The organism is Paracoccus aeridis, assembly GCF_004923205.2.
Lineage (GTDB): Bacteria > Pseudomonadota > Alphaproteobacteria > Rhodobacterales > Rhodobacteraceae > Paracoccus > Paracoccus aeridis.
On sequence record NZ_SELD02000006.1, the window covers coordinates 57,672 to 113,685 of the forward strand.

Consider the following 56,014-nt stretch of genomic DNA (forward strand, 5'->3'; position numbering starts at 1 on the left):
CATCAGGCCGCCGCCAGCTCGCCCGCGAGCGCGCGCTCGATCAGGGCGCGGGTCTCGTCGACGCCGTAAAGCGCGATGAAGCCGCCGAAGCGCGGGCCCTGGTCGGCGCCCAGCAGCACCTGGTAGAGCGCCTGGAACCAGTCGCGCAGGGGCTCGAACCCGTGCTCGGTCCCGACCGCGAAGACCATCGTCTGCAGCGCCTCGGCGTCCGCAGGCTGGTCCCACGCGGCAAGCCGCCCTGCGAGATCCTGAAGCGCCGCCTGCTCCTTGTCCGTCGGCGCTCGAAACTGTCGAGAAGGCGCGACGAAGTCGTTGAAGTACTTCACCGCGAAGCCGGCAGCGGCATCCAGATCGGGGTGCGTTTCAGGGCTCGCGTCGGGCGCGTAGCGGCGGATGAAGCCCCACAGCGCGTCCTTGTCCTTTGCCCCAGCGACCGAGGCGAGGTTCAGCAGCATCTGGAACGGGACCACCATGTTCGACGCAGGCACATCGCCGCCGTGGATGTGCCACACCGGGTTGTTCAGCTGCTGGTCCGGCGACTGGCCGGGGAAGGCGCGGAGCTGCTGGTGGTATTCGTCCACCGCCTTCGGGATCACGTCGAAATGCATCCGCTTCGCCGTCTTGGGCTTCTGGTACATGAAGTACGACAGGCTCTCGGTCGCCGCGTAGGTCAGCCATTCGTCGATGGAAAGGCCGTTACCCTTTGACTTGCTGATCTTCTGTCCGTGCTCGTCCAGGAACAGCTCGTAGGTGAAATGTTCCGGCGGGCGGCCGCCCAGCGCCGCGCAGATGCCATCGTAGATCGGCGTGTTGGTGGAATGGTCCTTGCCGTACATCTCGAAGTCGACGTCCAGCGCGGCCCAGCGGGCGCCGAAGTCGGGCTTCCACTGCAGCTTCACGTTGCCGCCCGTGACCGGCACCGTCCATTCGCGGCCGTCCTCGTCGTCGAAGGTGATCTCGCCGTTCGCGGCGTCCACGTTCCGGATCGGAACGTACAGCACCCGGCCGGTTTCGGGATGGATCGGCAGGAAGCAGGAATAGGTCTGCTGGCGTTCCTCGCGCAGGGACGCGAGCATGATCTCCATGATCGCGTCGTAGCGTTCGGCGGCGCGCAGCAGCGTCTCGTCGAACCGGCCCGAGCGGTAGAACTCGGTCGCGCTGATGAACTCGTACTCGAAGCCGAAGGTGTCGAGAAAGCGGCGCAGCATGGCGTTGTTGTGATCGCCGAAGCTCGGGTATTCGCCGAACGGGTCGGGCACGCTGGTCAGCGGCTTCTGCAGGTTCTCGCGCAGCATGCCGGCCTGCGGCACGTTGTCCGGCACCTTCCGCATCCCGTCGAGGTCGTCGGAAAAACAGAACAGGCGCGTGGGGATATCGCTGACAAGCTCGAAGGCGCGTCGGATCATCGTGGTCCGCGCAACTTCGCCGAACGTGCCGATATGCGGCAGGCCCGAGGGGCCGTAGCCGGTCTCGAACAGGACGTAGCCCTTTTCGGGGTCCTTCTTCTCGTAGCGCTTGAGCACCCGGCGCGCTTCTTCGAAGGGCCAGGCCTTGGAATTCATCGCGGCATCGCGCAGGGTGGTCATCGGCTTTCTCCGTTCGTTCGGCGTTTGCCGTATCGGCGCCCGCGCGCCACGTCAACAAGACCCGGATTCCATCACATGACGATCGATCTGCCTTCGTTTTCCGCCTGCGACGCTCTGGTTGCCGTCATGGTCGCTGTGTCCGCCTCGGACGAGACGATGCGGACGTCCGAACTGCTGGCGATCGAGCGGATGGTGGACCACACGCCGGTATTCGCATCCTACGATGCAGGCCGCATCCGCGCGGTGGCGCACACGGTGTTCTCGCTGTTCGAGGAGGAGGACGGGCTCGACGCCCTGTTCGGCCTGATCCGCGCGGCGGTGCCCGAACGGCTGTTCGACACCGCCTACGCGCTCGCCTGCGACGTGGCGGCGGCCGACGGGCGGCTGGGCGAAGGCGAATGGCAGATGCTGTCCGAGATCCGCGAGCAGCTGGAGATCGACCGCCTGCACGCCGCGGCGATCGAGCTGTCGGCGGTCACCCGTCATCGCGTGATCTGACGTAGAATCCGGATACGCTTTCGGGTCTACCCTCTTGAGTCGAAGTCATAATCTGTGGTGACGTGGCGCTGCGGCTCGGTCGCAAGCCGCTCGAACCGTTCGATCAGGTCGCGCTGCAGCCGTTTCGACCGGACGGTCAGGACAGGACGCCGTCCGGCAGGTCCGCGCCCGCCGTGGCCGCCAGGCGCCCTTCGTCCGCGGTGAGGATCGCAAAGGTGATCCCGTCCGCGGCGTAACCCGCGATGTTCGATACGAAGTTCAGCGTCCCCGTCTTCGCGCGCACGCCAGCCCCGCGCGATTCCGCCCCCAGCGCCTCGCGCAGCGGATCGGGCTTCATGATCCCGTCCAGCGCCGCGACGGCCGCCGGTGCCGCAAGAACCCGGGCGAGCGTCAGCGGGCTGATACGGCTTTCCGGCGACAGGCCGGAGTGGTCCGCGAAGTGGAACTCGCCCGGTGTTCCGCGCCCGCGCAGCCAACCGGCCATGGCCGCGGCCGACGCCGCCTGGTCATCCGCCCCGCTGGCCGCGAGCCCCACCGCCTCGGCGGTGAGGTTGGTCGAGTAGTGCAGCATGTCGCGCAGGATCTCGCGCAGCGGCGGGCTGTCGTTCCGCGCGATCTCGGCGCCTGTCGGCGCGTCGTGGCCGATCTCCGCCGCGGGCAGCACCAGACCGCCGGCGCGGCAGAGCGTCTGGAAAACGTCGCCCGCGTAAAGCTCGGGCCGGCGCACGGGCAGCCACCAGCTGCCGGATTTCCCCATGCCGCGCGCGGCAATGGTCCAGTTCTCGGTCGCGCGGTCCCCGTCATAGGCAAAGAGCGGCGCGCCCCTGTCGGCCACCGCGACCCGGATGCTGTAGGCGCGCGGCGCCACGTCCTCGCCCCGCGCGGTCAGCGACAGCTGCGTGCCGCGCCAGCCGAGGTGGACGCGGTTGAAGTTCAGCATGATCCCGGACAGCGACGGGTTGTAGGCGAGGTGGTCGGCCTGCGGCGGCGCGATTTCGTTCACGCGGGGCAGCGCGCCGCCCCAGACGAGGAAGCGGGCGACGGGCCTTCCCGCCAACGCCGCGGACACGTCGGCCGCGAGCCGCGCCAGCGCGTCGCTGTCGAGCACCGGATCGCCCCCGCCGGCCAGCACCAGCGTGTCGCCGTCCAGCAGCACGCGTGTCGCGAAGCGGTGCGCGGGGCCAAGGCGATCCAGCGCATAAAGCGCGGTCACCGTCTTCAGCGTGCTGGCGGGCGGCACGCCCGCGTCGGCGTCGCGCGCGTCCAGCACGGTGCCGTCGGGCCGAAGCGCGGCAAAGCCGACCTGCGCATCCAGCCGCGCCGCCCCAATCAGCTGCGCGGCCGAGGGCGGCGGCCTTCGCGCGGGCGGCGTCGAGGTCAGCGGCGCCAGCGCCACGCCCGCGACCTGCGCGAGCGCGCCCGTGCCACCCAGCGCGGCAAGGCCCCCGGCGCAGGCGGTCCCCAGGAAGCGGCGTCGGTTCAGCGTCATCGCGTTCTCCTCAGGCGGCCGCCTTCCAGCAACCATGCCGCGATTGCAAGCCCCGCGATCAGGGCGAGCCACGCCCAGTCGGGCAGCAGCGGCCGGCGCGACAGGCCCGACACCTGCGCGGCGTCCCGCGGCGTGATCGCGATCCAGTCGCCGACGACGCCGCGCCCGTGGGCCGATCGCGCGCTGCGCGCGGTCCGCACGTCGGGGATGCCGTCCGAGAGGTTCAGCACCGCGCCGCCGGTCGCCGCCGCCAGCGGCGCGAGGGCCGCGTCCGACGCCACCGTCTGCTCGAATTCCCGCGGGGCGGCGGGGCCGATCGCGACGAGGCGGGTCAGATCGCCGTCGGCCAGCGTGTAAAGACCCGGCGCGGGGGCCTGCCAGGTGGCGGTGAAGCGGCCCGGCCCCTGCGGCTCCAGCGGCAGGTCGCGCGCGGCGCCGTCGGGGCCGGTGATGCGGACCGGGCCGGCAGTTTCCTGCATCGTGCGGCGGGTCACCGTCAGCGACAGGTCGCGCGTGACGGAAGCGAGCAGCGCCTCCTCCTCCAGCTCGGGTTCCTTCATCGACCAATGCGCGACGCGGCGCAGGAGTTCGAGCTGCGGCCCGCCGCCCTCGAAGCCGCGCCCCCACAGCCACACCTGGTCCGAAGCGAGCATCGCCACCCGCCCCTCGCCCACGCGGTTCAGGACCAGCAGGGGCGCGTCGTCGTCCCCCGCCGTCATCACCACTTCGGTGCCGGGCTCGGGGATGATCTCGCCCCGCTGCAACCAGCGGCCCCAGGTCGGCTCGGCATCCGCCGTGGCGGGCGCGCCCGGTAGACCCGCGGTGACAGGGTGGCGGCGGCCCGCCTCGGTGAGGTCCGGCCTGAACGCCTCCTCGACGATGCGGCCGGTGGGGCGCGCGGGCAGGATCGCGCCGAGGGGCGAGAGGTTCAGGCTTTCCACGCTCGCGATCTCCGGGCCGGAGGAGACCAGCAGCGCGCCCCCTTCCTCGACGTAGCGGCGGATGTTCTCGTAATATTGCGGCGGCAGGATGCCGCGGACGCGGTAGCGGTCGAAGATGATCAGGTCGAAATCGGCGATCCGCTGCTCGAACAGCTCCTGCGTGGGAAAGGCGATCAGCGCCATCTCGTCCACCGGCACCCCATCCGACTTGTCCGGCGGACGCAGGATGGTGAAGTGGATCAGGTCGACGTTCGCATCCGATTTCAGCAGGTTGCGCCAGGTTCTTTCGCCGGGATGAGGCTCTCCCGACACCAGAAGCACCCGCAGCCGGTCGCGCACGCCCTCGATCTGGATCGCGGCCGCGTCGTTGCGGTCGGTCAGCTGCGCAGGCCCCTGGTCGGGCGGGTCGAGGCGCAGCGACACGACGTTCTGCCCGGCATGGGCGATCTCGACCGGCAGGTCCAGCGGGACGCCGGGGGGCAGCGCGATCACCTGCTCGGCCTCGCCGTCGAGGCGGACGCGCAGGGTGGCCGCGCGGCCGGCCATCCCCGCCGGCACCGCGCCCTGGTCCTGCACCGACAGACGGATGGTCGCGGTCTCGCCGACAAGACCGAAGGCGGGCGCCTCGTCCACCACGAGCCGCCGGTCCCAATCGTCCGGCGCGCCGGTCAAAAGGACGTGGACCGGCGCGGGCGCCGTTTTCGGGATCATGGGGGTGTCGTGCGCCTGCCCGTCGGTCACGGCGATGATGCCTGCAACCCGCGCCTCGGGTTCGGCGGCGAGCGCGCGCGTCATGGCGGTGCCGAGCTGCGTTCCCTCGGGATCGTCGCCCACCGTCACGCGGCGCAGGTCGACGTCGGGCAGAGCGGATAGCCGCGCCGTCAGCTGCGCCACGGCCGCGTCCACCTGCGCCGCCCGGCCCGGCAGCGTCTGGCTGGCGGTGCGGTCGTCGATCAGGATCACGATGTCCGACAGGCCCTGCCGCACCCCCCGTTCCAGCACGGGCCCGGCAAGCGCGGCGGCCGCGGCGAGGCCGGCCAAGCCGCGCAGCGCCCAGCCCGGCAACCCGCGCCACAGCGCCCAGGCCGCAGCCAGCAGCGCCACGGCGGCGATGGCGGCGACAGCGGCCCAGGGCAGCGCGGGATCGAAGCGCAGGCCGGTCACGGACGATCACCGGAAAGCGGTTCGTCGAAAAGCGCCTCGGGCAACGCGCCTGAGAAGGGGTCCGCGAACGCGCCCCCCGGCGAGCCGGCGTCGGTCCGGCCAAGACGTTCGAGCAGCGCGGGAACGTGCACCTGATCGGATTTGTAATTGCCCGTAAGCACATACATGACAAGGTTGATCCCGAATCTCAGCGCCAGCTCGCGCTGCCGCTCGCCGTCCAGCCCGCGCCCGATCTGGTGCGTGGGCAGGCCGCGGTCGTCGATGGCCCATGCCTCGGCCCAGTCATTCGCGCCGATCAGCACCGGCGACACGCCGTCGTTGAGGTTGCGGAAGCCCGCGGCGGGTGGCCCTTCGGAACTGGCGGCCGACGCCTCGGCCCACAGCGGGTTGCCCTGCCAGCGGCCGGGAAAATCGTCGAGCAGGTAGAAGCTGCGGGTCAGGACGTGGTCGTCGGGGACCGGCGCCAGCGGCGGGATGTCGAGCGGCGCGGCGAGGCGCTGCAGGTCGGACTGCGCCCCCGGCAGCCCGGCCGAGGCGATGTCGCCGTCGCGCGTGTCGAACAGGATCATGCCGCCCGACTGCAGGAACCGGTTCAGCCGGACGTAGGCTGCGGGCGACGGCGCGGGCTGGCCGGACGTCACCGGCCAGTAGAGGAACGTCAGCGGCGACAGGTCGTCGCGATCGAGGTCGATCCCGACCGGAGGACCGGGCTCGACCGTCGTCCGCAGGGTCAGGGCGAGCGACAGGCCGTCGAGGCCCGCGCGCGCGGTCTCGTCCACCTCGGGGTCGCCGGTCAGGACATGGGCCAGCGCCACCTGCCGGGCAGCGGCGGCAAGCTGCGGGGGCGGTTCGTCCTGCGCGACGGCCGGGGGCGCCAGCAGCGCGAAAGCGACGAGCACGGGGCCGAGGATCCTCATGCCGCCACCACGCCGCGGCCGCGCCGCCCGCCTGCGATCATGGCCGAAGCGACGGCATCCGCCGCCAGCAGTGCGGCCGCGACCGCCAGCAGCCAGCCGCGCAGTTCGGTGCCGCGCGGGCGCCCGGGCTGTTCGACGACAGCGCCCGGCCATGCGGCAGGCGCAAGCGGCCCGCCCGCGTTCAGCGCGAACCGTTGCTCGCCCGCGACATAGACGCCGGCGGGCACGCCGGGGGCCGGGCCTGCGCCCATGTCGGCCGCGGCGACGGGCGGCAGGTCGTCGGCGGGCGGCGCGGCGCGGCCGAAGCCGTCGAGCACCGTCTCGGCCGACCAGAACGGCTGCTCGCCCGCCTGCGCCCCGGGTACATCCGGCGCAGGCGCGCCAGTGGCCGCGTCGAGGCCGGGAGCGCCCTGGATCAGGCGCTCCAGCATGGCGAGGAACAGCCCCGACAGCGGCAGCGACGACCACTCCGCGTTGGCGGCGGTGTGGAACAGGACCAGCTGCCCCCGGCCGATCGCGTCGCGGGTGACGAGCGGGGTGCCGTCGCTCAGCCGCGCGATGGTGCGGGCGGCGAGGTCCGGGTCGGGCTCTGCCATCAGCTGCGCGCGCACGGTCACGTCGGCGGGCGGGGCCAGGCCCGCGAATGGCCCGTCGGCGGCGAAGGGCGCGATCTCGCGCGGGTCGCCCCAGCTCAGCGCGCCGCCGATGTCGCGCCCGCCGGGGCGCAGCCGCACCGGCAGCAGGGGATCGAGGTCCAGCATGTCGGACGCGGCCATGCGCGGACCCGCGAAGCGGATGAGGACGCCGCCGCGGTCGATCCACTCGGACAGCGCCGGCTGGTCGGGGTCGAGCGGCTGGTCGGCGATGACGATCACGTCGGGCGCGGCGGGCAGCACCTCGGCCAGCGTGCCCTCGACAAGGTCCGCGCGGGGCGCGAGCGCCTGTCGCAGGTAGTGCAGCGGGGACAGCAGCGCCTGCCCTTCCGTGCTGCGGGTGTCGCCGGCGATGGCCACCTTGCGCCGGCGGATGCGGTCGTCGGCAAGGACGACGGCGCCGGCAGAGGCGTCACCCTCGACCGCGAAGCGGGTGACCCGGTTGCGAAGTTCCGACGGCAGGTCGATCGGCAGCGTGGCCTCGGCGATGCCGTTCGTCACCGCGGGGTCCGGCGGGGTCAGCCGCGCGAGCGTCCGCGGCGTGCCCTGCGGATCGGGGCCGATCGCCTGGATCGCCGGCAGCGGAGCCGGAGCGGTGGATCGCAGCACCAGCACAGGCTCGCGCCCAGGTTGCAGTTCCAGGCTGCGGACCGGGGCGGCCTGCGGGACGACCGTGACCGGACCGCGCGCGGCCAGCGCCGCCAGCAGCCCGGGCCCACCCGGATGTTCGACCCCGTCGCTGATCCAGAGGGTCGCGAAGCGGTCCGGCGCACCGTCCAGCACCGTTGCAGGATCCGCCGGATAGCGGGTGGCCCAGGGCTGCGGCTCGGCGCCGCGAAGCCGCGCGGCGTGCCGGGCGGCGGGCTGGAAGGGAAGCGCGGCGCCCTGCCCGGTCCGCCCGTCCGCGATCAGCAGAGCGGCCGGGTGCGCCCCGGCCGCGGCCTGGTCCAGCGCGGCCAGGGCACGCGCGCGCGCCGCTTCCCACCCCGGCGCGGCGGACCAGCCCGCGTCGACCACCACCAGCAGCGGCCCCGGCGGCGTCTCGTCGGCCACCGGCCGCCAGGCCGGACCGGCGAGCCCCACCACAAGCGCGGCGATGGCGACCAGGCGCAGCGCCAGCAGCCACCATGGCGTGCGCCGGGCGATGGGGGCGGGGTCGGCCAGGCCTACCAGCAGCACGGTGCCGGGGAACGTCACCTCGCGCATGGCGGGCGGCACGGCGCGGAGCAGCAGCCACAGCACGGGCAGCGCGATCAGCGCCGCCAGCACCCAAGGCGCGGCAAATCCCAGTGGTCCGAGCGTCAGCACCCCGTCACTCCGTCAGCCCGCCAGCACACCATGCAGCCACATGAGCGCCTGCCCCGGCGGCAGCCCGGTGTCGTGGGTTCCGAAGCGCCAGCCCGCCGCCGTCGCCGCGCGGTCGAGGGCCTGCCGCTGCGCGTCCAGGCGCGCGAGATACAGTTCCCGCAATGCGCCCGCGTTGCGGGTGTCGTGGCGCAGCGCGCCGCCGACGCCGCGGAACCGGACCGCGCCCGAAAAGGGGAAGCCTTCCTCGACCGGGTCCAGCACCTGAAGCACCGCGCCCCCGATCCCCTGCGCGGCGGCGGCCGAAAGATATGCCGCGACCGGCGCCGGATCGGTCAGGAAGTCGCCGATCAGCACCATGCGCCTGAGCGGGCGGAGGTCGGCGGCGGGCGGCAGTTCCAGGGCTTCGCCCGCGCGACGGTCAAGGAGATCGTGCGCGATCCGGTCGGCCTGCGCCCGGCCCGCCTGCGGCACCGCCCCCGACGTCCCCACCTTCTCGCCCCCGCGCAGCAGCACCAGCGCCAGCGCCAGCGCCAGCAGCTCGGCCCGCGCGCGCTTGGTGGGGCGCGACGGATCGCCGGTCCAGTCCATGCCGGGCGTGCCCGCGACCCAGAGGATCGCCGATTGAGCGGTGTGCAGTTCGCGCTCGCGCACGAAGGTCGCGTCGGACCGGGCCGAGCGGCGCCAGTCGATCTGGCGCATGCTGTCGCCGGGCGCGGCCGCGCGGTACTGCCAGAAGTCCTCGCCCTGCCCCGCCCGGCGCAGCCCGTGGGCGCCGGGTTGCAGGGCCGCCGCCAGCCGCTCGGCCGACAGCATCAGCGCGGGAAGCGCGGCCGCCGCGGCCTCGGCCTGCGCGCGCAGGCGGGCGGATGCGCCCGCTGCCGGGTCGCCGGGCCTGGTCGGGACGGGACGGGTTCCCTTCACGCCGCCATCCGGGACCGGCCGGCGGCAAGCCGCGCGATGACGTCGTCGACGCGCTCGCCCCGCGCGCGGGCCGCGAAGGACAGCGCCATCCGGTGCCGCAGCACGGGCGCGGCCATCGCCGCCACGTCCTCGAGCGTCGGGGCGAAGCGGCCGTTCAGGACCGCGCGCGCCCGGACCACCATCATCAGCGCCTGCGCCGCGCGCGGCCCCGGTCCCCAGGCCAGCGCATCCGACACCCAGACCGGCGCCTCCGCCCCGCCGGGTCGGGCGGAGCGGACGAGGTCGAGGATCGCATCCATCACCATCTCGCCCACGGGCATCCGCCGGATCAGGCGCTGCGCGGTGACCAGCCCGCCGGCGTCGAACACCCGGTGCGGCGCCTCGTCCAGCGTGCCCGTGGTCGCGATCAGGATCGCGCGCTCGGTGGCGCGGTCGGGATAGTCGATGTCGACCTGCAGCAGGAAGCGGTCAAGCTGCGCCTCGGGCAGCGGGTAGGTGCCCTCCTGCTCGATCGGGTTCTGGGTCGCCAGCACGTGGAAGGGCCGCCCCAGCGCCCGGTTCTCGCCCGCGACGGTGACCTCGTGTTCCTGCATCGCCTGCAGCAGCGCGGACTGCGTGCGGGGGCTGGCGCGGTTGATCTCGTCCGCCATAAGCAGCTGGGTGAACACCGGCCCCTGGATGAAGCGGAAGGCGCGGGTCCCGTCTTCGCGCACGTCCAGCACTTCCGAGCCGAGGATGTCGGCGGGCATCAGGTCCGGGGTGAACTGGATCCGCGCGGTATCAAGGCCCATGACCGTCCCCAGCGTGTCCACCAGCATCGTCTTGCCGAGCCCCGGCTGGCCCACCAGAAGCGCGTGCCCGCCCGACAGGATTGCGGCCAGCACCTGCTCCACCACGTCGTCCTGGCCCACGAAACGCCGGTCCACGCTGGCGCGGGCGTCCGCGAGCCGCGCGGCCAGCGCCTCGATCTCGTTCACCAGCCGTGCGTCGTCAGCCATTGCAACGTCCCCGATTTGATCTCATCCTACCTTATGGATCACTTGGGAAAGGCTCCACATCCAATGGCTGCCGAGAGTGACATTAGCGTGATTTCCGTGGCCGACGCCGCGCGCGAGGCGGGACGCAAGGGTCCGCCGCCGGTCCACCTGTGGAACCCCGACTACTGCGGCGAGATGGACCTGACGATCCGTGCCGACGGCACCTGGGTCCACGAAGGGCGGGTGATCGCGCGGCCCGAGATGGTGCAGCTGTTCGCCTCGGTCCTCAAGCGCGAGGGCGACCGCTTCTTCCTTGTCACGCCCGTCGAGAAGCTGGGGATCACGGTCGAGGATGCGCCGTTCCTGGCCATCGACGCCGAGATCGGCGCGGATGCGATCACCTTCACGACCAGCACCGGCGACGTCGTGACGGCCGGGCCGGACAACGCGATCCGCGTGGACGACCGCGGCGGCGAGCCGCGGCCCTACGTCCACGTGCGCCGGGGGCTCGACGCGCTGATCGACCGCAAGACGTTCTACCGGCTGGTCGAGGCGGCCGAACCCGGCCCGGACGGTCGGCTGATCCTGAGATCGGGCGGCGCAGAGTTCGTCCTGGGATAGGGCCATGCTGCGCCTCGCCGCCAACCTGACCTTCCTCTTCACCGAGCAGCCGATGCTGGAACGCTTCGCCGCCGCCGCGCGGGCCGGGTTCCAGGGCGTCGAGATCCTGTTTCCCTACGACATCGCCGCGCCCGAACTGGCGCGGGCGGCGCAGGGCGCGGGCGTCACGTTCGTCCTGATGAACACGCCGCCCCCGAACTGGGCCGGCGGGCCGCGCGGCTTCGCGGCCGTCCCGGGAGGAGAGGAACGGTTCCGCCGCGACTTCGACCGCGCGCTGCGCTACGCGCAGGTGCTGCGGTCGCGGCACATCCACGTCATGGCCGGCGCCGCCGAGGGAGCCACCGCGCGGCAGACCTATCTGAACAACCTCGCCTGGGCCTGCGACCGGGCGCCCCATGCGAGCCTCACGATCGAGCCGATGAACCCGGTTGACATGCCGGGCTACTTCCTCGCCGGCTTCGACCAGGCGGCCGAGGTTCTCGATCACCTGGACCGGCCGAACCTCGGCCTTCAGTTCGACGCCTACCACGCCCACATGATCACCGGCGACGTGCTGGCATGCTGGCGCGCCCACGCGCCCCGCGTCCGCCACCTGCAGATTGCGGGCGCCCCCGGGCGGCACGAACCCGCGGGCGGCGACATCGACTATCGCTCGTTTCTCGGCGCGGTTCAGGCGAGCGGCTATCCCGGCTGGACCGGCGCCGAGTACGTGCCTGCGATGACCACGGCCGCGGGGCTGGGCTGGATGGCGCCGCTCACCTGACCCGGCGCCTGCCGCCATGCCCCGCGTGCCGCAGCGGCCGACCCGCCCTGCCACGGGCCCCGGGGGCTTTCGGCTGGCAATTCGACCGATGCTGCGATAACGGGGCCGCGCAATGCATAAAGGCGCACCCATGGACATCCGCAACATCGCCATCATCGCCCACGTCGACCACGGCAAGACGACGCTGGTCGATCAGCTGCTCAAGCAGTCGGGCAGCTTCCGCGAGAACCAGGCGGTCGCCGAGCGGGCGATGGATTCGAACGACATCGAACGCGAGCGCGGAATCACCATCCTCGCCAAGGCGACCTCGGTCGAATGGAAGGGCACGCGCATCAACATCGTCGATACCCCCGGCCACGCCGACTTCGGCGGCGAGGTCGAGCGGATCCTGTCGATGGTTGACGGTGTCTGCCTGCTGGTCGATGCGGCCGAAGGGCCGATGCCGCAGACGAAGTTCGTGACCTCCAAGGCGCTGGCGCTGGGGCTGAAGCCGATCGTCGTGCTGAACAAGGTCGACAAGCCCGCCGCCGAGCCGGACCAGACGCTGAACGACGTGTTCGACCTGTTCGCGAACCTGGGCGCGACCGACCAGCAGCTCGACTTCCCGCATGTCTACGCCTCGGGCATCGGCGGCTGGGCCGACGAGACGCTGGACGGGCCGAGGAAGGACCTTTCGGCGCTGTTCGACCTGATCGTACGCCACGTCCAGCCGCCCAGGCAGATCGAGCGCAAGGACGAGCCGTTCCAGATGCTGGCCGTGACGCTGGGCGCGGACCCCTTCATCGGCCGCATCCTGACGGGCCGGGTCGAGGCGGGGACCGCGCGCGCCGGCGACACGCTGAAGGCGCTGAGCCGCGACGGCGAGCGGATCGAGCAGTTCCGCATCTCCAAGATCCTGGCCTTCCGCGGCCTGACCCAGACCCCCATCGACGAGGCGGTCGCGGGCGACATCGTCACGATCGCGGGCATGAGCAAGGCGACGGTGGCCGACACGCTGGCCGCGCTGGAAGTCGAGGCCCCGTTGCAGGCCAAGCCGATCGACCCGCCGACGATCAGCGTGACCTTCGGCATCAACGACAGCCCGCTTGCGGGCCGCGACGGCAACAAGGTCCAGTCCCGCGTGATCCGCGAGCGCCTGATGCGCGAGGCGGAAACCAACGTCGCGATCCGTGTCGAGGACACGCCGGGGGGCGACGCCTTCGTCGTGTCGGGCCGGGGCGAGCTGCAGATGGGCGTCCTGATCGAGAACATGCGCCGCGAGGGGTTCGAGCTGTCGATCTCGCGCCCGCGCGTGATCTTCCGCGAGGAGAACGGCGAGCGGCTGGAGCCGATCGAGGAAGTCATCATCGACGTCGATGACGACTACACCGGCGCGGTCATCGACAAGCTGACCGGCACCCGCAAGGGCGACCTGGTGGAAATGCGCCCTGCCGGCCACGGCAAGACCCGGATCGTCGCGCACGTCCCCTCGCGCGGCCTGATCGGCTACCAGGGCGAGTTCATGACCGACACGCGCGGCAACGGCGTCCTCAACCGCATCTTCCACGACTGGGCCCCCTACAAGGGCGCGATCGCCGGCCGCCGCCAGGGCGTCCTGATCTCGATGGAGGACGGGGTGTCGGTGGCCTATGCGCTGTGGAACCTGGAGGAACGCGGCAAGCTGTTCATCGGCGCGCAGGAACAGGTCTACCAGGGCATGATCATCGGCGAGCACAGCCGCGACAACGACCTGGAAGTGAACCCGCTCAAGGGCAAGAAGCTGACCAACGTCCGCGCGTCGGGCACCGACGAGGCCGTGCGCCTGACGACGCCGGTGCGGATGAGCCTGGAAGAAGCCATCGCCTATATCGACGACGACGAGCTGGTCGAGGTCACACCCAAGGCGATCCGCATCCGCAAGCGCCACCTCGACCCGCACGAGCGCAAGCGCCAGTCGCGCGCCGACGCCTGAGGCCCGGCAAGGGTAGCGTTCTTTCCGCGCTGCGCACCGGAAACCGCCACCCTGCCACAAGGCGCGATCCGGCTGCGCCGGGGCGGGTTCGGTCCCGCGCTTGTGCTGCTGCACGGCCGTCCGCGCACCCACACGACATGGCCCGCTGCCGCCATCGCGGGCGCGGCCGCGCGTTGAGCGTGCGCCCGGCCGCGGCGGATCGACGCAGGGCTTGTGCCTTGCAACCTGCGGGCGGAAAATGCGTTGTCAGACATGGACCAGAAGCCCAAGGAACCCGGCGAATCAACCATGCAGGTCCTGCTGCGGACCGCCTGCGAGCGGCTCGTCGCGGCAGAGCCTTCGCGCTGCGATCCCGAAAGCCTCGCTCGTGAAACCGGCATCGACCCCGAGGTGGCGCGCGGGCTTCTCCCGTCAGCCGAGACGGTGGTCAGGACGGTGGCCGAAAGCGCGCTGCGCCGGCAGATGGATTTCCTGACCCGCAGGATAAGCAGCGTTCCGGGCGACGATCCGACCGAGCAGCTTCTGGCGCTCGGCAAGGCCGCGGTGGAGTGGGCGGTCGAGAACCGGGACGATTTCCACGTCCTGAACCTGCCGCTGGTCGGCCAGGTCGTGGATGGCGAGGAACTCGCGCGCTACCACCGCTCGCTGCAGGAGCTGACCGCCTCGATGCTGGACCGCGCGCGCGAGCAGGGCCGGCTGCGCCCGGACATGGATCCCTTGACGATGCTCGTGGTCGTGCGCGCCTTCACCTACGGGCTGTCGCGGCTGTACGTGGACCGGCAGCTGCGGGTCTGGCTTCCCGACGAACAGGATCTCGACAAGGCGGCCGCCCTGACGGCGGCGCTCGATGCGTTCGCCGGCATGCTGTTCGTCGGCAAGGGCGGCGATCAGCCCATCCGCTCGGAGGCGTAGCCGCCCGGACTTGCCGGGAACACGACGGTCTTGGTCCCGTTCAGGAACACGCGGTGGTGGATGTGGGCGTGGATCGCGCGCGCGAGTACCTGCGCCTCGACGTCGCGGCCGAGGCTCGCGTAGTCCTCGGGCGACTGGGCGTGGGTGACGCGGGCGGTGTCCTGCTCGATGATCGGGCCTTCGTCCAGGTCGGCGGTCACGTAGTGCGCGGTCGCCCCGATCAGCTTGACGCCGCGCTGGAACGCCTGCCGATAGGGGTTCGCGCCCTTGAAGCTCGGCAGGAACGAGTGGTGGATGTTGATGATCCGTCCCGACAGGGCCGTGCAGAGCCGGTCCGACAGCACCTGCATGTAGCGCGCGAGGACTACCAGCTCGGTTTCGGTGCGGTCGACCAGCGCCATGAGCTCGGCCTCCGCCTCGGGCTTGTTGGCGGGGGTGACCGGGATCAGGTGGAACGGCAGCCCCGCCTGCTCGACGACCGTGCGGTAGGTGGGGTGGTTCGAGACGACGCCCGCGATGTCGATCGGCAGCGCCCCGATCCGCCAGCGGTAGAGAAGATCGTTCAGGCAATGGCCAAAGTGCGACACCATCAGCAGCACCCGCGTCCGCCGGCGGGTGTCATGGAAGGCGAAGTCCATTGCAAAGGGCCGCGCGACGTCGGGAAAGCCCGCGCGAAGATCGTCGATCGTCGCGCCGGTTTCCGACCGGAAGCTGACCCGCATGAAGAAGCGGCCGTTCTGCAGGTCGTCGAACTGGGCCGAATCGGTGATGTTGCAGCCGTTCGCGGCAAGGAAGCCCGCCACCGCGGCGACGATCCCCCGGCGGGTCTCGCAGGTGACGGTCAGGATCAGGTCGGACGGGGTTTCGGCCGTCGCCGGGCCGTGCTGCGGCATCGGTTCAGATCTGCCGCTCGGGCATCTGCACGACCAGCCCGTCGAGCGCGGGCGTGACCTTGATCTGGCAGGTCAGGCGCGACCGCGCGGGATCGGGCTTCCACGCGAAGTCGAGCATGTCCTCCTCCATCGGGTCGCGCGGGGGAAGCTGGTCGACCCAGGCGGGATCGACGTAGACGTGGCAGGTGGAACAGGCGCAGGCGCCGCCGCAGTCCGCGTCGATCCCGGCAATGCCGTTGTCGCGCGCGCCTTCCATCACGGTCATGCCGGGACGCACCTCGACCTCGTGCCGGGTGCCGTTCCATTCGATGTAGGTGATCTTGGCCATGACAAGCTCCGTCTGCGTCCGCCGCCCGTGATTAGGGGAAGGCGGCGGGGATGGAAAGAAGGGCCGGGCCTGCGCGCGCGTGGCCGTTGCGGATCAGGCCCGCCGCAGCGCAAGGACCGCGTTCAGGCCGCCGAAGGCGAAGGCGTTGGACAGGACGGCGCCCACGCTGGCCTCGCGCGCGGTGTTCGGGACGACGTCCAGCGCGCATTCCGGGTCGGGCTCCTGGTAGCCGATGGTGGGCGCGACGACCCCGTCGCGCAGCGCCATGATGCAGGCCAGAAGCTCAACCGCGCCGGTGCCGCCGATGATGTGGCCATGCATCGACTTGGTGGACGAGATCATCAGTCGGTCGGCGTGGTGGCCGAAGGCATGGGCGACGGCGGCGCATTCGGTCTTGTCGTTGGCGGCGGTGCCGGTGCCGTGGGCGTTGATGTAGCCCACGTCCTCGGGGTTCAGCCGCGCGTCGCGCATGGCGCCGGTGATCGCGCGCTCGGCCCCCTGCGCCGACGGCATCACGATGTCCTGCGCGTCTGCGGACATGGCGAAGCCCACCACCTCGGCCAGGATCTCGGCGCCGCGGGCGCGGGCATGGTCGTAGTCCTCGAACACGAAGACGCCCGCCCCCTCGCCCTGCACCATTCCGTTGCGGTTGGCCGAGAACGGGCGGCAGGCGTCCCTCGACATGACCCGCAGCCCTTCCCACGCCTTGACGCCGCCGAAGCACAGCATCGCCTCGGCCCCGCCGGTCAGCATCACCTGCGCGCCGCCCGACCGCACCATCTGGAAGGCAAGGCCCATCGCGTGGTTGGAACTGGCGCAGGCGGTGGCGACGGTGAAGGCGGGCCCCCGAAGGCCGAACTCCATGCTCACGTGGCTGGCGGCGGCGTTGTTCATCAGCTTCGGCACGACGAAGGGATGGACGCGGTTCTTCCCCTCCTCGTAGACGACGCGGTAATTCTCGTCCCAGGTGTTCAGCCCGCCGCCGGCAGTGCCAAGGACGACGCCGGAACACAGGCCCAGTTCGCCATGGAAGGCCAGGCCGGACTGCGCCACCGCCTCCTTCGCGGCCAGGAGCGTGAACTGCGTGAACTTGTCATACAGCAGGATCTGCTGGCGGTTGAAGTATTCCTCGGGCTGCCAGTCGTGGACCTGCGCCCCGATCTGGATCGTCAGCCGGTCCACGTCGCGAAAGTCGAGCTGGGTAATCCCGCAGCGCCCGTCCCGGAACGCGGCGAGGGTCGAGGGCACGTCGCGGCCGAGCGCGTTGATCGTCCCCGCCCCGGTGATGACCACCCGGCGCAGGCCGGAGCCGCCCGCCGCCGGAACGATGACGGGCGCCGCGGGCGGGATCGTGCCCGCGCCGTCGTCCACGGCCGCGCCCCCCTTCGCGGGCTTCCTGCCCGGTTTTCCGTCGCGATCGGCCCTCGCGTCCTTGCCGTTCCTCGCCTTCGGGCTCATCCCTTGCCAGCCACCAGCTTCTCGACGGCGGCGACGATCGAGCCCATGGTCGAGACGTCGAAATCCGACTTCTCGGGCTCGTTGGCGTTGAATGGGATCGAGATGTCGAAGGCCTCCTCGATCGCGAAGATCGATTCCACCATGCCCAGGCTGTCGATCCCGAGGTCGGCGGGCGTCATCTCCGCCCGGATCTCGGACGGGTCCAGCATCGCCTGCTCGGCGATGATGGCAATGATGCGGTCGTGAACGTCTGTGGTCATCGCAAGCTCCGTTCAGTCCTTTTCCGACAATCGTGTAACAGCCCTGCGAAGCTCGGCCACCTGCTCGGACAGCCGCGGCAGGCGGCGGATCGCCTTCTGGATCTCGATCTGCGCGTCCATCTTCGTGGCGGGCGAGCCGAGGATCACCCGGCCCGCGGGCACGCTGGTGTAGATGTTGGTTCCGCCGCCGGCGATCACGTCGTCGCCGATGAAGATGTTGTCGCTGGCACCCACCTTCCCGCCGAGCACGACCCGGTCGCCGACCCGCGTCGACCCCGCGATGCCCACCTGGCCCGCGAACAGGCAGTCGCGGCCGATCCGGGCGTTGTGGCCAACGGTCACGAGGTTGTCGATCTTGGTGCCCGACCCGACCTGCGTCGCGCGCACGGTGCCCCGGTCGATCGTCGAGTTCGCGCCGATCTCGACGTCGTCGCCGATCTCGACCCCGCCGAGCGAGTGGATCCGCACCCAGCTTTGCGCGCTGACGTCGCGGCGCTGGCCCAGCGTGCGGCGGATCTCCTCGACGCCGGATTCGCCGGGCGTCACGAAGGAAAAGCCGTCGCTGCCGATCACTGCGCCGGCGTGGACGATCAGCCGGTCGCCGATCACGACCCCGTGCGCGACCCGCACCCCCTGCCCTATCAGAGCATCCGCCCCGATGATCGTGTTGCGGCCGATCGAGCTGTGCGACCCGATCCGCGCGCGGGCCCCGATCCGCGTTCCCGCGCCGATCACGACGAAGGGCCCGACCGCGGCCTCGGCGCCGATCTGCGCGTCGGGATCGACGATGGCGGTCGGGTGGATGCCGGGCTGGATGTCGGGGCCGGGATCGAAGGCACGGGTCAGCCCCGCCATCGCCAGCCGCGGGCGCTGCACCAGAACCGCCGCGGCGAGGCCGTAGGCCTCGGGCTCCATCCCTTCTGCCAGGACCGCGACGCTGCCGGGGCGCAGTCCTTGGGCATATTTCGGGTCCATCGCCAGCGCGATGCGGCCCGACCCGCCGACCAGCGGCTCGACCTGCGACGGCTCCGCCGCGCCCTTTACCCGGATCGCGGGATCGCCCCACAGTCGGGCATCGAGGGCGCGGGCCAGTTCGGCGAGGGTCACGATCATGCGGGCTTCCTTTCGCCTGAACCGGTTACCCGTCCCCGTCGCCGGATTCCACCCCGGCCTTGACCAGCGCCTGCCACAGCGCGCCGTCGCGGTCGTAGATGTCGGGATGGCTGCGGATCCTGCCGTCCTCGTCCGGGAAGGTCGTGAAGTAGACGAGGTGCACGGGAAGGTTCGGCTTCAGCGCGAGCCACGTCTCCTTTCCGGATGCGACCGCGCGGCTGTAGGTGGCGGCGGGGTTTTCCACCTGCCCCGTCAGCAGCGCCTGCGCCAGCTCCATCGGCCGGGCGACGCGGACGCATCCGTGCGAGAACGCGCGCCGGCTTTCGCCGAACAGGTGCTTCGACGGCGTGTCGTGCAGGTAGATGTTCCAGGGGTTCGGGAAGATGAACTTCACCTCGCCCAAGGCATTGTCCTCGCCCGGCTTCTGCTGCAGGCGGTAGGGGAACGAGGCGGGCGTGTAGCGCCCGAAGTCGATGTCGCCGCGCGGGACAACTCGCCCGGCGCGGTCCACCACGTCGAGATGGGTGACCGCGTTCCGGTTCTTCTGCAGCCGCGGCAGGTATTCCCTGACGGCGATCGAGCGCGGCACGTTCCAGCGCGGATTGACGACGAGATGTTCCATCTGGTCCGAGAACTCGGGCGTCTGCATGTTGGCATCGGTCTTGCCGACGACGACGCGGGTCTCGAACTCGGTCCGGCCGTGATCGACGATGCGGGCGTTGAACTCGGGCAGGTTGACCCAGACGTGGCGGGCGGACAGGTCGTGCCCGTTCATCCAGCGCATCCGTTCCAGCGCCATCAGCAGCGCCCGCGTCCGGGGACCGGCGCCGCGGTTCAGAAGCTCGACCGTGCGCGGCCCGGCCACGCCGTCGGGGCCCAGCCCCGCGCGTTCCTGATAGGCGCGCACCGCCTGCGCCAGCGGCTCGTCATAAAGGTCGCCGCCGTCCGTCCGGAACCCGATCGACGCGAGCCGCGTCCGCAGCGCCGCGACCTCGGGCCCCGAGGAGCCGGGTTTCCAAAGGCCCGGCGGCACCTTCACCGTCCCGGGCGGCGCGAGCAGGCGCGACTGATCCGCCAGCGCCGCCTGCAACGCGAGGTAGCGCGAGTCGCGCGGCTCGATCCCGGCCAAGACCGCGCGCGGATCGGGTGCGGAGACGAAGCGGGCAAGAAGATCGTCAAGATCGCTGCGCCGGACGGTGCGGTGGTTGGACGGGCCGAGCTTGCGCGGATCGACCACCCCGCCCTCGACATCATGGGCCCACGCCGCGAACGCCCTTGCGAAGGCGACCTCGTCGGCCCCCGCAGATGCGCCGCGCGCGTCCGTCGCCTGCAGTTCGGCCGGGCGATAGCGCGCCGACGGCAGCCCGTGCGCGGGCGCGCGCGCGACGGCCGCGATCAAGGCCTGCCGCCGCCCGGCCGCATCGGGCCCGGTGAAGACGGGGGCAAGGCCGTTCGCGCCGTAGAAGGCCGCGAGGCCCGGGTTTCCGGCGACCGCATCGGCCAGCGCCAGTTGCTCGGGCGTGAAGTCCAGCCGCGGCGCAGGCGCGGCAAGCGCCGGTCCCGCCAGCCACGCCCCGAACAGGAGCGCCCCCGCAAGTCCGCGCGCCCGCAGGCGGTGCCGGCGCGGATGGTACCCGCGGGAATGGTGTCTGAGACCACGTGCCTCGCGGTCGGATCGCGTCGTCATCTGCTGCTGCCTCGTTCCTCGCCTTAAGCGGCTTTCTGCCGATGATGGCAGATTTGGGCGGGGCGGCAAATGAATCAGTTCCGTTGCTCGCGGCGCAGTGACATATTGTTAACAGGTCCGGACTAAACCGGGCGTGCCATTCCGGTGGCAAGCATAACGAATGCAGGACAGGCGGATCAGAACATGACCATCCAATTCTCGCGTCGCGGCATACTCGGTGTGTTCGCCGCGACGACGGTTGCTGCAGCCCCCGTTATGGCGAACGCGTTCGGCGTCCTTCGCGGCGCGGGCGATTATCGCCGCGTGCGGATGTATTCCGGCCGCACCGGCGAAAGCATCGACACGGTCTACTGGGTCGAAGGCAAGTACATCCGCGACGCGCTGAACGAGATCAACATCTTCATGCGCGACTGGCGCACGGGCGAAGTGATCGGGGTCGACCCGCGCACGGTCGACGTGGCCGCGGCGTCGCACCGGCTGCTGCAGACCAACGAACCCTACATGATGCTGTCGGGCTATCGTTCGCCCAAGACCAACGCCATGCTGCGGTCGCGCAGCTCGGGCGTGGCGCGCAACTCTCTGCACATGAAGGGCAAGGCCGCCGACCTGCGGCTGAAGTCGCGCTCGGTCGCGCAGATGTACAAGGCGGCCGCGTCCTGCCAGGCGGGCGGCGTCGGCAAGTACTCCAGTTCGAACTTCGTCCACATGGATTGCGGCCCGGTCCGCCACTGGGGCGGCTAAGCGCGGGCGCTTCCGCCCCGACACGCGCCTGACGACCATCGACACGGGCCTGCTTCGGCGGGCCTTGTCGCGTTGGACCGGCTCCAGATCGCCGGGGCGCGCGTCCGACAGGCCGAGCAAGCGCCCTCCAGCGGCCCCGCCGCGTATGTCGCCATTCCCCTGCCCTTGCCCCTGCGCTAGAGCGGTATGCGAAACGACGCCGGAGCCGCGATGTTCTACCCCCTCGCCTCGACGACCTGGGACGACGCCGAACACCAGGCGCTCGCCCGCGTGATCGCGTCCGGCCGCTTCACCATGGGGGCCGAGGTCCGCGCCTACGAGGAGGCGTTCGCCCGGCATTTCGGCAGCCGCTACGCCGTGATGACCTCGTCGGGGTCGGCCGCGAACCTTCTCGCCATTGCCTCCGCGTTCTGGCACCCCGATCTCGGCTGGCGGCAGGGGGACGAGGTGATCGTGCCGGCCGTCAGCTGGTCGACGACCTACTTCCCGGTCTCGCAGGCGGGCCTGAAACTGCGCTTCGTCGATATCGACCCGGCCACGCTCAACATCGACCTGGACAAGCTCGAGGCCGCGATCACGCCGCGGACCCGCGCGGTGTTCGCCGTCAACCTGCTGGGGAACCCGGTCGACGCCGTGCGCCTGCGCGAGATCTGCGACCGGAACGGCATCGTGCTGACCGAAGACAACTGCGAATCGATGGGCGCGACGCTGGGCGGGCGGCAGGCAGGGACGTTCGGGCTGTTCGGCACGTTCTCTTCCTTCTTCTCGCACCATATCTGCACGATGGAAGGCGGCATGGTCGTCACCGACGACCGCAAGCTTCACGACACGATGCTGTCGATGCGCGCCCACGGCTGGACCCGCGACCTGCCCGCCGACACCCACCTGCCGCTGGACCCGGACCCGTTCGTGCGTCAGTTCCGGTTCGTCCTGCCGGGCTACAACCTGCGCCCGCTGGAACTGGAAGGGGCGCTGGGGATCCCGCAGCTCGAGAAACTGCCGGGCTTCATCGCCCGGCGCCGCGCCAATGCCGAGATCTTCCGCCAGGCGTTCGACGGGCTCGACTGCGTCCGCATCCAGACGGAAACCGGCGCCTCGTCGTGGTTCGGCTTCGCCCTGACCCTGACCGGCCGCCTGGCCGGCCGCCGCCCCGACCTCGTCGCCGCGCTGCGAGATGCAGGGATCGAGTGCCGCCCCATCGTCACCGGCAACTTCCTTGCTAACCCCGTCATCGACAAGCTCGACCACGCCCGCAGCGGCACGTTCGAGGCGGCCGAGGACGTGGACGTGAACGGGCTGTTCACCGGCAACCACCACTATCCGATCCCGGACCAGATCGGCCGCCTGCGCGAGGTCGTGCAGTCCGTGGCGGACCGCTTCTGAACGGCAGCCGAAAGGACCACGCGTGACCAGGACCGCTCTCATCACCGGGATCACGGGGCAGGACGGCGCGTACCTGGCCGAGCTGCTGCTGGCCAAGGGCTACGTCGTCCACGGCATCAAGCGGCGGTCGTCCAGCTTCAACACCGGGCGGATCGACCACCTGCAGATCGACGAGCACCGCAACAGCCGCTTTCACCTGCACTACGGCGACATGACCGACGCGACCGCGCTGATCCGCACGGTCGCCGAGACGCGGCCGGACGAAATCTACAACCTCGCCGCGCAAAGCCACGTGCGCGTCAGCTTCGAGATGCCGGAATACACGGCGAACTCCGACGGGATCGGCACCCTGCGCCTGCTGGAGGCGATCCGCCTTCTGGGGATGGAGGGCACGACGCGCTTCTACCAGGCCTCGACATCCGAGCTGTACGGGCTGGTGCAGCAATCCCCGCAGTCCGAGACGACGCCGTTCCGGCCGCGCAGCCCCTATGCGGCGGCGAAGCTCTATGCCTACTGGATCACGGTGAACTACCGCGAGGGCTACGGGATGTTCGCGTCGAACGGGATCCTGTTCAACCACGAGAGCCCGATCCGGGGCGAGACGTTCGTGACGCGCAAGATCACGCGGGCCGTCGCGGCGATCACGCTTGGCCTGCAAGACCGGCTGTACCTCGGCAACCTCGACGCGCTGCGTGACTGGGGCCATGCCCGCGATTACGTCGAAGGGATGTGGCGCATCCTGCAGCACGACACGGCCGACGACTTCGTGCTCGCCACCGGCAAGATGCACAGCGTCCGCGCGTTCTGCGAGCTGGCCTTCCGCGAGGCGGGGATCGATCTCGAATGGCGCGGCGCGGGCGTGGACGAGCGTGGCTTCGAACGCGGCTCGGACCGCTGCCTGATCGAGATCGACCCGGTCTACTTCCGCCCGACCGAGGTGGACGAGCTTTGCGGCGACGCCACGAAGGCGCGCGAGAAGCTGGGCTGGACCTGCACGACGCCGTTCCCGCAGCTGGTGGCCGAGATGGTGGCCGAGGACCTGCGGCTTCTGCAGACCGAGCGCCTCGCGCGGCGCACCTATGGCGTGCTGGAGTGATCGGCGACTGACGTTGCCGGCAGTCAACAGCCGCAGACTCGCGCAGCGCGTGCAGCAACAATCCGTTGCGGTCCAGGGCGGAATTGCCCCTACTGCGCGAGACCTGCGGCCGGGCTCGTGCGGCCGCGCAGATGGAGCGAGAGAATGAACGAAGTGACTCCGGTTCTGTTGGCGGGCGGGTCGGGCACGCGGCTGTGGCCCGTGTCGCGCAAGTCGTTTCCCAAGCAGTTCGCGCCGCTGCTGGGCAAGGAGACGCTGTTCCAGGCATCGGCGCTGCGGCTGTCGGGGCCAGGCTACGCCGCGCCGCTGGTGCTGACGAACGCCGATTTCCGCTTCATCGTGACCGAGCAACTGGGTGAGATCGGGATCGAGCCCGAGGCGATCCTGATCGAGCCCTCGGGCCGCAACACCGCCCCTGCCGTGCTCGCCGCCGCGCTGTACGCCAGCGAGCAGGACCCCGACGCGCTGTTGCTCGTCGCGCCGTCGGACCATGCCGTCCCGGATGTCGCCGCCTTCCGCCGCGCGGTCGACGCGGGCGTTCCGCTGGCGAAGGCCGGGCGGATCGTGACCTTCGGCATCCAGCCCACGCGGGCGGAAACCGGCTACGGCTACCTGCAGGTCGCGGGCGGACCCGATCAGCAGACGTCCGACCTCGAGCGTTTCGTGGAAAAGCCCGACGCGGCCACCGCGCAGCGGATGCTCGCGGACGGCAGCTTCCTGTGGAACGCGGGAATCTTCCTGTTCTCGGCCCGGACGATGATCGAGGCGTTCCGCCAGCACGCCCCCGATTTCATCGCTCCCGTCAGCCAGGCCCTCGCGGACGCGCAGGCCGATCTCGGCTTCCTGCGGCTTGCGCCCGATCCGTGGAACGGCCTGCGCGACCAGTCGGTCGACTACGCGGTGATGGAAAAGGCCGACAACCTGTCGGTCGTGCGCTTCACCGACCACTGGTCCGACCTCGGCGGCTGGGACGCGATCTGGCGCGAGGCGCAGGACGGCGCCCCCGCCCCGCGCGGCGCGGTGACGGACGCCCGGTCCACCGCGATCGACTGCGACAACGTGCTGATGCGGTCCGACAGCGAGGACATGGAGATCGTCGGCATCGGCCTGAAGGACGTGATGGTGGTGGCGACCAGCGACGCGGTGCTGGTGGCCGACATGAACCGGGCGCAGGACGTGAAGCTGGCCGTCTCGGCGCTGAAGGCCCGCGACAAGCGCCAGGCCGAGGCGTTTCGCCGCGACCACCGCCCCTGGGGCTGGTTCGAGACGCTGGTGCTGGCCGAACGCTTCCAGGTCAAGCGGATCGTCGTCCATCCCGGCGCCTCGCTCAGCCTGCAGAGCCACGTCCACCGCTCCGAACACTGGATCGTCGTCAGCGGCACCGCCCGGGTGACGGTGGACGACCACGTGACGCTGGTGACCGAGAACCAGTCGATCTACGTCCCGCTGGGGGCCGTCCACCGGATGGAGAACCCCGGCAAGGTGCCGATGGTCCTGATCGAGGTCCAGACCGGGGTCTATCTCGGCGAGGACGACATCATCCGCTACGAAGACCGCTACGCGAGGACCTGATGCGCGTCTTGCTGACCGGCGGGTCCGGGATGGTCGGCGGGGCGCTGCTGCGCCTTGCGCCGGCCGTCGCGCCCGGCCTGACGCTGCTTGCGCCGACCCGCGGCCGGCTGGACCTGACGGACCGGGCGGCGGTCGCGCGCTGGTTCGCGGCAAACCGCGTCGATGCGGTGATCCACGCGGCGGCGAGGGTCGGCGGCATCCAGGCCAATATCGACGACCCGTCGGGCTTCCTGCTCGACAACCTGCGCATGAACGACGCGGTCATCGCGGGCGCTGACGACGCGGGCGTGGGCCGGCTCGTGTTCTTGGGCTCGTCCTGCATGTATCCCCGCGACTACCGCCAGCCGCTGGTCGAGGACGACGTCCTGGCCGCACCGCTCGAGCCCACGAACGAAGGCTACGCGCTGGCCAAGATCACGGGCGCGAGGCTTTGCGAGTACATCTCGCGCAAGCCGGGTCGGGCCTACCGCACGCTTCTGCCGTGCAACCTGTTCGGCGCGGGCGACCACTACGGCAGCGAGGCGTCGCACCTGCTGGCGGCCGTCGTGACCAAGGTGGTGGACGCGCAGGCGCAGGGCCGGGACGAGATCGAGGTGTGGGGCACCGGCCGGGCCCGGCGCGAGTTCCTGGACGTGGACCACCTCGCCCGCTTCATCCTCGCGGCGCTGCCGGGCATCGAAGACCTGCCGCCGCTCCTGAACGTCGGGGCGGGGCGCGATCACGCAGTCGACGACCTCTACCGCATCGTGGCGGAGCGTGCCGGCTGGACCGGCCGGCTCGTCCATGACCCCACCCGGCCCGAGGGGATGCAGGCCAAGCTGATGTCGTCGGACCGGGCGCGCGCCTTCGGCTGGATGCCGCCCACGGAAGCCGAGTTCATGGCGTCGATCGACGCTGCCCTGTCCGCCCGCCGCAGGCAGGTGGGACCGGGGGATGTTGAAGTGCGTTCCCCGGGGGCGTAGCGTCCGGCAGGCTGCCGGACCCGTTCCGTCGGCGCCGCGCGATCCGCGCCGCCAACAAGGATGGCTCATGCCCCCCAGACCGCAACTGCACACGGGGCCGCTGTGGCGGACCTTCCTTGCCTTCCTGCTGCCGCTGATCGCGCAGAACATCCTGCAGTCGCTCACCATGACGATCAACAGCATCGCCATCGGTCAGATCCTCGGGACGCGCGCGCTGGCGTCGCTGGCGACGTTCATGCCGCTCGCGTTCTTCTTCATCTCGTTCCTGATCGGGATCACCGCGGGCGCCAGCGTCCTGATCGGCCAGGCGTGGGGGGCGATGAAGCACGACGTGGTGCGCGCGGTCGCGGGCACCGCGCTGGGGGTCACGCTGATGCTGGGCGGCGCCATCGCCGTGATCGGCGTCATTGGCGCGCCTGCGGTCCTTGCGTGGATGGGCGCGCCGCCCGACATCATGGAGAACGCGGTCCGCTATGCGCGTGCCGCGTTCCTGACGATGCCGGTCCTGTTCCAGTTCATCGCCGTCGCCGCGATCCTGCGCGGGATCGGCGACACCCTGCGGCCGCTGGTCGTCCAGATGATCGTGACGGTCGTGGCCGCGATCCTGACCGTCGTCATGGTGCGCCAGCTGGGCATGGGGGTCGAGGCGGCGGCGTATTCGACCGGCATCGCGCAGACCGTGGGGCTGCTGGCGCTGGCGCTGTGGCTGCGGCGCGCGGACCACGTGCTGCGCCCCGACGGGGACATGCTGTCGCGGCTGGTGCCGGACACGGACCTGCTGCGTCAGGTGCTGCAGCTGGGGCTGCCCACGGGCGTGCAGCTTGTCGTGGGATCGCTGTCGGGGCTGGTGCTGGTGGGGCTGGTCAACTCGTTCGGGTCCGACGCGACCGCCGCCTACGGCGCGGTCACCCAGGTGATCGCCTATGCGCAGTTCCCCGCGCTGTCCATCGCCATCGCCGCCTCGATCTTCGGTGCGCAGGCGATCGGCGCGGGGCTGCCCGAACGGCTTGACGCGGTGCTGCGGACGGCGATGACGATGAACCTGATCCTCACCGGCGTCATCGTCGGGCTGGTCTACCTGTTCTCGCGCAATGTCGTGGCGCTGTTCATCTCGAGCCCCCAGGTGGTGGATCTCGCACAGCATCTTCTGCACATCATCACCTGGTCGGCGCTGATGTTCGGGGCGGGCTCGATCTTCTCGGGGATCATGCGGTCGTCCGGGACCGTGCTGCCGCCGATGACGATCGCCATCGGCTCGATCCTGCTGGTCGAGCTGCCGGTGGCGTTTGCCCTGTCGCGGATGCACGGCCTCGGCGGGGTCTGGTGGGGCTACGTCGCGGGCTTCGCCGCGCTGATGCTGGGCCAGGGCGCCTATTACCACCTGGTCTGGCGGCGGCGGAAGATCGTGGCGCTGGTGTGAACCAAGTCTGTCGGCTCAGATGTTGATCTGCTGCCCCAGCTCCACGACCCGGTTCGTCGGCAAGCGGTAGAAGTTCGTCGGCTCCGACGACTGCCGGTAGAGCCCGGCATAGAGCCGCGAGGCCCAGAGCGGCATCAGCCGGCCCTTCCCGACCCTGAGCGAACGGCGGTTCAGGAAGTACGAGGTCGACATGATGTCGAACTTGTGGCCGAGCGCCTTCGCGTCGGCGAGCGCGCGGGGCACGTTCGGCTGCTCCATGTAGCCGAAGCGGATGCGGACGCACCAGAAGCGCGGCGCGATCTCCACGATCGACAGGCGCTGGCCGTGCGGCACGCGTGGCGTGGTCTGGACATCCACCGTGACGATGAAGTTGCGGTCGTGCAGCACCCGGTTGTGCTTGAGGTTGTGCATCAGCGCGGGCGGCGCGATCGTCGGGTTTGCGGTCAGGAACACCGCCGTGCCGGGGACGATCACCGGGGGGCTCGCGGTCAGGCGCTCGGCGATGAGCTGCATCGGCACCGCCTCGGCGGCGAGCCTGGCCTGCAGCTTCGTCGTGCCGCGCAGCCACGTCACCATGAAGGTGATCACCACGCCCGCGAACATCAGCGGGATGAACCCGCCGTCCAGCACCTTGAGGATGTTGGCGTAGAAGAACACCAGTTCCAGCGCGAGGATCGGCAGCATGATCCCGAGCACGACCGGCCAGCGCCACCCCCAGGCATAGCGGAACACGATGATCGCCAGCATCGAGGTGATGACCATGTCCCCCGTCACCGCGATCCCGTAGGCGCTGGCGAGCCGCGCCGACGACCCGAAGGCCAAGACCAGCGCACAGACGCCCACCATCAGGATCATGTTGACCTTGGGCAGGTAGATCTGGCCCAGCTGCTTGTCCGAGGTGTGCTGGATCTCCAGCCGCGGCAGTAGGCCCAGCTGCACCGCCTGCTGCGCGACCGAGAAGGCGCCGGAAATCACCGCCTGGCTCGCGATGATCGTGGCGGCCATGGCAAGCACCACCAGCGGCAGCGTGAACCAGGACGGCGCCATCAGGAAGAACGGGTTCACCGCCCGCTCCGGTTCGGACAGGACCATCGCGCCCTGCCCCAGGTAGCTGAGCGTGAGCGACGGGAACACGATGGCAAGCCACGACACCCGCACGGGGCTGCGCCCGAAATGGCCCATGTCGGCGTAAAGCGCCTCGGCCCCGGTGACCGCCAGGAAGACCGATCCCATCACCGGCAGCGCGCCGAAGCCGTTGTCGGCGATGAAGCGCAGCGCGTTCAGCGGGTTCATCGCCTGCATGATGCGCGCGTCGTCCAGCATGTGCGACGCGCCGAGGACCGCGAGCGTGCCGAACCACGCCAGCATGATCGGGCCGAACAGCCGCGCCACGTTTTCCGTCCCCGTCCGCTGGACCCAGAACAGGACGATGACGATCACCAGCGTCACCGGGACGACGAAATCGCCCGAGCCCGGCACGACCAGTTCCATCCCCTCGATCGCGGACATGACCGACATGGCGGGGGTGATCATGGAATCGCCGAAGAACAGCGACACCCCCACGATCCCGATGAGATACAGCCACCATGTCCGCCGGTGCAGCGCCTGCTGCGCCTTGGCGACAAGCGACAGCGTGCCCCCCTCGCCGTTGTTGTCGGCGCGCAGGATCAGCGTCACGTATTTCAGCGTCACGATCAGGCACACGGTCCAGAACAGCAGCGACACGATGCCGATGACGGCCGTCTCGGCCATGTTGTGCTCGTGCGCGTGGACGAGCGATTCGCGAAGCGCATAAAGAGGCGAGGTCCCGATGTCGCCATAGACGACGCCAAGGCACGCCAGCACCAGCCCCGGGCGCGCCCCGCCGGCATGGCCGTGCGCGGCAGGATCGGGAACGGGCGGCGGCGGAACGGCTGTGGATGACGCGGCTGACGGACGATCGGGCATGATGCGGCTGACCTGCTGACCTGCTGACCGGCGATGTCTGATCCTGCCGTGACCGGAACACAAGCGTTTCGCCGCGGCACGGTTCCCCTGCTCCGGTCCGGCCCGGTGCGACGCTTCTTGCCTGACGGCGCGGGGGGGTGCTAGCGTCTTCCTGCGGGGCCCTGACGGACCCGCCAGCCACCCGTCAACGGAGAACGCCGCGATGGCACTGGACCAAAAACCCGCCCCGAACGACCTGCGCGCATTCTGGATGCCGTTCACGTCGAACCGGCAGTTCAAGTCGCAGCCGCGGATGCTCGTCTCGGCGCAGGACATGCACTACCGGACCAGCGACGGGCGGCAGGTCCTGGACGGGACGGCGGGGCTGTGGTGCTGCAACGCGGGCCACTGCCGGCCGCGGATCACCCAGGCGATTTCCGACATGGCCGGCACGCTCGACTACGCGCCCGCGTTCCAGATGGGCCACCCGACCGCGTTCGAGCTGGCGAACCGGATCGTCGACATCGCGCCCGAGGGGATCGAGCACGTCTTCTACTGCAACTCCGGCTCGGAAGCGGTGGACACCGCGCTGAAGATCGCGCTGGCCTATCACCGCGCCCGGGGCGATGCGGCCCGCACCCGGCTGATCGGGCGCGAGCGCGGCTATCACGGCGTGGGCTTCGGCGGGATCTCGGTCGGCGGGATCGTCAACAACCGCCGCTTCTTCGGCACCGCCCTGGGCGGCGTGGACCACCTGCCCCACACCCACCTGCCCGAGAACCGGATGACCCGCGGCCAGCCGGAACACGGCGCCCACCTGGCCGACGAACTGGAACGGATCGTGGCGCTCCACGGGGCGGACACCATCGCCGCCGTGATCGTGGAGCCGATGGCCGGGTCCACCGGCGTCCTGTTGCCGCCCAAGGGCTATCTCGAGCGGCTGCGCGAGATCACCCGCAAGCACGGCATCCTGCTGATCTTCGACGAGGTCATCACCGGGTTCGGGCGCCTCGGCTCTCCCTTCGCCAGCCAGCATTTCGGCGTCGTTCCCGACATGATCACCTGCGCCAAGGGCCTGACCAACGGCGTGATCCCGATGGGCGCGGTCCTGACGTCGGCCGCGATCCACGACGCCTTCATGTCGGGGCCGGACCACGTGATCGAGCTGTTCCACGGCTACACCTATTCGGGCAACCCGATCGCGTCGGCCGCCGGGGTCGCCACGCTCGACACCTATGCCGAGGAAGGGCTGCTGACCCGCGCCGCGTCACTGGAGACGTATTGGGAGAATGCGCTGCACGGCCTTGCCGACCACCCGCACGTGGTGGACGTCCGCAACATGGGCCTGATCGGGGCGGTGGAACTCGCGCCGATCGACGGCCAGCCTGGCAAGCGCGCCTTCGACGCCTTCGTCGCGGCGTTCGAGGCGGGCATCCTGGTCCGCGTCACCGGCGACATCATCGCGCTGTCCCCGCCGCTCATCATCAGCGAGGCCGAGATCGACGAACTGGTCGGCACGCTGGGCCGGGTGCTGAAGGCCGCCGCCTGATCCGGGCGGCGCGGCGTTTCAGACGGGAACGTCGAGCGCCCGCTTGACGTTCGCGGTCCATCCCAGCAGGTGACGGTCGCCCGCGACGATCGCGGGCCGCTTCATCAGCGCGGGGTGGGCACCGATCATCTCCTCGGGGGTGCCCGAACGTTCCGCGTCGGACATGGCGCGCCATGTCAGACTGCCGCGATTGACCAGCTTCTCGCCGAAGCGTTCGCGCATCGACGCGATCTCGCCCGCGTCGAGCGGGGCGTCCCGGACGTCGCGGAAATCCACGTTCCAACCCGCCTGCGCCAGTTCGGCCCGGGCCTTCTGGCAGGTCGAGCAATGCGCGAGGCCGTACATCCGCAGGGTCCGGGTCATCGGCACGACCTCAGATGAACGGAACGAAGGGGATGCCGCAGGCGGACAGCGCGAGCAGGGCGGCAAGGGCGAGGATCGTCTTCATCGGATGCGTCTTCTCGTCTGTGACAGCTGTGCCCGGACCGTGCCACGGCGCGGGGCACGCCGCCAATAGCCGGCCCGCTCATCCTTTCGTGAAAACGGGGCGGTTGCGCGGACCGCCGCCGGGACGCACAAGATGGTGGAAACGGGACAGACGAGACATGCTTACGACATTCAGGCTCATTGCGGGTGTGCTGCTGCTGGCGTTGGTGGCGTCCTGCGGACCGAGCAAGTTCAAGACCTACAACGGCCCGCCCGTCACCCAGATCGTCGTGAACAAGAACGCGCGCCAGATGCTGTTCTTCAGCGGCCCCTCGATCATCGCGGCCTACGACGTGGGCCTGGGGACGGAGCCGGTAGGGCACAAGCAGTTCTCGGGCGACGGAAAGACGCCCGAGGGGCTTTACTACATCAACCGGCGCAACCCCGAGAGCCGGTACCACCTGTCGCTGGGAATCTCGTACCCGAACGTGCAGGACGCGGCCTTCGCGCTTTCGCAGGGGCGGCATCCGGGCAACGACATCTTCATCCACGGCCAGGGTCCCGAGGGGAAGGTCCTCGCGCCGCAGAAGCGCGACTGGACCGTGGGCTGCATTGCGGTGACGGACGCGCAGATGGAGGACATCTACGCGATGGTCAAGGACGGGACGCCGATCCAGATCAATCCGTGATCCTGGCGCCGCTGGAGGACACGGGCGTTTCCATGGTCCTTGGTCGGCCTTGAGGGCGGTTCCTCGACCCACCCGCCGACTTGCCCGAAGCGGACCGGGACGCGCCCACTCGTGCAGACGCGGCCCTTCGGAGTGGTGGTGTCGAAGGCGCGTCCGGAAACGGGCTCGTGGCCCATCTCCTTCAGTGGCACCGTGGAAAGCGAAGAACCCCTGCCGGTGCGGGCGTCTATCGGGGCCGGACACGGCTCATTCGATCATCGGCAAGCACGTCCACCGACTTCTTCGCGCGCCATAGAGCGTCGGAGTGCCCGCTAGCATGACCCGCACGCAAACGGGCTCGTCGCCCGTTCCCTTTACTGCATCGCCGAACGAAGAACCCCCGCCAGTGGCGGGGGTTTGTCGTTCCGGCGTCTGGCGCGGCTCACTCGATCATCGGCAGCAGCGCGTCCACCGACTTCTTCGCGTCGCCATAGAACATCCGCGTGTTTTCCTTGAAGAACAGCGGGTTCTCGATGCCCGAATAGCCGGTGCCCTGCCCGCGCTTGCTGACGAACACGTTCTTGGCCTTCCAGACTTCCAGCACCGGCATGCCGGCGATGGGGCTGTTCGGGTCGTCCTGCGCCGCCGGGTTCACGATGTCGTTCGAGCCGATGACGATCACCACGTCGGTGTCGGGAAAGTCGTCGTTGATCTCGTCCATTTCCAGCACGATGTCGTAGGGCACTTTCGCCTCGGCGAGCAGCACGTTCATGTGGCCGGGCAGACGGCCCGCGACCGGGTGGATCGCGAAGCGCACCGACTTGCCGGCGGCGCGCAGCTTGCGGGTCAGCTCGCTCACCGATTGCTGCGCCTGGGCCACCGCCATGCCGTAGCCCGGCACGATCACGACGCTGTCGGCGTCATTGAGCGCCTGCGCCACGCCCTCGGCGTCGATCGCGACCTGCTCGCCCTCGATCGCCATCGCGGGACCGGCCTCGCCGCCGAAACCGCCGAGGATGACGCTGATGAACGACCGGTTCATCGCCCGGCACATGATGTAGCTGAGGATTGCGCCCGACGACCCGACCAGCGCGCCGGTCACGATCAGGAGGTCGTTGGACAGCGTGAAGCCGATCATCGCGGCGGCCCAGCCGGAATAGCTGTTCAGCATCGACACGACCACCGGCATGTCGGCGCCGCCGATGCCCATGATCAGCGTCCAGCCGATGAACCCCGCCAGCAGCAGGATCAGCACCAGCCACAGAAGCGCCGGGCCGATCCCGGCGACGTAGAGCACGGTGAACAGCAGCGCGGCAAGCGCCGCGCCCAGGTTCGTCATGTGCCCGCCGCGCAGCTTCTTCGGCTTGCCGTCGATCTTGCCCGAAAGCTTGCCGTAGGCGACGATCGAGCCGGTGAACGTGACCGCGCCGATGAAGACGCCCAGCGCGACCTCGACCTTCAGCATTGCAAGCTCGGCCGGGGTCTTGTGCGCGAGGACGGCGGCGAAGCCGTGGAACACGTCGCTTGCGCCGTTGAGGCGGGCGCGGACGACGCGGCCAAGCTCGATCTGCGCGTTGAGGCCGATGAACACGGCGGCAAGCCCCACGAGGCTGTGCATCGCCGCGACGAGCTGCGGCATGTCGGTCATCTGGACGCGGGTGGCGAGGACATAGCCGCCCGCGCCGCCGACCGCGATCATGACGAGCGACAGCAGCCAGTTGCCCGAGCCAGGGCCGACCAGCGTGGCGGCGACCGCCAGCGCCATGCCGGCGATGCCGTACCAGACGGCGCGCTTGGCGCTTTCCTGCCCCGACAGGCCGCCCAGCGACAGGATGAACAGGACGGCCGCCACGACGTAGGCCGCGGTGGTGAAGCCGTAGGCGGGCAGCGCCTCGACGATGCCGGGGGCCGCGTGGCTCACGACGGGGTCGGCGCCGGCGGGCGCGGTGGTGATCACGGTGGTCTCCATCGACTCCCCCTTACGACTTCTGGAACATGGCGAGCATCCGGCGCGTGACCAGGAAGCCCCCGAAGATGTTGACGGCGGTCATCAGCACCGCCAGCGCCGCCAGCAGCATGACCCAGGGCGAGCCCGAGCCGATCTGCATCAGCGCGCCCACGATCACGATGGACGAGATCGCGTTGGTGATCGCCATCAGCGGCGTGTGGAGCGAGTGGGCGACGTTCCAGATCACGGTAAAACCGATGAAGCACGCCAGCACGAAGACGATGAAGTGCGACAGGAACGACGCCGGCGCGACCAGCCCGATCAGCAACATCACCGCCGCGCCCGCGGCCAGCATGCCGACCTGCGACCGGGTCTGCTGGCGGAAGGCCGCGATCTCGGTCGCGCGGCGTTCCTCGGGCGTGAGCTCGCGGGCGCGCTCGCGCGGCTTGGCGGCGGCGATCGCCTGGACCTTGGGCGGCGGCGGCGGATAGGTGATGTCGCCGCCGTGGGTCACCGTCGCGCCGCGGATCACGTCGTCGTCCATGTTGTGGACGATCTCGCCGTTCTTGCCCGGCGTCAGGTCCGCGATCATGTGGCGGACGTTGTTGCCGTAAAGCTCGGACGACTGAGCGGCCATGCGCGACGGGAAGTCGGTGTAGCCGATGACGATCACGCCGTTGTCGGACACGATCCGCTGGTCCGGGACCGTCAGGTCGCAGTTGCCGCCGCGTTCGGCGGCAAGGTCCACCACCACGCTGCCGGGCTTCATCATCGCGACCATGTCGGCGGTCCACAGCTTCGGTGCCGGCCGGCCGGGGATCAGCGCCGTGGTGATGACGATGTCCATGTCGGGCGCGAGCTCGCGGAACTTCTCGAGCTGCTTGGCCGCGAACTCGGGGCTCGAAGGCTTGGCGTAGCCGCCCGTGGCCGATCCGTCCTGCGCGTCCTGGAAGTCGAGATAGACGAACTCGGCCCCCATCGACTCGATCTGCTCGGCGACCTCGGGACGCACGTCGAAGGCATGGACCTGCGCGCCGAGGCTGGTCGCCGCGCCGATGGCGGCAAGCCCCGCGACGCCCGCGCCCACGACCAGCACCTTGGCCGGCGGCACCTTGCCCGCGGCGGTCACCTGGCCCGTGAAGAAGCGACCGAAGTTGTTCGCGGCCTCGATCACCGCGCGATAGCCCGCGATGTTGGCCATGGACGACAGCGCGTCCATCTTCTGCGCGCGGCTGATCCGCGGCACCATGTCCATCGCCAGCACGTTCACGCCGCGGTCGCGGGCGCGGTCCAGCAGGTCGGTGTTCTGGCCGGGATAGAAGAACGAGATCAGCGTCTGCCCTGCCTGCAGGCGGTCAAGCTCGGCCGCGGCGGGCGGGCGCACCTTCACGACGATGTCCGCGGCGGCGATCAGCGCCTGGGCATCGGGCAGCACCGTGACGCCCGCGCGTTCGTATTGCGCATCCGAGAAGCCGGCCCCAAGCCCCGCCTGCGACTGCACGAGCACCTCGTGGCCGAGTTTCTGCAGGTGAGCGGCCGATGACGGCGTGACGGCGACCCGCGCCTCGCCCTCGGTCGTTTCCTTCAAAGCGCCAATCTTCACCGGCATTCTCCCATCCGCGACGTCGTTCGCTGTCTAGTCCGCGCAATATTGTTGCACAAGCAGCAGCCCTGCAAGCGACCTCGACAAGGGACGTGACCCGACTTCGACGGGATCAGGCGCAGACGCATGAAAAAACCGCAGCGCGGTGGCGCTGCGGTTCCTGTTTCCGTTGCTGCCCGGACGGGCAGCGGTCACGCCATCAGTTCGTGGCGGGGGCGACCGGAACGGTCGTGGTCGTGGTGTCCGTGCCGGTGGCCGGCGCGGTGCCGGTGGCAGGCGTCGTGCCCGCGGCCGGGGCCGTGTCGGTCGCGGCCGGGGTGTCGGTCGCGGTGGTGGTGGTGTCGGTCGCGGCCGGGGTGTCGGTCGTGGTGGTGGTGCCGGTCGCCGCGGGGGTGTCGACGACTGCGGGCGCGGTCGTCGTCGCCGTGTCGGTCGTCGTGGTATCGGTGGTGGTCGTGGTGGACGTGGTGGCCGGCTCAGTCACGACGACTTCGTCATTGCCCATGAACGTGGACAGCAGCCACCAGGCAAGCGCCAGTGCCAGCAGGATGCCGATGATCAGCGGCAGCGGCGAAGCTTTCTTCTCGACCGGCTCGACGTAGGTTTCGGTCACGACGGTGTTGCGGCCGCTCGGATCAACCGGGCGGTGCGGGTCGGTGGCATCTGTGCGACGCGGATCGTTCGGATCATAGTTGGCCATGACAGCTCTCCTCGAAAAGTATTTGCGATGTGCCTAAGGTTCACTTGCAGGCGCGAGGCAGGGATCAAGCCAGGCACCGGCTTGCGACCCGGCTATCCTGCGCTTAACACTTCCTCTGACCACAAGTTCCGCGTGTGAAACATTTTTTCCGGTATTGATGCAATGGCAAGAACCCGCCTACTGGCCGACTACCGGCCCTTCCCCTTCGCCCTGACCGAGACGCGGCTCCGCTTCGATCTGGCTCCCACGGCGACCCGGGTGAGGGCCGAGCTGGACTTCGCGCCCGCCGTGCCGGGGGCCGACCTGGTGCTGGACGGCGCGGGCCTTCGCACCCTTTCGCTCAGGATCGACGGGGTGGAACCGGACCCGGCGGCGATCACGATGGGCGACGAGACGCTGACGATCTCGGCGGGCGCCCTGCCCGGCGGCAGCTTCACCCTGTCGACCGAGGTCGAGATCGACCCTGAGCGGAATACCGCTCTCGAAGGCCTGTACCTGTCCGGCGGCATCTTCTGCACCCAGTGCGAGGCCGAGGGGTTCCGCCACATCACCTGGTACCCCGACCGTCCCGACGTGATGGCACCGTTCCGCGTCCAGATCCGCTCGGACCTGCCGGTCCTGCTGTCGAACGGCAACCCCGTCGCCGCCGAGCCGGGCCTCGCCGAATGGCACGACCCTTGGCCGAAGCCCGCCTACCTGTTCGCGCTGGTCGCGGGCGAGCTCGAGGCACTGTCCGACCGCTTCACCACCATGACCGGCCGCGACGTCGCGCTGAACGTCTGGGTCCGCCCCGGCGACCTGCCGCGCGCAGGCTTCGCGATGGAGGCGTTGAAGAAGTCGATGCTGTGGGACGAGCGGGTCTATGGCCGCGAATACGATCTGGACGTGTTCAACATCGTCGCGGTGGACGACTTCAACATGGGCGCGATGGAGAACAAGGGGCTGAACATCTTCAACTCCAAGCTGGTCCTCGCCTCGCCCGACACGGCGACCGACACCGACTACGAGCGGATCGAGGCGGTGATCGCGCATGAGTATTTCCACAACTGGACCGGCAACCGGATCACGTGCCGAGACTGGTTCCAGCTGTGCCTGAAGGAAGGTCTCACCGTCTTCCGCGACCAGCAGTTCACGTCCGACATGCGCTCGGCCGCGGTCAAGCGGATCGAGGACGTTGTAACGCTTCGCGCGCGGCAGTTCCGCGAGGATGCGGGGCCGCTCGCACATCCGCCGCGCCCCGACCACTACGAGGAAATCAACAACTTCTACACCGCGACTGTCTATGAAAAAGGCGCCGAGGTGATCGGGATGCTGAAGCGCCTCGTGGGCGACGGCAACTACCGCGCGGCGCTGGATCTCTATTTCGACCGCCACGACGGGCAGGCTTGCACGATCGAGGACTGGCTGAAGGTGTTCGAGGACGCGACCGGGCGCGACCTGACGCAGTTCGCCCGCTGGTACACCGACGCGGGCACGCCCGAGGTGACGCTGGTTGAGGCGTGGGACGAAGACGAGGCCGGCGGCACGCTGACGCTGAGCCTGTCGCAGACGACGAAGCCGACGCCGGGCCAGCCCGACAAGCCGCCCCGCGTGATCCCGGTCGCCGTGGGCCTCATCGGCCGGAACGGCGGCGAACAGCGCCCGACCGAGCTGCTGGAGCTGACCGGCCCGACGCAGGGCTGGCGGTTCGAGGGGCTGGGCAGCCGTCCCGTGGTCTCGGCGCTGCGCGGGTTCTCGGCCCCCGTCGTGCTGCGGCACGACCTGGACGAGGCCGGGCGCGCCACGCTTCTGGCCCACGACACCGATCCCTTCGCCCGCTGGGAAGCGGGGCGCGGCCTCGCCATCGACGCGCTGATCGCGCGCGTTGGCGGCGACACGGATGCGGGCGCCGCCTACGTGCGCGCGATCGGCAGCTTCCTCGACGGCGCCGCCGCAGACCCCGCCTTCGCCGCGCTGGTCCTGCGCCTGCCGCCCGAGGACGAGATCGCGACGCTCCTCCACGACCGCGGCATCGTGCCCGATCCCGACGCGATCCACGCCGCGCGCGAAAGTCTCGCCCGCGACCTGGCCCGCGCGCACGAGGGGACGCTGGCGGCGCTTTTCGACGCGATGGAGGTGCCCGGCCCCTACTCGCCCGACGCAGAGCCTTCGGGGCGGCGCGCGCTCCGGCTCGAGGCGCTGTCGCTGCTGACCCGGCTCGACGGCGGCGCGCGCGCCCGTGCGCTGTGGGACGGCGCCCGCAACATGACCGAGCGCATGGGCGCCCTCGCCTCGCTCGTCAGGGTCGGACAGGCGGACGATGCGTTGCGGGGGATGGAAACGGAGTTCGGCGCGAACCGTCTCGTCATGGACAAGTTCTTCGCGGTCCAGCCGATGGCGGCCGCGCCCGGGCGCGCGGTGGAGATCGCGAGGACCCTCGCCGGGCGGCCCGATTTCGACTGGCGCAACCCCAACCGCTTCCGCGCGCTGATCGGCGGCCTGTCGGCCAACCACGCCGCCTTCCACGCGGCGGACGGGTCGGGCTACGACTTCGTCGCCGACTGGCTGACGCGGCTCGACCCGGTCAACCCGCAGACCACCGCCCGCATGGCGTCCGCGTTCGAAACGTGGACCCGCTATGACGCGGGTCGGCGGAAACACGCCCGCGCGGCGCTGGAACGGATCGCGTCCCTGCCGCGGCTGTCCCGCAACACCGCGGAAATGCTCACCCGTCTCCTTGCGGCGGGTGGCTGAGGTCGCTTGCAGGCGCGCGTGGGGGCGGCGATAATCGACGGACGATGATGAACCGACCGCCACACGAACGTCTCTCGCCGTTCGGCCAGCCCGCCCGGCTGACCGCGAGGGACGAGATGGAGCAGCGCATCGATCCCCTGATCGAGGAGCGCGCGCCGTGGCTGTTTTCGGGCAAGCCGCATCACCGGCTGGCCAAGGCCGCGATGATGCGGCTGCTGCGCTACCCGCGCACGATGGAGCTTGCGACCGAGTTCCGCGATCTTCCCACCGAGGAGATCATGCGCCGCATCTCGGCCCTGATCGTGCGCGACCTGCGGATCGACGGGCTCGAGAACATCCCCGCGACCGGGCCTGCGCTGATCGTGTCGAATCATCCGACCGGGATCGCGGACGGGATCGTCCTGCACGCGGTCGTCTCGGCCGTGCGCGACGACCTGTTCATCTATGCCAACCACGACATGGTCCGCGTGCTGCCCCAGACCGAGGAGCTGATCGCCCCGGTCGAATGGCGGGTGGAAAAGCGCAGCCACGCCAAGACCAAGGCGACGATGGACTACACCCGCTCCGCCCTGGGCCAGGGCCGGATCGGGCTGATCTTCCCGTCGGGGCGGCTGGCCAAGCGCCACGGGCTTACCCTGCACGAGCGGCCCTGGATGGCGAGCGCGGTGATGATCGCGCGCAAGTTCGACGCCCCCGTGATCCCGCTGCGGATCCGGGCGCGCAACTCGGCGCTGTTCTACCTGCTGGATGCAGTCCACCCGACGCTGCGCGACGTGACGCTGTTCAACGAGGTGCTGAACAAGGCGGGGCACACCTACAAGATCACGGTGGGCAAGCCGATCGACGCGGGCAGCCTGCCGAAATCGTCCGAGGACGGGATCGCGCAGCTGCGCCGCGCCGTGCTGGACCTGCCCCCGCCCGGACCCGGCGCCGCGCACATGTCGCACCTGCGCGAGGCGCGCCAGCGCCGCCGCGCCCACCTTCGCAGGATCCCCGAGAAAAGCTGAAGGCCGCGCCGCGACCTGCGACGCCGCCGGTCAGGCCCGGTTGCCGGTCAGTCCGGTCGCGGTCAATCCCGGTCGTAGCTGAACCAGGAGCCAAGCGCGATCAGCCCGCCGCCCACGATGTTCCCCAACGTCGACCACAGCAGGTTGAGCAGGAACCCCCCGATCCCCAGCGAGGGATCGGCCGTCGCGGCAGGGTCGGTCCACAGCACCGCAAGACCCGCCGGGATCAGGGACATGTTCGCGACCGAATGCTCGAACCCCGCCGCGACGAATGTCGCGATGGGTGGCACCAGCGCGAGGATCCTGCCCTGCACGCTGCGCGCGGCAAACGTCATCCAGACGGCGAGGCACACGAGCATGTTGGCGAGGATGCCCGACGTGAACGTTGCCCACGCGCCCTTCGCCGTCTTGTCGCCGGCAACCTCCAGCGCCGCGCCGGCAAGAAGCCCGTCTCCCGCCTCGTGCCCGCCGGCGGCGAAGAACAGCGCCACCACGAAGATCGAGCCGGCGAGGTTGCCGAGCCACGCCAGCGCCCACGCGCCCAGGATGTCCGACAGGGCGCTTTCGCCGCTGTAGCGGCGCACCAGCATCAGCGTGTTGCCGGTGAACAGTTCCGCCCCGGCCACCACCACCAGCACGAGGCCGAGCGAGAAGGCCAGGCCCGAGGCGAACTGCAGGACCCCGAACGGCACCGCGGCGTCGGGAACCGCCTTCACGACCAGGAACGCGATCGAGCCGAAGCCGATGAAGATTCCCGCGAGAAACCCAAGGGTGAGGATCTTCGCCGGACCGAGCTCCAGCTTCTCGCCATAGGTCTCGCGCGCCTTGGCGGGCAGGTCCGAGGGCGCATGGTCATCGACCTTGATCTGTTCGTCGCTCATCCGCGCCCCTTTCCCGCTTCCCGCATCGGAACGGCTGCTGGCGGCGTCGGTTCCCCTTGCTGTCGTGCCGTGATGCCCGTTCAGCGCCCCACGGCCATGTCGTCGCGGTGGACCAGCGCCGCGCGCGGATCATAGCCCAGAACCGCCCCGATCTCGTCGCTGCGGAGCCCCGCGATGCGGCGCGAGTCCGCGGCGTCGTAACGCGCGATCCCCTGCGCCAGCGTCGTGCCGTCCTCGTCGAGGATCAGCACCGGATCGCCGCGGCCGAAACTGCCCGCGACCGACCGGACGCCGGCCGGCAGCAGCGAACGCCCGTCGGCCAGGGCACGCGCGGCGCCTGCATCGACGACCAGCTCGCCCCGGGGCTTCATCGCGGCGATCCAGCGCTTGCGCGCGGCCTGCGGATCGCCCTCAGGCAGGAACCACGTCACCCGCGCGCCGCCCGCGACCGCCGACAGCGGCCGCAGCACCGAGCCTTCGGCAATCGCCATCGCGCAGCCGCCCGCGACGGCGGTGCGCGCGGCCATCAGCTTGGTCTTCATGCCGCCCTTGCTGAGCCCGCTGACCGGATTGCCGCCCATCGCCTCGATCTCGGGCGTGATGTGGTCGACCAGCGCGATGTGGCGTGCATCCGGGTCGGTCTTGGGGTTCGCCGTGTAAAGCCCGTCCACGTCCGACAGCAGCAGCAGCTGGTCCGCCCCACAGGTGACGGCGATCTGCGCGGCCAGCCGGTCGTTGTCGCCGAAGCGGATCTCGTCTGTGGCGACGGTGTCGTTCTCGTTCACGATCGGGACCACGCCAAGGGCGAGCAGCGTCTCCATCGTGGCGCGGCTGTTGAGATAGCGGCGGCGGTTCTGCGAATCCTCCAGCGTGACCAGCACCTGGCCCGTGGTGACGCCGTGCGGGGCGAGCATCTCCTCGTAGGCGCGGGCCAGGCGGATCTGGCCCACGGCCGCAGCAGCCTGCGCCTGTTCCAGGGTCAAGGGACCGGGGCGCAGGTCAAGGACACGCCGCCCCAGGGCGATGGACCCCGACGACACCACGATCACGTCCGCGCCGCGGCGGCGCCAGTCGGCCACGTCGTCGCAGAGCGCGTGCAGCCATCCGGTCCGCAGCCCGCCCCCGTCCACCAGCAGCGCGCTGCCGATCTTGATGACAAGACGCCGCGCGCGGGCGATGTCCGGAACGCGGCCGCCCGCCCCGGTCGCCCCGGCGTTCAGGGGCCCGGCGTTCAGGGCCCCGCCGTCAACGTTTCCGGCGCTCAGGGTTGCCATGTCCCGCTGTCCTCGGGGGCCGCCGCCTGCCGGGTCGGCTCGATCCGCGTCCACAGCGCCCGCAGCACGTCCGTCACGCCCTCGCGCGACACGCCCGACATCGCCATGACGGGGCCGCCGATCTCGGCTTCAAGCGCGGCGCGGCGTTCCGCGGCGGTGTCCTCGTCCAGCGCGTCGATCTTGTTCAGGACCGTGATGCGGTGCTTTTCGGCGAGGATCGGGGAATAGGCCTCGAGCTCCGCCAGGATCGTGCGGGCATCCGCCGCCACGTCCTCGGAGGTGCCGTCGACGAGGTGCAACAGCACGTTGGACCGCTCGACATGGCCCAGGAACTGGTCGCCGAGGCCCCTGCCCTCCGACGCCCCCTCGATCAGGCCCGGGATGTCGGCCATGACGAACTCGTGCCCGTCCACGCCCACGACGCCCAGGTTGGGAACCAGCGTGGTGAAGGGATAGTCGGCGATCTTGGGCCGCGCGTTCGACACCGCCGCAAGGAAGGTGGACTTGCCCGCGTTCGGCAGACCCACCAGCCCCGCATCCGCGATCAGCTTGAGCCGCAGCCAGATCGTGCGCTCGATCCCCTCCTGCCCCGGGTTGGCGCGGCGCGGCGCGCGGTTGGTCGAGGTCTTGAAGTGCAGGTTCCCGAAGCCGCCGTTGCCGCCCTTGGCAAGCAGGACGCGCTGGCCCGCATGGGTCAGGTCGGCGATCACGGTTTCCTGGTCCTCGTCGAGGATCTCGGTCCCCGCCGGCACTTTCAGCACGATGTCGTCGCCCGAGGCGCCGGTCCGCTGCGCGCCCATCCCGTGCTGGCCGGACTTCGCGAAGAAGTGCTGCTGGTAGCGGAAATCGATCAGCGTGTTCAGCCCGTCCACCGCCTCGGCCCAGACATCGCCGCCGCGTCCGCCGTCGCCACCGTCGGGACCGCCGTACTCGATGAACTTCTCGCGCCGGAACGACACGCAGCCGGCGCCGCCGCCGCCCGAGCGGATGTAGACCTTGGCGAGGTCGAGAAACTTCATGGCGGTCCTCTGTCAAGCAAGGGACATGGGTAATACGCGGGGTTGCCGGGCGCAACCGTGTCGATCATGGGCCGCGCAGCTGCGCGGATCCCGTCCCGCCCCGCGTTAGCTTTTGATTGTGCGCAGAAAAACCGGAACTGGCGGCGACCGGGGACGTTGGACGCCTGAAGGCCGCCACCACCGTCGGCCCAGCAAAGGGGACTCTCATGAATTCGATCATCTATCTCGTCGGCCTGGTCGTGGTCGTCCTGTTCATCCTGTCGCTCCTGGGCCTGCGCTGATGCAACGCAACTCCACCTCGGGCAGCAGCCTTCCAGGCTCGGCGGGCGCGCCGCAACCGGGCGACAGCGACCGCGGCTATGTCGACTGGGGCGCCATCCTTGCGGGTGCGGCGATCGCCGCCGGCACCTCGATCGTGCTGACCACCTTCGCGGCGGCGCTGGGGCTGGGGGCGATCTCGCCCGACCCGGACGGGAACATGATCAGCGGCTGGGGACTGGCGCTCACGGCGCTGTTCACGGCCATCTCGATGGTCGCCATCTACATGCTCGGCGGGTACATCGCGGGGCGGCTGCGCAAGCGCGTGGATGCGTCCAGCCGTGACGAGGTCACGGCGCGGGACGGGATCCACGGGCTGGTGGTCTGGGCGCTCGGCATGATCCTGACGGGCTGGATCGCGGCCAGCGCCATCGGCACCGGCGCGCAGGCGGTGGGTTCCGCGGCGGGCACCGCCGTGAACGCGGCAGGCTCGGCCATCGGCGGCATCGCGCAGGGCGCGGGCCAGCTGGCCGGCGGCGTGGTTTCGGGTGCGGGCCAGCTTGCGGGCGGGGCGGTGTCCGGCCTGGGCCAGGCCGCCGGCGGCGCCGCGGCGGGCGCGGCCGCGGACGGCACGCTGGCCGACGCGCTGCCCGAGGGGCTGGCGTCGAACCCGCTCGACTACCTGACCGACGGGCTGCTGCGGCAGGATGCGCCCGGCGCGGGCTATTCCGAAGCGGCACTTCGCCGCGAGGTGAGCGGCATCCTCATGTCGCTGATCCGCACCGGCGAGATCAGCGAGCGGGACCGGCAGTACCTCGTCCAGGCCGCGGCGGCCCGCACCGGGCTGTCCGAGGCCGAGGTGAACGCCCGCGTGGACGCGGCCGTCACCCAGGCCCAGGAAATCCGGGCCGAGGCCGAGCGCACGCTCGAGAACGCGCGCCAGCAGGCCGAGACGCTGCGCCAGGAAGCCGAGACCACCGCGCAGCAGGCGGCCCAGGCCGCGATCGACGCCGCCGAAAAGGCGCGCCAGGCCGCGATCCTGTCGGCCTTCCTGCTGGCCGCCTCGTCGCTGATCGCCGGTGCCGCCGCCTATATCGGCGCGGTCCGGGGCGGTCGCCACCGCGACGAAAGCAAGCTGTGGGGCGGGCTGCGCTACCACCGCTGAGACGGTCATTGAAACAGACGGCCCGCCAGCGACGGCGGGCCGTTTTCTTGTCTGCGCCTTCTGCCGGCCCTTACAAACCGGACGGGCCAGACCCAGATAAGGCAGATGACAGCACCTCGTTTCGACAACAGCTACACGCGCCTTGGACCCGGCTTCTATTCGCGGACCGCGCCGACGCCGGTCGGAAACCCGGGCCTCGTCGCGGTGAACGACGACCTGGCCCGGCGTCTGGGGCTCGATCCCGACTGGCTGCGCGGTCCCGCCGGTGCGGCGATGCTGGCCGGCAACCTGATGCCGCCGGGGGCCGACCCGATCGCGCAGGCCTATGCCGGGCACCAGTTCGGCGGCCTCTCGCCGCAACTCGGGGACGGCCGCGCGGTGCTTCTGGGCGAGGTCGTGGCCCCCGACGGCGCCCGCTTCGACATACAGCTGAAGGGCTCCGGCCCTACCCCGTTCTCCCGCCGGGGCGACGGGCGCGCGTGGCTCGGCCCGGTGCTGCGCGAATACCTCGTCAGCGAATTCATGTTCGCGGCAGGCGTCCCCACGACCCGCGCCCTCGCCGCCGCCACGACCGGCGAGACCGTGATCCGCGAAACCGCGCTGCCCGGTGCGGTGCTGACCCGCGTCGCGTCGAGCCATATCCGCGTCGGCACGTTCGAGTTCTTCGCCATCCGCGGCGACATCGAGCGGCTGCAGGCGCTGGCGGACCACGTCATCGCCCGCCACTACCCCGACGCGGGCGACGCCATGGGCATGCTGCGCGGCGTGGTGTCGCGGCAGGCCGACACGGTCGCGGCGTGGATGGCGCTGGGGTTCGTCCACGGCGTGATGAACACCGACAACATGGCCGTGTCGGGCGAGACGATCGACTACGGCCCCTGCGCCTTCATGGATGCCTACCACCCCGACACGGTGTTCTCGTCGATTGACCGGGGCGGGCGCTACGCCTGGTCCGAACAGCCGCGCGTCGCGGTCTGGAACCTCGCGCAGCTTGCAAGCTGCCTGATCCCGATCATGGGCGAGGAACAGCACGCGGTGGAAGAGGCGACGCGCGTCGTCCACGGCTTCCCCGCGCTTTACCAGGCGGCCTGGCTGAAGCGGTTCGGCGCCAAGCTCGGCCTTGCCGATCCCGCGCCCGGGGATCGCGCGCTGGTCGAACGCCTTCTCGACATCATGGCCGCGCAGCAGGCCGACTTCACCCGCGTCTTCCGCGGCCTCGCCGACGGCAGCGCTCAGGCGGAGTTCGCCGACCCCGCCCCCTTCGCCGCGTGGCGCAGCGACTGGGACGCGCGCAGGCCCGATCTCGACCTCGCCGCCCGCGCCAACCCGGTCCGGATCCCGCGCAACCACCGCATCCAACAGGTGATCGACGCGGGCGTCGGCGGCGATTTCCAGCCCTTCCACCGGCTGAACCGCGCCCTCGCCGCACCGTTTGACGCCGACCCCGATTGGGACGATCTTTGCCTGTCCCCTCAGGCCGGGGAAGAGGTCCGGGTCACGTTCTGCGGCACCTGACTTCTGTCGCAGCGCACGAACCGGGCACGAAGAACGACGGCATGAAGTTCAGACTGGCAAGCTACAACCTGCACAAGTGCCGCGGCATGACCGGCCCCCACGCGCCCGAGCGGAACCTTGCCGTGATCGCCGACCTGAAAGCCGACGTGGTGGCCCTGCAGGAAGTCGACTTCCGCTTTGGCGCCCGGCCGGAAGCTCTTCCCCGCGCGCTGATCGAGGACATGACCGGCCTTGTCCCCGCGCCGCATCTGGGCACCTCCAGCCTGTCGCTGGGCTGGCACGGGCAGACGCTCCTGCTGCGTCCCGACCTTGCCGCCAGCGCCCGGCTGCGCCGCCTGCCCCTGCCGGGGATCGAGCCGCGCGGCGCGCTGGCGCTGATGCTGCCCGACGTGACCGTGGTCGCGATCCATCTCGGGCTGGCCCGGTCGTCGCGCCGCCAGCAGCTTGCCCGGCTGGTCGCGAAGGCCGCCCGGATCGGGTCCGAGGCGCTGGTGCTGACGGGCGACTTCAACGAATGGCGCGATGATCGCGGGCTGGAATCACTTCAGCCGCTGGACGTGATCGCGCCCGGTCCAAGCTGGCCCGCGCCCTTCCCGCAACTGCGCTACGACCGGATCGCGATCTCGCCCCGGCTGCGGGTGCTGCAGACCGGCGTTCTGGACACGCCGCTGGCCCGGCGCGCGTCCGACCACCTGCCGATCTGGGCCGACCTCGAACCTTTCGCCGGTTAGCGCCACCAAGCTTCCCCCGCCCGGACGCGGCGGCTAAGACACAGGCGAACCCTTTCAGGAGCGCGCCCATGACCGCCATCATCGACATCTTCGCCCGCGAAATCCTCGACAGCCGCGGCAACCCGACCGTCGAGGTCGATGTCACGCTCGAGGACGGCACCATGGGCCGCGCGGCGGTGCCGTCGGGCGCATCGACCGGCGCGCACGAGGCGGTCGAGAAGCGCGACGGCGACAAGGGGCGCTACCTCGGCAAGGGCGTGCTGGAAGCGGTCGCCGCGGTCAACGGCGAGCTGGCCGAGAACCTGGTGGGCGAGGACGCGACCGAGCAGCTGGCGATCGACCGCATGATGATCGAGCTGGACGGCACCCCCAACAAGTCCCGCCTGGGCGCGAACGCGATCCTCGGCGTCTCGCTGGCGGTCGCCAAGGCGGCGGCCGAGGCGACGGCGCAGCCGCTCTACCGCTACGTCGGCGGCACCGGCGCCCGCGTCCTGCCGGTTCCGATGATGAACATCATCAACGGCGGCGAGCATGCCGACAACCCGATCGACATCCAGGAATTCATGATCATGCCTGTCGCCGCGGAAAGCATCCGCGACGCCGTCCGCATGGGCTCCGAGGTGTTCCACACGCTGAAGAAGGAGCTGTCGTCCGCCGGCCTCGCGACCGGCGTCGGCGACGAGGGCGGGTTCGCGCCCAACCTCTCGTCCACCCGCGACGCGCTCGACTTCATCCTGCGGGCGATCGAGAAGGCGGGCTACAAGCCGGGCGACGACATCATGCTGGCGCTCGACTGCGCCGCGACGGAATACTTCAAGAACGGCAAGTACGAGATTTCAGGCGAGGGGCTGTCGCTCAGCGCCGCCGAGAACGTCGACTACCTCGCCGCGCTCTGCGCCGACTATCCGATCCTGTCGATCGAGGATGGCTGCTCGGAAGACGACTGGGAGGGCTGGAAGCTGCTGACGGACCGCCTGGGCGGATTGGTGCAACTGGTCGGCGACGACCTGTTCGTCACCAACCCCGAGCGGCTGCGCGAGGGGATCGCGCGCGGCTGCGGCAACAGCCTGCTGGTGAAGGTCAACCAGATCGGCACCCTGTCCGAGGCGCTCGACGCCGTCCGCATGGCCGATCGCGCCGGCTTCACCAGCGTCATGTCGCATCGCTCGGGCGAGACCGAGGACGCGACCATCGCCGATCTTGCGGTGGCCACGAACTGCGGCCAGATCAAGACCGGCAGCCTGGCCCGGTCGGACCGGCTGGCCAAGTACAACCAGCTGATCCGGATCGAGGAGATGCTGGGGGAAACCGCCGAATACGCCGGCCGCTCGATCCTGCGCGGCTGATCCTGGAACGACCGGAGGCGACATGACCGAGACGCTGGATTTCCTTCGCCGCAGGCGGTCCCACCCGCCCAGGACGTTGCGGGGTCCGGCACCGTCGCGGTCGGAGCTGGCCGAGCTTCTGACCATCGCGGCCCGGGTGCCCGACCACGGAAAACTGGTCCCGTGGCGTTTCGTCGTGCTGGAACGCGCGACGCTGGACCGGCTCGCCCCCGTGCTGGGCGACTACGTGGCCGCGTGCGGCGGGGACGAGGCGGCGGTGGCCAAGGCGCGCGACGCCTTCGGCTCGCCGGTGATCGTCGCCGTCGTGTCCTCGCCGCAGGCGGGACACAAGGTTCCCGAGTGGGAGCAGTTCCTGTCCGCGGGCGCCGTCTGCCTGTCGCTCCTGAACGCGGCGCTCGCGTCGGGCTGGGGCGCGTCGTGGCTTTCGGGACGGGCGAGCGACGCGGACTTCGCGCAGGCGCATCTGGGCCTCGGCCCGAATGAACGCGTGGCGGGCTTCATCCACATCGGCACCCGCGGCGGCAGCGACATTCCCGACCGGCCGCGCCCCGACGTGGCGGCGATCACCAGCTTCCTGCCATGACGGGACTTGCTGCCCTGCCGCTCGCGCTGGCGCGCGGTTTCACCGACCTGCTGCGGCCCCGCATCTTCGGCGTCGTCATGCTGGGCGTCGCGCTGACGATCCTGCTGTTCGTGGCGCTGCAGGCCGCGATCTTCTGGGCCATCGCCGCGTTCGGCCCCGACCTGCTCACCCTGCCATGGATCGGCGCGGTCGAGATCGGCCCGGCGCTGTCATGGGGATCGCTCGCGCTGTTCCCGGTGCTCGGCTTCTTCCTGATGACCCCGGTCGCGGCCGGGTTCGCGGGGCTGTTTTCCGAACAGGTGTCGGCGCGGGTCGAGCAGGCGCACTACCCCGACCGGCGCGGCCGGTCCACCGACTTCCTCGACGGCCTGCTGGAATCGCTTGCCGTGGTCGCGGCCGCGCTGGGGATCGCGGTCGCGCTGCTGATCCTGTCGCCGTTCCTCGGACCGCTGGCGCCTGTGGCGTTCTACCTCGCAAACGGCTGGCTGCTGGGGCGCGAGTTCTTCGCCATGGTCGCGCGCCGCCATGTCGGCCCCGACCACGCCGACGAACTGCGCCGGCGCGAGCGGGTCGCGGTCGTGGCGCTCGGCGTCGCGATCGCCGCGCTGCTGACGGTCCCGGTGGTGAACGTCGTCGTGCCGGTGCTGGCGGCCGCGTCCTTCACCCACCTCTTCCACCTGGTCACGCGGCGCGACGGCCGGATCAGACCCCCAGCGGGTTGAACGACGTCATGTCGGCGCGGGTCACGATGTCCGCCAGGATGACCCACGCGATCACCGCGAAGATCGCCGTCGACAGCAGCGTGGCCCAGATCGCCTTGCGGGCCAGTCTCGCCTCGGACGGGGCCCCGGCGTGGGTGCCCGGCACGATGCTGCCTTCGTCTTCCTGGCTGCGATGCCCGATAGGCAGCATCAGGAACAGGCACAGGAACCACAGCGTGGCGTAAAGGACGATTGCGCCGGTGATGGACATCAGACCTGCTCCAGTTCGACAAGGCAGCCGTCGAAGTCCTTGGGGTGCAGGAACAGCACCGGCTTGCCGTGGGCGCCGATCCTGGGCGTGCCGTCGCCCAGTACCCGCGCGCCGTCTGCCCGCAGCTTGTCGCGGGCGGCGAGAATGTCTTCGACCTCGTAGCACAGGTGGTGGATGCCGCCCGAGGGGTTCTTGTCCAGGAAGCCGCGCACCGGGCTGTCGTCCCCGAGCGGGTGCAGAAGCTCGATCTTGGTGTTCGGCAGTTCGATGAAGACGACCGTGACGCCGTGGTCCGGTTCGTCCTGCGGATCGCGCACGACCGCGCCCAGCGTGTCGCGATAGCGCGCAGCTGCCGCCTGAAGATCCGGCACGGCGATGGCGACGTGGTTGAGACGGCCGATCATGGCATGGCTTCCCTTTGCAGTCGGGGGTTTCTACGCTGCCCGGGGTCGTTGCGAAACCCCCGACCGCGGCACCGATGATGGATGGGAGGCACGAATGACAGGCGACGCGACCAACCCTGCCTTCGCCCCGGCCCGGATCGCGGCCCAGATCGCGGCCCCGATCCTCACCCCCGAGCAGGTGGTCCGCGATAACTGGACCGACTACAACGGCCATCTCAACATGGCCTATTACCACGTCCTGTTCGACCATGCGGTGGACACCGCCCTGAACGGGCTGGGCGTGGGGCCGGACCAGACCGCGACCGGCAGCATGTCGGTGTTCACGGCGGAAGCGCATATCCACTACCTGCGCGAACTGAACGCGGGCGACAGGGTCCGGATATCGCTGCAGGTGCTCGCCGTCGACGCCAAGCGCCTGCACTACGTGCAGACGATGGCGCATGCCGGTGCCGGCTTCGTGGCCGCGGTCACCGAGAACCTGGTCCTCAGCGTGGACCTGTCCACGCGGCGGGTGGCGCCGTGGGAGCCGCCGGTCCTCGCGCGGCTGCAGGCGGTCGCGGCGGCCCACGCGGCGCTGCCCGTGCCGCCCCAGGTGGGCCGGGTGATCGGGCTGAAACGGCAGCCGGCATGAAGAAGGGCGCAGCGCCCCAACGGCGCTGCGCCCCGAAGATCCGGTCCCGAGGGGCGGATCAGTTGGCCAGTTGCTCGACCTGCCGGGCGTCATCAGGCTGCGCGTCGACCGTGCGGGCGGCCGTGCGCGAGATCGCGATCTTGCGCGGCTTCAGCGCCTCGGGGACTTCGCGCAGCAGTTCGATGTGCAGCATCCCGTCGACGTGGCTCGCGCCCTCGACGCGGACGTGGTCGGCCAGCGCGAACTTGCGTTCGAACGCGCGGGTCGCGATGCCGCGGTGCAGGTAGGTATGCTGCCCGTCATCCTCGGCCTTGCGGGCCGACACGATCACGGCGCCGTCCTTCATCTCGACGTTGAGATCGTCGGCCGAGAAGCCGGCCACCGCGATCGAGATCCGGTACGCGTTCTCGCCCGTCTTCTCGATGTTGTAGGGCGGATAGGTCGGCGCGGCGATGTCGGCCGAAAGGGCCCGGTCCATCAGGTCGGCCATCCGGTCGAAGCCGACCGAGGCGCGATAGAGCGGGGCAAGATCCATGTTACGCATGTTCGCATCCTTCATAAGCGATGTGAGTTGCCGCCCCCCGGTCATCCGGGCGGGCCACATGCCGGCGCGTCACGCCATCCGGCACACCACGAATCTAGAACCCGCGCGGCGCCGTTCAAGGGCCGTGAACGCCGCCCGCACGCATCCGGGACGCATCCGGGAACGCTGGCCCGCGCCGCGGCGTGCGGCTAGTCTGCGGCCATGGAACTGCTGAACAACCTGCCCCTGACCCTTACGGTCGCCGACGTCGCGGCGCTCGTGCTGCTGCTTGCCGCCTGGTTCGGGATCGGGCAGCTGATCGAGCATCCGCCGCGCGGCCGCCCGTCCGTGTCGCACCTGATGAAGCGCTACCGGCACGACTGGATGGCAGAGCTCGTCACCCGCGACAGCCGCATCTTCGACGGCAACACGCTGGTGGGCCTGCGCGAGGGTACGGCGTTCTACGCCTCGGCCTGCATGATCGCGCTGGGGGGCGGGCTGGCGCTGATCGGCAACACCGAGCCGCTTAGCGGACTCGCGCGCGAACTGGACGCGAGCGAGATCCCGACGCTGCTTCTCAAGCTCAAGATCCTGCTGATCCTCGGCTTCGTGGCCAACGCGCTGCTGAAGTTCATCTGGTCGTACCGCCTGTTCGGCTACTGCGCGATCATGATGGCGGCGGTCCCGAACGATCCCGCGGCCCCGAACGCGCTGCGGCGCGCCCGCGCCGCGGCCGAGGTCAACATCAACGCCGCCCGCAACTTCAACGCCGGGCTGCGCGCGGTCTACTTTGCACTTGGCGCGGCGGGCTGGATGCTGGGGCCGCTGGGGCTGCTCGCGGGAACGGTGCTGGTCGTGACGACGAACCTGCGGCGCGAATTCGCGTCCGCGTCGCGACGGGCGATCATCGACGACGTGCCCTGAGCGGGGACCGCCGGGTCAGGCGCGCAGCCCCGCGAAGGTCGCGGGATCGAGGCTTACCTGCTCGAACGTCGGGCCTTCGGTCAGCAGGCTGACCGCATCGTGCGAGTGCAGCGATTCCTGGTGGCTCGCGATGACGCGGAAGTCGCCGATCCGGGGGTCTGCCTCCAGCTCGCGGGCGAAGGCGCGCACCGCATCCTCGACGAAGATGGGGTTCGCGGCGTTCAGTTCCGCGAACGCCTGCTCGTCCTCGCGCTTGACCATCACCTGCGTTTCGGTGGCAACGGCCCGGCGGCAGAGCGCGACCATGTCCTCGAACCACAGCTTGTCGTGGCCGTTCATCACGACCGAGATCCGGGCGATCGACCGCTGCGAATGGGGCGTCGCCAGCTGGCCGCGGCTTTCGCGCGCGTGCTCGCTCAGTTCCAGCGAGCAGGGGCAGGTCGAGGAATAGACATAGTCGAAATGCATCACCCGCAGCCGCTCGCCGCCCTGGTCGATCAGTTCCATCGCGACGTCGTAGTACTGCCAGCCTTCAAGCCCCGACCGCAGCGACCCCACCCGCATCGGGTAGCTGAGCCGCATCTGCAGCCGGGCGTCGAAGGCGTCGAGGTGGTCCTTGTAGTCGCTGACCGCCGCCGCCAGCACCCCAAGCGAGAACTGCTGTTCGGCGTGGGCGTAGAACGAGCGCATGATCCGTGACATGTTGATGCCCTTGCGCCCCGCGTCGAGGCTCACGGTGCCGGTCACGCTGGTTTCCAGCACGATCTCTCCGCCATCCTTGCGGCGGTAGCGGATCGGCAGGCGGAAGTTCGAGATGCCGACATGCTGGATCAGCCGCCGCGCGCCGACGATCAGGCTCGCGGGGCCGTTCTGCAGGTCGGGCAGGGTCGCGCGGTACTGGTCGTCCACCGTGAAGTCGGACGGGTAGCTGCGGTTCAGCGCCGGATAGACCGGGTTCAAGGGGCGGTTCTGGGTCATGCGGGGCTCCTGCCCGAAAGTCGCGGCCGCGGCGGATATGGGAAGCGGCGGCCGCGTTTGAAAGCGGCCCCGCGGCCCTCAGCCGATCGCCTGCATCAGGTCGGCCAGGATGTCGCCCGCGTCCTCCAGCCCGATCGACAGGCGCACCATGCCCTCGGTGATCCCCGACGCCGCCCGCGTCTCGGGCGACAGGCGCTGGTGGGTGGTGGTGGCCGGATGGGTCACGATCGACTTCGCGTCGCCGAGGTTGTTCGAGATGCTGATGAGCCGCAGGCGGTTCAGGAACGCGAAGGCCGCGTCCTTCGACCCGAGGTCCAGCGCGATCATCGTGCCGCCCGTCCCCATCTGCCGCATCGCCAGGTCATAATGCGGATGCCCCGGCAGCCCCGGATAGATCACCCGAACCCCTGCCCCGTCGAGGCCCGATGCGACCCGCATCGCGCTGTCGGCCATCGCGCGCACGCGCAGGTCCATCGTCGTCAGGCCGTTCAGCATGATCCAGGCGTTGAAGGGGCTGATCGCGCCGCCGGTGTGCTTGAGATACGGCTCCGCCACCTCGCGCACGAACTGCCGCGTGCCGCAGATGACGCCGCCGAGGCAGCGCCCGCCCCCGTCGACGTGCTTGGTGGTGGAGTAGATGATGACGTCCGCGCCCTGCGCGGCCGCGCGGGAAAAGACGGGCGTGGCGAACACGTTGTCGATCACGACTACCGCGCCCGCCGCGTGGGCGATCCGGGCGATGCCGGCGATGTCCATGACCTCGAGCACCGGGTTCGACACGCTTTCGAAGAACACGGCGCGGGTGCCGGGCGTCACCGCCGCGTCCCATTCCGCCAGCTTCGTGCCGTCCACCAGCGTCACGTCCACCCCGAAGCGGGCGAGGATGTCGAGCACATACAGGCACGACCCGAACAGCTGCCGCGCCGCGATCACCCGGTCCCCCGGCTTGACCAGCGCCATCAGCGCCCCGTTCACGGCGGCCATGCCCGAGGCGGTCGCGAAGGCGTCCTCGGTCCCTTCCAGCGACGCCATCCGGTCCTCGAACATGCGGCTGGTGGGGTTGCCGTAGCGGGCGTAGATGAACTCGTCGGGGCCGGATTGCTGGAACCGTCCCTCGGCCTGTTCGGCGCTGTCGTAGGCGAAGCCCTGCGTCAGGAACAATGCTTCGGCCATCTCGCCGTACTGGCTGCGACGGGTGCCGGCGTGGACGGCGCGGGTGCGGGGATGAAGGCTGCTCGACATGGAAATCCCGTAACGCCGCGCACGCAAAAGCGCAACTTTGTCTTGAACTGCCGGTTGATCGCGCTAGGTGGGAGCACGGCCGGGCCCCTCTGGCGATCCTCGCGGATCGTGATGTCGGTCGCTTCTTCGTGACCACCCAGAGGAAAAGACATGGATCTTTCATCACTCATCATGGGTCAGCCCGCGTGGATGTGGCTGACCTTCCTTGCCGTCGTCGTCGTGCTGCTGGTCCTCGATCTCGGCGTGCTGAACCGGGGCGACCAGGAGATCGGCGTGCGCAAGTCGCTGATGCTGTCGCTGTTCTACATCACGATCGGCGTGGCCTTCGGCGGCTTCGTCTGGCTGCAGCTCGGCCAGCAGCCCGCGCTGGAATACTGGACCGGCTTCGTGGTCGAGAAATCGCTCGCCATGGACAACGTGTTCGTGATGGCCACGATCTTCGGCTTCTTCGCCGTGCCGCGTCACCTGCAGCACCGGGTGCTGTTCTGGGGCATTCTCGGCGTCATCGTGCTGCGCGCGATCATGATCGGGTTCGGCGCGACGCTGGTCCAGCGCTACGAATGGGTGCTGCTGGTGTTCGCCGCGTTCCTGATCTTCACCGGGGTGCGGATGCTGATGTCGGGCCACGAGGAAGACGCCGACCCCAGCGAAAGCAGGATGCTGAACTGGCTCACGCGCCACATGCGGGTGACGAACGGCTTCGTGGGCAACCGCTTCTTCGTCCGCCAGCCGGGGCCGTCGGGCCGGACGCTGCTGTATGCGACCCCGCTGTTCGTGGCGCTGGTCGCGATCGAGTTCGCCGACCTGGTCTTCGCCGTCGATTCGGTGCCCGCCATCTTCGCGATCACGACCGACCCCTATCTGGTCTACACCTCGAACATCTTCGCGATCCTCGGCCTGCGGGCGCTCTATTTCGCGCTGGCCGCGATCCTGCACCGCTTCGTCTACCTGAAGCCCGCGCTCGCGATCCTGCTGATCTTCATCGGCGGCAAGGTGATCGTCGCGGACCTGCTGGGGATCGAAAAGGTGCCGCCGTCGATCTCGCTCGGCGTGACCTTCGTGATCCTGGCGGCAGGCGTCGCCTGGTCGCTGATCAAGACCCGCGGGGACAAGCCCGCCCACTGACCGGCGGCAGCAACGGCTCGCTATCCGCGAACGTAACAGGAACGCGGCCTTCCCACGGAAGGCCGCGTTGTCTATGCTGGGACCCATGAGCCAGTTCGACGACTTTGACGCCTTCGAGGCCGCGGCCGCCGCCCCCGCCCGCATCCCCCTGTCGCAGCGCGCGATGGGCGCGGCCGCGGGGCAGCCCACGCCCTATCTCGACGGCCTGAACCCCGCGCAGCGGCAGGCGGTCGAGACGCTGGACGGCCCGGTCCTGCTGCTCGCGGGCG

Annotated in this window: 52 protein-coding genes and 1 pseudogene (2 of these 53 only partly in view); 26 read left to right on the forward strand and 27 right to left on the reverse strand. The window is 70.2% G+C overall.

Going from position 1 to position 56,014, the window contains the following annotated elements:
- Positions 1-3: the start of an RNA methyltransferase gene (locus tag ELI80_RS02735; RefSeq protein ID WP_136649465.1), read on the reverse strand. The gene continues 795 nt to the left of window position 1, outside the view; only the first 3 of its 798 coding nucleotides appear in the window; the start codon lies at positions 1-3; its stop codon lies off the left edge, out of view.
- Positions 3-1,586 (reverse strand): lysine--tRNA ligase, encoded by a 1,584-nt coding sequence (locus ELI80_RS02740; protein WP_136649466.1) that lies wholly within the window; start codon positions 1,584-1,586, stop codon positions 3-5. The genes ELI80_RS02735 and ELI80_RS02740 overlap by 1 nt, the downstream gene beginning before the upstream one ends.
- Positions 1,587-1,661: 75 nt before the next feature.
- Between ELI80_RS02740 and ELI80_RS02745 the strand changes: the two genes are divergently transcribed.
- Positions 1,662-2,084, forward strand: a complete 423-nt coding sequence (locus tag ELI80_RS02745) for a tellurite resistance TerB family protein (protein ID WP_136649467.1) — start codon at positions 1,662-1,664, stop codon at positions 2,082-2,084.
- A 136-nt stretch (positions 2,085-2,220) separates the two neighbouring features.
- Here the strand turns inward: ELI80_RS02745 and ELI80_RS02750 are convergent, their stop codons facing one another.
- Genes ELI80_RS02750 through ELI80_RS02775 form a run of 6 tightly spaced genes read right to left on the reverse strand, consistent with a single transcriptional unit; the run spans position 2,221 to position 10,475 of the window.
- A complete protein-coding gene (locus ELI80_RS02750; RefSeq protein ID WP_236641293.1) occupies positions 2,221-3,573 on the reverse strand; it encodes a D-alanyl-D-alanine carboxypeptidase in 1,353 nt (450 codons plus the stop codon).
- On the reverse strand, positions 3,570-5,678 hold the full coding sequence (locus ELI80_RS02755; RefSeq protein WP_136649468.1) for a hypothetical protein: 2,109 nt from the start codon (positions 5,676-5,678) through the stop codon (positions 3,570-3,572). Before ELI80_RS02755 ends, ELI80_RS02750 begins: the two co-directional genes overlap by 4 nt.
- The gene (locus ELI80_RS16555) at positions 5,675-6,595 is read right to left on the reverse strand and encodes a DUF4159 domain-containing protein (protein ID WP_328592229.1); all 921 of its coding nucleotides are present in this window, start codon (positions 6,593-6,595) and stop codon (positions 5,675-5,677) included. The genes ELI80_RS02755 and ELI80_RS16555 overlap by 4 nt, the downstream gene beginning before the upstream one ends.
- Entirely contained in the window at positions 6,592-8,556 is a 1,965-nt protein-coding gene (locus tag ELI80_RS02765) for a BatA domain-containing protein (RefSeq protein WP_136649470.1), read from the reverse strand. The genes ELI80_RS16555 and ELI80_RS02765 overlap by 4 nt, the downstream gene beginning before the upstream one ends.
- A 12-nt stretch (positions 8,557-8,568) precedes the next feature.
- Positions 8,569-9,477, reverse strand: coding sequence for a DUF58 domain-containing protein (locus tag ELI80_RS02770; protein ID WP_236641294.1), 909 nt, complete (start codon positions 9,475-9,477; stop codon positions 8,569-8,571).
- The gene (locus tag ELI80_RS02775; RefSeq protein ID WP_136649471.1) at positions 9,474-10,475 is read right to left on the reverse strand and encodes an AAA family ATPase; all 1,002 of its coding nucleotides are present in this window, start codon (positions 10,473-10,475) and stop codon (positions 9,474-9,476) included. Before ELI80_RS02775 ends, ELI80_RS02770 begins: the two co-directional genes overlap by 4 nt.
- Before the next feature lie 63 nt (positions 10,476-10,538).
- Here ELI80_RS02775 and ELI80_RS02780 point away from each other — a divergent pair, with 63 nt between their 5' ends.
- The 4 genes from ELI80_RS02780 to ELI80_RS02795 all read left to right on the forward strand — a co-directional run bounded on the left by ELI80_RS02780 (position 10,539) and on the right by ELI80_RS02795 (position 14,701).
- Positions 10,539-11,075 carry a DUF1285 domain-containing protein gene (locus tag ELI80_RS02780; protein WP_136649472.1) on the forward strand — a complete coding sequence of 179 codons (537 nt, stop codon included), beginning with the start codon at positions 10,539-10,541 and terminating at the stop codon, positions 11,073-11,075.
- Between the two features lie 4 nt (positions 11,076-11,079).
- Complete coding sequence (locus ELI80_RS02785; RefSeq protein WP_136649473.1) at positions 11,080-11,838, forward strand: hydroxypyruvate isomerase family protein; 759 nt, start codon at positions 11,080-11,082, stop codon at positions 11,836-11,838.
- A 130-nt stretch (positions 11,839-11,968) separates the two neighbouring features.
- On the forward strand, positions 11,969-13,789 hold the full coding sequence (typA, locus tag ELI80_RS02790; protein WP_136649474.1) for a translational GTPase TypA: 1,821 nt from the start codon (positions 11,969-11,971) through the stop codon (positions 13,787-13,789).
- Between the two features lie 252 nt (positions 13,790-14,041).
- Complete coding sequence (locus ELI80_RS02795; RefSeq protein WP_136649475.1) at positions 14,042-14,701, forward strand: TetR-like C-terminal domain-containing protein; 660 nt, start codon at positions 14,042-14,044, stop codon at positions 14,699-14,701.
- On the opposite strand, the gene purU is transcribed toward ELI80_RS02795, so the two are convergent.
- The 6 genes from purU to ELI80_RS02825 form a co-directional block, all read right to left on the reverse strand.
- A complete protein-coding gene (gene purU / locus ELI80_RS02800) occupies positions 14,677-15,594 on the reverse strand; it encodes a formyltetrahydrofolate deformylase (RefSeq protein WP_136649476.1) in 918 nt (305 codons plus the stop codon). The genes ELI80_RS02795 and purU overlap by 25 nt on opposite strands.
- Positions 15,595-15,598: 4 nt before the next feature.
- The gene (locus tag ELI80_RS02805; RefSeq protein WP_136649477.1) at positions 15,599-15,922 is read right to left on the reverse strand and encodes a 2Fe-2S iron-sulfur cluster-binding protein; all 324 of its coding nucleotides are present in this window, start codon (positions 15,920-15,922) and stop codon (positions 15,599-15,601) included.
- A gap of 93 nt (positions 15,923-16,015) precedes the next feature.
- Positions 16,016-17,224 carry a beta-ketoacyl-[acyl-carrier-protein] synthase family protein gene (locus ELI80_RS02810; protein WP_136649633.1) on the reverse strand — a complete coding sequence of 403 codons (1,209 nt, stop codon included), beginning with the start codon at positions 17,222-17,224 and terminating at the stop codon, positions 16,016-16,018.
- Positions 17,225-17,376: 152 nt separating this feature from the next.
- Positions 17,377-17,640 carry an acyl carrier protein gene (locus ELI80_RS02815; RefSeq protein ID WP_136649478.1) on the reverse strand — a complete coding sequence of 88 codons (264 nt, stop codon included), beginning with the start codon at positions 17,638-17,640 and terminating at the stop codon, positions 17,377-17,379.
- Positions 17,641-17,652: 12 nt separating this feature from the next.
- Complete coding sequence (locus ELI80_RS02820; protein WP_136649479.1) at positions 17,653-18,753, reverse strand: UDP-3-O-(3-hydroxymyristoyl)glucosamine N-acyltransferase; 1,101 nt, start codon at positions 18,751-18,753, stop codon at positions 17,653-17,655.
- 25 nt (positions 18,754-18,778) lie between these two features.
- On the reverse strand, positions 18,779-20,440 hold the full coding sequence (locus tag ELI80_RS02825; RefSeq protein ID WP_136649480.1) for a L,D-transpeptidase family protein: 1,662 nt from the start codon (positions 20,438-20,440) through the stop codon (positions 18,779-18,781).
- 183 nt (positions 20,441-20,623) lie between these two features.
- Between ELI80_RS02825 and mepK the strand changes: the two genes are divergently transcribed.
- The 6 genes from mepK to ELI80_RS02855 all read left to right on the forward strand — a co-directional run bounded on the left by mepK (position 20,624) and on the right by ELI80_RS02855 (position 27,614).
- A complete protein-coding gene (mepK, locus tag ELI80_RS02830; RefSeq protein WP_136649481.1) occupies positions 20,624-21,181 on the forward strand; it encodes a peptidoglycan L,D-endopeptidase MepK in 558 nt (185 codons plus the stop codon).
- A 210-nt stretch (positions 21,182-21,391) separates the two neighbouring features.
- A complete protein-coding gene (locus ELI80_RS02835) occupies positions 21,392-22,564 on the forward strand; it encodes a DegT/DnrJ/EryC1/StrS family aminotransferase (RefSeq protein ID WP_136649482.1) in 1,173 nt (390 codons plus the stop codon).
- A gap of 22 nt (positions 22,565-22,586) precedes the next feature.
- The gene (gene gmd, locus ELI80_RS02840) at positions 22,587-23,660 is read left to right on the forward strand and encodes a GDP-mannose 4,6-dehydratase (protein ID WP_136649483.1); all 1,074 of its coding nucleotides are present in this window, start codon (positions 22,587-22,589) and stop codon (positions 23,658-23,660) included.
- Between the two features lie 144 nt (positions 23,661-23,804).
- The gene (locus ELI80_RS02845) at positions 23,805-25,232 is read left to right on the forward strand and encodes a mannose-1-phosphate guanylyltransferase/mannose-6-phosphate isomerase (protein ID WP_136649484.1); all 1,428 of its coding nucleotides are present in this window, start codon (positions 23,805-23,807) and stop codon (positions 25,230-25,232) included.
- Positions 25,232-26,194 carry an NAD-dependent epimerase/dehydratase family protein gene (locus tag ELI80_RS02850; RefSeq protein ID WP_136649485.1) on the forward strand — a complete coding sequence of 321 codons (963 nt, stop codon included), beginning with the start codon at positions 25,232-25,234 and terminating at the stop codon, positions 26,192-26,194. The genes ELI80_RS02845 and ELI80_RS02850 overlap by 1 nt, the downstream gene beginning before the upstream one ends.
- A 67-nt stretch (positions 26,195-26,261) precedes the next feature.
- The gene (locus ELI80_RS02855) at positions 26,262-27,614 is read left to right on the forward strand and encodes an MATE family efflux transporter (protein ID WP_136649486.1); all 1,353 of its coding nucleotides are present in this window, start codon (positions 26,262-26,264) and stop codon (positions 27,612-27,614) included.
- A 15-nt stretch (positions 27,615-27,629) separates the two neighbouring features.
- Here ELI80_RS02855 and ELI80_RS02860 read toward each other — a convergent pair whose 3' ends face one another.
- Positions 27,630-29,561 (reverse strand): potassium transporter Kup, encoded by a 1,932-nt coding sequence (locus ELI80_RS02860; protein WP_136649487.1) that lies wholly within the window; start codon positions 29,559-29,561, stop codon positions 27,630-27,632.
- Positions 29,562-29,763: 202 nt separating this feature from the next.
- On the opposite strand from ELI80_RS02860, the gene aptA reads away from it, so the two are divergent.
- Positions 29,764-31,089: an omega-aminotransferase AptA gene (gene aptA / locus ELI80_RS02865; RefSeq protein WP_136649488.1), complete on the forward strand. Its 1,326-nt coding sequence runs from the start codon at positions 29,764-29,766 to the stop codon at positions 31,087-31,089.
- An 18-nt stretch (positions 31,090-31,107) separates the two neighbouring features.
- On the opposite strand, the gene ELI80_RS02870 is transcribed toward aptA, so the two are convergent.
- A complete protein-coding gene (locus tag ELI80_RS02870) occupies positions 31,108-31,452 on the reverse strand; it encodes an arsenate reductase family protein (RefSeq protein ID WP_236641295.1) in 345 nt (114 codons plus the stop codon).
- A gap of 242 nt (positions 31,453-31,694) precedes the next feature.
- Here ELI80_RS02870 and ELI80_RS02875 point away from each other — a divergent pair, with 242 nt between their 5' ends.
- Complete coding sequence (locus tag ELI80_RS02875) at positions 31,695-32,204, forward strand: L,D-transpeptidase family protein (protein WP_136649489.1); 510 nt, start codon at positions 31,695-31,697, stop codon at positions 32,202-32,204.
- Between the two features lie 421 nt (positions 32,205-32,625).
- Here ELI80_RS02875 and ELI80_RS02880 read toward each other — a convergent pair whose 3' ends face one another.
- The 3 genes from ELI80_RS02880 to ELI80_RS16150 all read right to left on the reverse strand — a co-directional run bounded on the left by ELI80_RS02880 (position 32,626) and on the right by ELI80_RS16150 (position 36,434).
- Complete coding sequence (locus ELI80_RS02880; protein WP_136649490.1) at positions 32,626-34,152, reverse strand: NAD(P)(+) transhydrogenase (Re/Si-specific) subunit beta; 1,527 nt, start codon at positions 34,150-34,152, stop codon at positions 32,626-32,628.
- Between the two features lie 10 nt (positions 34,153-34,162).
- Positions 34,163-35,734 carry a Re/Si-specific NAD(P)(+) transhydrogenase subunit alpha gene (locus ELI80_RS02885; protein WP_136649635.1) on the reverse strand — a complete coding sequence of 524 codons (1,572 nt, stop codon included), beginning with the start codon at positions 35,732-35,734 and terminating at the stop codon, positions 34,163-34,165.
- A gap of 199 nt (positions 35,735-35,933) precedes the next feature.
- The gene (locus tag ELI80_RS16150) at positions 35,934-36,434 is read right to left on the reverse strand and encodes a hypothetical protein (RefSeq protein ID WP_201740534.1); all 501 of its coding nucleotides are present in this window, start codon (positions 36,432-36,434) and stop codon (positions 35,934-35,936) included.
- Positions 36,435-36,596: 162 nt separating this feature from the next.
- Here ELI80_RS16150 and pepN point away from each other — a divergent pair, with 162 nt between their 5' ends.
- Both pepN and ELI80_RS02900 read left to right on the forward strand, forming a co-directional pair.
- Positions 36,597-39,167: an aminopeptidase N gene (pepN, locus tag ELI80_RS02895; protein WP_136649491.1), complete on the forward strand. Its 2,571-nt coding sequence runs from the start codon at positions 36,597-36,599 to the stop codon at positions 39,165-39,167.
- A gap of 116 nt (positions 39,168-39,283) precedes the next feature.
- Entirely contained in the window at positions 39,284-40,174 is an 891-nt protein-coding gene (locus ELI80_RS02900; RefSeq protein WP_136649636.1) for a 1-acyl-sn-glycerol-3-phosphate acyltransferase, read from the forward strand.
- A 62-nt stretch (positions 40,175-40,236) separates the two neighbouring features.
- Here ELI80_RS02900 and ELI80_RS02905 read toward each other — a convergent pair whose 3' ends face one another.
- The 3 genes from ELI80_RS02905 to obgE all read right to left on the reverse strand — a co-directional run bounded on the left by ELI80_RS02905 (position 40,237) and on the right by obgE (position 43,348).
- A complete protein-coding gene (locus ELI80_RS02905) occupies positions 40,237-41,055 on the reverse strand; it encodes a formate/nitrite transporter family protein (RefSeq protein ID WP_136649492.1) in 819 nt (272 codons plus the stop codon).
- Between the two features lie 80 nt (positions 41,056-41,135).
- Entirely contained in the window at positions 41,136-42,329 is a 1,194-nt protein-coding gene (proB, locus tag ELI80_RS02910; protein WP_136649493.1) for a glutamate 5-kinase, read from the reverse strand.
- Positions 42,317-43,348: a GTPase ObgE gene (obgE, locus tag ELI80_RS02915; protein WP_136649494.1), complete on the reverse strand. Its 1,032-nt coding sequence runs from the start codon at positions 43,346-43,348 to the stop codon at positions 42,317-42,319. Before obgE ends, proB begins: the two co-directional genes overlap by 13 nt.
- 116 nt (positions 43,349-43,464) lie before the next feature.
- On the opposite strand from obgE, the gene ELI80_RS16010 reads away from it, so the two are divergent.
- The 7 genes from ELI80_RS16010 to ELI80_RS02945 all read left to right on the forward strand — a co-directional run bounded on the left by ELI80_RS16010 (position 43,465) and on the right by ELI80_RS02945 (position 49,668).
- Positions 43,465-43,629 (forward strand): hypothetical protein, encoded by a 165-nt coding sequence (locus ELI80_RS16010; RefSeq protein WP_161596414.1) that lies wholly within the window; start codon positions 43,465-43,467, stop codon positions 43,627-43,629.
- Entirely contained in the window at positions 43,629-44,771 is a 1,143-nt protein-coding gene (locus ELI80_RS02920; RefSeq protein ID WP_236641296.1) for a hypothetical protein, read from the forward strand. The genes ELI80_RS16010 and ELI80_RS02920 overlap by 1 nt, the downstream gene beginning before the upstream one ends.
- Before the next feature lie 105 nt (positions 44,772-44,876).
- Positions 44,877-46,286 carry a protein adenylyltransferase SelO gene (locus ELI80_RS02925; RefSeq protein ID WP_136649495.1) on the forward strand — a complete coding sequence of 470 codons (1,410 nt, stop codon included), beginning with the start codon at positions 44,877-44,879 and terminating at the stop codon, positions 46,284-46,286.
- 41 nt (positions 46,287-46,327) lie between these two features.
- The gene (locus tag ELI80_RS02930) at positions 46,328-47,017 is read left to right on the forward strand and encodes an endonuclease/exonuclease/phosphatase family protein (RefSeq protein WP_136649496.1); all 690 of its coding nucleotides are present in this window, start codon (positions 46,328-46,330) and stop codon (positions 47,015-47,017) included.
- A 68-nt stretch (positions 47,018-47,085) separates the two neighbouring features.
- Positions 47,086-48,363, forward strand: a complete 1,278-nt coding sequence (eno, locus tag ELI80_RS02935) for a phosphopyruvate hydratase (RefSeq protein ID WP_136649497.1) — start codon at positions 47,086-47,088, stop codon at positions 48,361-48,363.
- Positions 48,364-48,385: 22 nt separating this feature from the next.
- Positions 48,386-48,946, forward strand: a complete 561-nt coding sequence (locus ELI80_RS02940) for a nitroreductase family protein (protein ID WP_136649498.1) — start codon at positions 48,386-48,388, stop codon at positions 48,944-48,946.
- Positions 48,943-49,668, forward strand: a complete 726-nt coding sequence (locus tag ELI80_RS02945) for an EI24 domain-containing protein (RefSeq protein ID WP_136649499.1) — start codon at positions 48,943-48,945, stop codon at positions 49,666-49,668. Before ELI80_RS02940 ends, ELI80_RS02945 begins: the two co-directional genes overlap by 4 nt.
- Here the strand turns inward: ELI80_RS02945 and ELI80_RS02950 are convergent.
- Both ELI80_RS02950 and mce read right to left on the reverse strand, forming a co-directional pair.
- Complete coding sequence (locus ELI80_RS02950) at positions 49,649-49,918, reverse strand: DUF1467 family protein (RefSeq protein ID WP_136649500.1); 270 nt, start codon at positions 49,916-49,918, stop codon at positions 49,649-49,651. The two genes, ELI80_RS02945 and ELI80_RS02950, sit on opposite strands and share 20 nt — an antisense overlap.
- Entirely contained in the window at positions 49,918-50,322 is a 405-nt protein-coding gene (mce, locus tag ELI80_RS02955; protein ID WP_136649501.1) for a methylmalonyl-CoA epimerase, read from the reverse strand. The genes ELI80_RS02950 and mce overlap by 1 nt, the downstream gene beginning before the upstream one ends.
- Positions 50,323-50,416: 94 nt before the next feature.
- On the opposite strand from mce, the gene ELI80_RS02960 reads away from it, so the two are divergent.
- Positions 50,417-50,953, forward strand: coding sequence for a thioesterase family protein (locus ELI80_RS02960; protein WP_136649502.1), 537 nt, complete (start codon positions 50,417-50,419; stop codon positions 50,951-50,953).
- A 58-nt stretch (positions 50,954-51,011) separates the two neighbouring features.
- On the opposite strand, the gene ELI80_RS02965 is transcribed toward ELI80_RS02960, so the two are convergent.
- Entirely contained in the window at positions 51,012-51,497 is a 486-nt protein-coding gene (locus tag ELI80_RS02965) for an Hsp20 family protein (RefSeq protein WP_136649503.1), read from the reverse strand.
- A gap of 201 nt (positions 51,498-51,698) precedes the next feature.
- Here ELI80_RS02965 and ELI80_RS02970 point away from each other — a divergent pair, with 201 nt between their 5' ends.
- The gene (locus tag ELI80_RS02970; protein WP_136649504.1) at positions 51,699-52,400 is read left to right on the forward strand and encodes a DUF599 domain-containing protein; all 702 of its coding nucleotides are present in this window, start codon (positions 51,699-51,701) and stop codon (positions 52,398-52,400) included.
- 15 nt (positions 52,401-52,415) lie between these two features.
- On the opposite strand, the pseudogene folE2 reads toward ELI80_RS02970, so the two are convergent.
- Together folE2 and ELI80_RS02980 are read right to left on the reverse strand one after the other, a co-directional pair.
- Positions 52,416-53,420, reverse strand: a pseudogene (gene folE2, locus ELI80_RS02975) (GTP cyclohydrolase FolE2); the annotation flags it as partial.
- Positions 53,421-53,456: 36 nt separating this feature from the next.
- A complete protein-coding gene (locus ELI80_RS02980; RefSeq protein WP_136649506.1) occupies positions 53,457-54,620 on the reverse strand; it encodes an aminotransferase class I/II-fold pyridoxal phosphate-dependent enzyme in 1,164 nt (387 codons plus the stop codon).
- Positions 54,621-54,770: 150 nt separating this feature from the next.
- On the opposite strand from ELI80_RS02980, the gene ELI80_RS02985 reads away from it, so the two are divergent.
- Positions 54,771-55,745, forward strand: coding sequence for a TerC family protein (locus tag ELI80_RS02985; RefSeq protein WP_136649507.1), 975 nt, complete (start codon positions 54,771-54,773; stop codon positions 55,743-55,745).
- An 85-nt stretch (positions 55,746-55,830) separates the two neighbouring features.
- Positions 55,831-56,014: the beginning of an ATP-dependent helicase gene (locus ELI80_RS02990; protein WP_136649508.1), read on the forward strand. It continues 2,231 nt past the right edge of the window; only the first 184 of its 2,415 coding nucleotides appear in the window; the start codon lies at positions 55,831-55,833; the stop codon falls past the right edge of the window.

Excerpts from the sequence above, each read along its gene's own strand:
- ELI80_RS02750 (WP_236641293.1), bottom strand. The coding sequence starts at position 3,573 with ATGACGCTGAACCGACGCCGCTTCCTGGGGACCGCCTGCGCCGGGGGC.
- ELI80_RS02850 (WP_136649485.1), top strand. The coding sequence starts at position 25,232 with ATGCGCGTCTTGCTGACCGGCGGGTCCGGGATGGTCGGCGGGGCGCTG.
- ELI80_RS02805 (WP_136649477.1), bottom strand. The coding sequence starts at position 15,922 with ATGGCCAAGATCACCTACATCGAATGGAACGGCACCCGGCACGAGGTC.
- ELI80_RS16555 (WP_328592229.1), bottom strand. The coding sequence starts at position 6,595 with ATGAGGATCCTCGGCCCCGTGCTCGTCGCTTTCGCGCTGCTGGCGCCC.
- eno (WP_136649497.1), top strand. The coding sequence starts at position 47,086 with ATGACCGCCATCATCGACATCTTCGCCCGCGAAATCCTCGACAGCCGC.
- ELI80_RS02835 (WP_136649482.1), top strand. The coding sequence starts at position 21,392 with ATGTTCTACCCCCTCGCCTCGACGACCTGGGACGACGCCGAACACCAG.
- ELI80_RS02745 (WP_136649467.1), top strand. The coding sequence starts at position 1,662 with ATGACGATCGATCTGCCTTCGTTTTCCGCCTGCGACGCTCTGGTTGCC.
- ELI80_RS16150 (WP_201740534.1), bottom strand. The coding sequence starts at position 36,434 with ATGGCCAACTATGATCCGAACGATCCGCGTCGCACAGATGCCACCGAC.
- ELI80_RS02905 (WP_136649492.1), bottom strand. The coding sequence starts at position 41,055 with ATGAGCGACGAACAGATCAAGGTCGATGACCATGCGCCCTCGGACCTG.
- proB (WP_136649493.1), bottom strand. The coding sequence starts at position 42,329 with ATGGCAACCCTGAGCGCCGGAAACGTTGACGGCGGGGCCCTGAACGCC.
- ELI80_RS02870 (WP_236641295.1), bottom strand. The coding sequence starts at position 31,452 with ATGACCCGGACCCTGCGGATGTACGGCCTCGCGCATTGCTCGACCTGC.
- ELI80_RS02860 (WP_136649487.1), bottom strand. The coding sequence starts at position 29,561 with ATGCCCGATCGTCCGTCAGCCGCGTCATCCACAGCCGTTCCGCCGCCG.
- ELI80_RS02965 (WP_136649503.1), bottom strand. The coding sequence starts at position 51,497 with ATGCGTAACATGGATCTTGCCCCGCTCTATCGCGCCTCGGTCGGCTTC.
- ELI80_RS02780 (WP_136649472.1), top strand. The coding sequence starts at position 10,539 with ATGGCTGCCGAGAGTGACATTAGCGTGATTTCCGTGGCCGACGCCGCG.
- ELI80_RS02845 (WP_136649484.1), top strand. The coding sequence starts at position 23,805 with ATGAACGAAGTGACTCCGGTTCTGTTGGCGGGCGGGTCGGGCACGCGG.
- obgE (WP_136649494.1), bottom strand. The coding sequence starts at position 43,348 with ATGAAGTTTCTCGACCTCGCCAAGGTCTACATCCGCTCGGGCGGCGGC.
- ELI80_RS02945 (WP_136649499.1), top strand. The coding sequence starts at position 48,943 with ATGACGGGACTTGCTGCCCTGCCGCTCGCGCTGGCGCGCGGTTTCACC.
- ELI80_RS02820 (WP_136649479.1), bottom strand. The coding sequence starts at position 18,753 with ATGATCGTGACCCTCGCCGAACTGGCCCGCGCCCTCGATGCCCGACTG.
- ELI80_RS02875 (WP_136649489.1), top strand. The coding sequence starts at position 31,695 with ATGCTTACGACATTCAGGCTCATTGCGGGTGTGCTGCTGCTGGCGTTG.
- ELI80_RS02825 (WP_136649480.1), bottom strand. The coding sequence starts at position 20,440 with ATGACGACGCGATCCGACCGCGAGGCACGTGGTCTCAGACACCATTCC.
- ELI80_RS02940 (WP_136649498.1), top strand. The coding sequence starts at position 48,386 with ATGACCGAGACGCTGGATTTCCTTCGCCGCAGGCGGTCCCACCCGCCC.
- typA (WP_136649474.1), top strand. The coding sequence starts at position 11,969 with ATGGACATCCGCAACATCGCCATCATCGCCCACGTCGACCACGGCAAG.
- ELI80_RS02880 (WP_136649490.1), bottom strand. The coding sequence starts at position 34,152 with ATGGAGACCACCGTGATCACCACCGCGCCCGCCGGCGCCGACCCCGTC.
- ELI80_RS02795 (WP_136649475.1), top strand. The coding sequence starts at position 14,042 with ATGGACCAGAAGCCCAAGGAACCCGGCGAATCAACCATGCAGGTCCTG.
- ELI80_RS02775 (WP_136649471.1), bottom strand. The coding sequence starts at position 10,475 with ATGGCTGACGACGCACGGCTGGTGAACGAGATCGAGGCGCTGGCCGCG.
- ELI80_RS02985 (WP_136649507.1), top strand. The coding sequence starts at position 54,771 with ATGGATCTTTCATCACTCATCATGGGTCAGCCCGCGTGGATGTGGCTG.
- ELI80_RS02980 (WP_136649506.1), bottom strand. The coding sequence starts at position 54,620 with ATGTCGAGCAGCCTTCATCCCCGCACCCGCGCCGTCCACGCCGGCACC.
- ELI80_RS02920 (WP_236641296.1), top strand. The coding sequence starts at position 43,629 with ATGCAACGCAACTCCACCTCGGGCAGCAGCCTTCCAGGCTCGGCGGGC.
- purU (WP_136649476.1), bottom strand. The coding sequence starts at position 15,594 with ATGCCGCAGCACGGCCCGGCGACGGCCGAAACCCCGTCCGACCTGATC.
- aptA (WP_136649488.1), top strand. The coding sequence starts at position 29,764 with ATGGCACTGGACCAAAAACCCGCCCCGAACGACCTGCGCGCATTCTGG.
- pepN (WP_136649491.1), top strand. The coding sequence starts at position 36,597 with ATGGCAAGAACCCGCCTACTGGCCGACTACCGGCCCTTCCCCTTCGCC.
- ELI80_RS02960 (WP_136649502.1), top strand. The coding sequence starts at position 50,417 with ATGACAGGCGACGCGACCAACCCTGCCTTCGCCCCGGCCCGGATCGCG.
- ELI80_RS02925 (WP_136649495.1), top strand. The coding sequence starts at position 44,877 with ATGACAGCACCTCGTTTCGACAACAGCTACACGCGCCTTGGACCCGGC.
- ELI80_RS02900 (WP_136649636.1), top strand. The coding sequence starts at position 39,284 with ATGGAGCAGCGCATCGATCCCCTGATCGAGGAGCGCGCGCCGTGGCTG.
- ELI80_RS02970 (WP_136649504.1), top strand. The coding sequence starts at position 51,699 with ATGGAACTGCTGAACAACCTGCCCCTGACCCTTACGGTCGCCGACGTC.
- ELI80_RS02950 (WP_136649500.1), bottom strand. The coding sequence starts at position 49,918 with ATGTCCATCACCGGCGCAATCGTCCTTTACGCCACGCTGTGGTTCCTG.
- ELI80_RS02740 (WP_136649466.1), bottom strand. The coding sequence starts at position 1,586 with ATGACCACCCTGCGCGATGCCGCGATGAATTCCAAGGCCTGGCCCTTC.
- mepK (WP_136649481.1), top strand. The coding sequence starts at position 20,624 with ATGACCATCCAATTCTCGCGTCGCGGCATACTCGGTGTGTTCGCCGCG.
- ELI80_RS02855 (WP_136649486.1), top strand. The coding sequence starts at position 26,262 with ATGCCCCCCAGACCGCAACTGCACACGGGGCCGCTGTGGCGGACCTTC.
- ELI80_RS02815 (WP_136649478.1), bottom strand. The coding sequence starts at position 17,640 with ATGACCACAGACGTTCACGACCGCATCATTGCCATCATCGCCGAGCAG.
- ELI80_RS02930 (WP_136649496.1), top strand. The coding sequence starts at position 46,328 with ATGAAGTTCAGACTGGCAAGCTACAACCTGCACAAGTGCCGCGGCATG.
- mce (WP_136649501.1), bottom strand. The coding sequence starts at position 50,322 with ATGATCGGCCGTCTCAACCACGTCGCCATCGCCGTGCCGGATCTTCAG.
- ELI80_RS02785 (WP_136649473.1), top strand. The coding sequence starts at position 11,080 with ATGCTGCGCCTCGCCGCCAACCTGACCTTCCTCTTCACCGAGCAGCCG.